Origin of the sequence: Kitasatospora hibisci, assembly GCF_043950205.1 — a bacterium.
GTDB lineage: Bacteria > Actinomycetota > Actinomycetes > Streptomycetales > Streptomycetaceae > Kitasatospora > Kitasatospora hibisci.
The window spans coordinates 3,970,860-4,027,006 of sequence record NZ_CP171642.1; the positions used below are offsets into that span (position 1 = coordinate 3,970,860).

Genomic DNA, 56,147 nt, shown 5'->3' on the forward strand with positions numbered 1-56,147 from the left:
GGCGTTCCAGTCGATCCGTCAGGAGTCCATCCCGGACGCCTCTTCCCAGCTCAACCTGACCCAGCGGATCGGCGGCGCGCTGGCCATCGCCGTGGTCACGGTGGTGCTGGAGCAGGCCGCGCAGGAGCGCCACGGCCTGGTGCCGGGCGCCTTCGCCCACTCGTTCGGCTGGCTGCTCGGCGTCTACGCCCTCACCCTGCTGCCCGCCCTGGCGCTGCTCGCGGCGGACCGCCGCGAGGCGCGCCAGAGCGGGCCGGTCGTGTGACGCCTGCTGCCCGTAGGCGTCTCGATGCCCGGAGTCAGCGTGTGGCGGGGAGCCAGCCGTCCTGGACGGCGTGCACCCCGGCCTCGAACCGGCTCCGGGCGTCCAGCTTCTCCATCAGGTTGGCGGCGAAGCGCCGGGCCGTGCGCGGCGAGACGCCCATGCGTTTGGCGATGGCCTCGTCGGTGTAGCCCTGGGCGAGCATCTTGAGGACGGCGTGCTCCTGCGGCGGCATGCCCTTGGCGTCGCACTTCGGGGTGTCACCGACCGGGATCGCGACGTTCCAGACGCTCTCGAACAGGGCGCACAGCGCTGCGACCGTCCCGGCCCCGTGCAGCACCACCGCGCCGGCCCGGGCGTCCTCCGTGTCGATCGGCAGCACCGCCTGGCGCTGGTCGAAGATGATCATCCGGATCGGCAGGTCCGGCACGGTGCGGACCTGCCCGCCGTGGCAGTTCAGCCAGGTGACGTGGTCCAGCGTCGGCCGGTGGTTGCGGACACTGTCCAGGTAGACGGTCCGCATCTGCACCCCGCGCTCCAGCAGCGCGGCGTTGGGCGCCCGGCTGGCCCGCAGGTCCTCCTCGGCGTGGGCGCCGCCCGGGGCGAAGGTGGCGACCTCGGTCCGCGCCGAACCGGCCAGGTCCGCCAGGCGCTCGCGGATCGACTCCGGTCCGATCAGCTGCTCCGACTCGGCGTCGGTGGCCGCCGGCCGCAGCGCCGAGCACTCGGCGATCAACTGGGCCGCCGCCGCCCGGGAGGCCTCGACCCGCATCTGCTGGGCCGCCAGTTCCGCCTGCTGACGGGCCAGCAGGACCTCCATCGCGGTCTCCGGGCCGATCGCCCGGAAACCTATGCCCTCCCGCGCCGAGGGCTGGATCAGCGCGAGTTCGCTGAGTCTGTCCAGGCAGTTGCGGAGTCTCCCTTCGGTCATACCCAACCCGGCCGCGAGCGCGGCGACACCGCTCTGCGGGTTCCCGAGCATCCCGCGGTAGACGGCCTCCGATTCGGCGTCAAGCCCCAAAACATCCAGCATTGATGCGATCCCCCTCGATCAGCGCTATCTGCTTGTTTATGGGGAGCTTACTGACCTTGGGTAGACGGCCACTGACTCGAACGTTCCGGAAAGGTGTCCGGGCAGCAGGCCCGGCCGACCGGCGGGGGCCGATCGGCGGGGGAGGAGCGGGACCGGGGGCCGAAGGCCCGAGGCTAGGCGGCGTCGAGCGAGACCAGCCGGCCGACCGGTTCGGCCTCCGGCACGAGGACGTCGAGCGCCCGGCCCTCGGCGGTGAACCCGTCGGGATCCAACCCCTCGGGAACCAACCCCTCGGGAACCAACCCCTCGGGAACGAAGCCGGCCGCAGCGCAATCGACGAGCAGGTCGCGGGTGCAGTCCCTGATCAGGCGGTGGAACGAGAACCGGGCCGGCGCGTCCAGCCGGACGAGGTTGTTCTCGAAGAGCACGTCGACGTAGCACTCGACCTCGTCGGCGGGCAGGCCGGTCACGGCGGCGGCGTGGTCGATGTCGAAGGACGGGGACGGGTGCAGGCTGATCAGCCGGCTGAACCGCCGCTGTTCCCGGTCCAGGTGCTGGTACGAGGCCCGCAGCATCGCCATCAGGTCCCGCTCGGCGGTCTGCAGGCAGCGCGCCCGCTGCGGTGTGGTGGAGAGCCGGTCCACGAGGTCGGCGACCGCCCACGTCGGGCGGTCGCGCAGTCTGGTCGCGGCGATCCGGACCGCGAGCGGCAGGTACCCGCAGAGGTCGACCGCCTCGGCGACCTCCGCCGGTTCCCGGCCCGCACGCTGCTCGCCGACGATCCGGCCGAACAGGGCCGCCGCGTCCGCGGGCGGCAGTACGTCCAGGCAGACCGGCAGCGCGCCGTCCAGGGCGGTGAGCTTGCGTCTGCTGGTCACCAGTACCAGCGTGCCGCCGGTGCCCGGCAGCAGCGGCCTGACCTGGGCGGTGTCCGCCGCGTCGTCGAGGACCACCAGGCAGCGCCGGCCGGCCAGCGTGGACCGCCACAGGGCGCTGCGCTCCTCCAGGTTGTCGGGGATCGCCTTCGCCGGGACGCCGGCGGCCAGCAGCAGCGCGCCGAGCGCCTGCTCGGGCGGCAGCGGCGGCCGCGACTCGCTGAAGCCGTGCAGGCCCACGAAGTACTGGCCGTCCGGGTAGTCCGGCGTGACCCGGTGGGCGACGTGCACGGCCAGGGTCGTCTTGCCCACCCCTCCCATGCCGTCGACCGCGACCATCAGCGGGGAACCGGCCGGCGCCTCGGCCACCGCGCCCAGCACGGCGGCCAGTTCGGCGGTGCGGCCGGTGAAGTCGGTGAGGTCGTGCGGCAGGTAGTTCCGGCGGCGGCCGGCAGCGGCCGCCGGGGCCGCCGGGGCCGCGGACAGCCCGCGCTGGTCGTCCGGGCCGGGGGAGCCCGGCGACGGCGCGGACCGGGAACCCGCCTCGGCGGCGGCGCCGGTGAGGGCGGGAACCGCATCCGCGGCACGGGCCCCGGAGGCACGGACGCGGGAGCCGTCGAGGCCGGCGGTGCGGACGGCGGCGCCGTGGATGCCCGGGGCGTCGGCGAGGATCTCCGCCTGCAGCTCCCGGAGTCGGGGGCTCGGCTCCAGACCGAGCTCGTTCGCGAGGAAGCGTCTGCCCTCGTCGTAGACGGCGAGCGCGTCGGCCTGCCGTCCGCTGCGGCACAGGGCCGTCATCAGGCTGCCGCGGAGCGAGTCGCGCAGCGGGTACTCGGCCAGCAGTGCGTGCAACTCGCCTACCAGCGAGCTGGATTCACCGACCTTCAGGCGCAGCGCCATGAGGTCCTCGGTGGCGGTCAGCCGCTGCTCGTTGAGCTTGACGGCGGCACCGGTGACGGCGGGGCAGTGGATGCCGGCGAAGGCGTCGCCGCGCCACAGGTCCACCGCGGACTGAAGCAGCCGGATCGTCTCGGGGAGCCGGCCCTCCCGCTCGGCCGTCCGGGCCTCGCGGACCCGGCTGGTGAAGTCGTGTGCGTCGAGGGCGCCCTCCGGGACGACCAGGCGGTAGCCGACGTCGACGGTGACCAGTCGGCACTCATGGGCACCCGACAGGATGCGGCGCAGGTCGCGGATCGCGTTGTGCACCTGCGGACGGGCCGACAGCGGCGGGTCCTCCCACAGCTCGTCCACCAGCACGTCCACCGGAACCACCCGGTTGGCGTTGAGCAGCAGCAGGGCCAGCAGCCGCTGCTGCCGCATGCCCCGGACGTCCACCGGCTCGCCCGCCCGGCGCGCCTCCAGCGCACCCAGCACCAGGAATTCCATCGTCTTCGCCCCCGTCGTGCATCGCCCGAATCACAGTGCCTGTTCCAGGAACTGCCGGTTCATTCCGTGACATCCGGCCGTCGGCATCTCTGCCGGTCGTTCATCGCACCGCGCGGCGTTCCGTCCGCCGCGTCCGCCGCGTCCTCGGGATCAGGAGCCCCAGGTGACGTCGTCCAGGTGGTCGGTGCCCTGGGCGATCCTCACGTCCGCCGCCGCGGTGGTGATCTCGCCGGAGGCGCCGAACGCGGATTCCGAAACGGCCGCCTGAATCGTGATTCCGCCGAAAGCGATGAGCGCGAGAGCGGCGAACTTGGAGACACGGGTGGCCAGCATGGATTTCTCCCGAATGGTTTCTCGACTTTCCCGGGCTCTCCCCGGGCTCCTGCGCGGCGCTCGTTCCCGCCGACATCTCCACTGTGCTCGACGGCCGGGCCGGAGGGAACAGATGGCGTCTGGACGGAACATGCACTGTCCTAAGCCGTCCACCCCCGCCCGTTCAGGACGGGTCCCACCAGGGGCCCGGCACCAGCGCCGCGCCGACCGGCCCGACGGCGAAACCGGCCAGGTCGGGGTGGTCGGACACGGCCCGTCCGACCACCCGGGCGGCGCTCTCCTCGGCCTCGGCCAGGCTCTCGGCCAGGCTGAAGAAGCCGACCGTGACCTCCCCCGGGAGGGGCCGGTGCACGGAGACGTGTTCGAGCCGGTCCCGGTCCTCCGCGAAGGAACCGATGATTCCGGCCAGGCCGGCCGGGCCTGTCGATCCGCCAGGAACCCGGATGCGCACGTGTATGAGGTACATACTTCCATCTTCAGCGCCGGAATTCGGTACCCGACCCTGCCCGGCTAGACGCTTTATGCCATGGCATAAAGCGTCTAGCCGGGGAATACCGCGGCAAAGCAGTGTGAACCGGCCGGGGCGATCCGGTGGCCGGCGGCGTTCCCGCAGGTCGGGGCGGAGCGGACGGAAGCGGCCGCCCGGCCCGGACGCGGTCGAACGGGCCCGGCGAGGCTTCGGGACAGGCCTTACGGGTGGGCGCGGGTGCGCTGGCCGGGGAAGGCCGGGGGCGCTTCCGCGGTGCTGCGGCCGGCGAGCTCGGCGAGTGCCCCGAAGAGGATGTCGCCGATCAGTACCGGCTCGCGCGAGGCGACCCGGGTGCTCGGGGTGGTCGGGGTGGTCGGCGGGGTGGTCGGAGAACACCCGTCCCGGAGCGGGCGGACCTGGAGCTGGCGAGGTGGCATGGCTCTTCCTGCCGTCGGGGTGGCCGCTGGGGGCGTGTCTTTCGGATCACGCCGGGCCGGCGTGATCCGAAAGACCCCCCCCCCCCCCCCCCCCCCCCCCCCCCCCCCCCCCCCCCCCCCCCCCCCCCCCCCCCCCCAGCCCTCCTGCCCAGCCGCGCCCTGCGGGATCCGCCACCAGGGGGAATCGGCCGGAAAGCGGTGGACCGGGGGCCGAAACTTACGAGGACTACATACCTGCCAGGGGTATTGTCTCCCCCGTGACGACAGGCGGACGGTGGAGCGACGGGCGTGGCGGCGGGCGGACGACCGCCCGGCTGCTGGCCGTCTGTGCCCTGCTGGCCGGACTGTTCCTGATGCACGGTTCGCCGACGTCGGCGGGCGGCTGTCACGAACCGGCCTCCCCCGCGCCCGCCTCCACTCTTCAGGGAGCGCCGCACCACACCGCCGACCGGGGCGGCCCGCCGCACGCCGCCGCACCGCCCACGACCCGGGGCGCGCGCCCGGACGGCCCGCGGACCGCAGACGGCGAGCAGCGGGCCGTGTCCTGCGTGTCGGCCCGGGACCGGGACGCCGCCGGGCTGGCCCCGCCCGCCGCACGGGCCCTCGCCCCGGCCGCGGCCCTGTTCGCCGCCCCCGGCGTGCCGTACCGGCGGCGGACCGACGGACCGCGGGCGCCGCCGGCGGCCGGCCGCCGACTCCTGCTCCGGGTGTGCGTCGCACGGACGTGACCGGGCCCGCACGGACCTCCCCGAACGAGGCCCGTGCGCGCCGCGTCCTGCCCGAACACACCGGAAGAGAACCGACCCGATGTCCCACACCACCCGCACCACCGACGCCACCCCGACCAGGCGCACCCGCAACCGCTCGCTGGCGCTCGCCGCCGGGTCCGCCGTCCTCGCACTCACCCTCACCGCCTGCGGATCCGACGCGACGGGCGGCCCGGACCACGGCGCGGCCGGCGCCACCGCCACGGCCACCGGCGCCGCCGGCACGGCGTCCGCCACTCCCGCCGGCGGACACCAGGGCCACCGGATGCCCGGTGCCGACGCCGCCACCGCGGCGGACGCCCCCGGCCTGGCGGCCGAACGGAACGGCTACCGCCTGACCTCGGCCACCGACTCGCTGCCTGCCGGCGCGCCCACCGAGTACCGGTTCACCGTCACCGGCCCGGACGGCAGGCCGCTGACCGCCTTCGAACCCGACCAGACCAAGCGGATGCACTTCTACGCGATCCGCTCCGACCTCACCGGCTTCCAGCACCTGCACCCCGAGATGGCCGCCGACGGCACCTGGACGGCCCCGCTGGCGGCCCTCACCGCCGGCAGCTGGCGGCTCTACGCCTCCTTCGTGCCGGACAGCGGCCCCGACCGGGGCACCGGTCTGGTGCTCAGCCGGACGGTGACCGTCCCCGGCGAGGGCGCGGCCGCCGTCGCGGAGCTGCCCGCCGCCACCGGCACGGCCACCGTCGACGGCTACACCGTCTCCGTCGAGGGCACCCCGGTCGCCGCGAAGGCGGGCGAGCTGAAGGTCACCGTCAGCAAGGACGGCAAGCCGGTCACCGACCTGCAGCCGTACCTGGAGACCTTCGCCCACCTGACCGCCTTCCGCGCCGGGGACCAGGCCTTCGCCCACCTGCACCCCGAGGCCAAGGCCGCGGCGGGCGCCACCGGCGGCCCGACCCTGCCGTTCCACGCCGAGCTGCCGGCGAGCGGCGACTGGCGGCTGTTCCTCCAGTTCCAGACCGGCGGGCAGCTGCACACCGTGGGCCTGACCCTCGACGTCGGCTGAGGTCACCGCCCCGCCGGGAGGCCGCCGCCGGGGCGGTGACCTCCCGGCGGCGGTAGGCGAAGATGGTCCGGTGACCACACCCCGCACCGCCCCCCGCCTGATCGCCACCGACCTGGACGGCACCCTGCTCTGCGCCGGCGGCACCGTCAGCGCCCGAACCGCCGCGGCCCTCGCGGCAGCCGAGGCGGCCGGCGTCCAGGTGGTGTTCGTGACCGGCCGGCCGCCGCGCTGGATGCAGCAGGTGAGCGCGCACATCGGCGGCCACGGCGTGGCGATCTGCTCCAACGGCGGCGCGGTGGTGGACGTGCGGCGCGGCGAGCTGCTGGAGTCCTCCCCGCTCGGGGCCGAGGCCGCGCTCGCCGTGGTGGCGGCGCTGCGGGCGAAGCTGCCCGGTACCGCGTTCGCCTTCGAGTACCCGGCCGGGTTCGCCCGCGAACCCGGGTACGAGCTGCGGATGTGGGGCGAGGACGAGAGCCACCCGGTCGGCCCGGCGGAGGAGCTGCTCGGCACCGGCGGACCGGTGAAGGGGCTGTTCAAGCTGCTGGCCAAACACCCGGACCTCGACCCGGACAAGCTGCTCACCGAGGCGCGCGCGGTGGCCGGCCACCTGGCCGAGATCACCCGCTCGGCACCGGTCCCGCTGCTGGAGATCAGCGCGCCCGGCGTCACCAAGGCCAGCACGCTGGCCCGCTGGTGCGCCGAGCGCGGGATCGACCGGAACGACGTGGTGGCCTTCGGCGACATGCCGAACGACCTGGAGATGCTGGCCTGGGCCGGCACCGCGTACGCCGTGGCCAACGCGCACCCGCAGGTGCTGGCGGCGGTGCCGCTGCACACCGTGAGCAACGAGCAGGACGGCGTCGCGGCGGTGCTGGAGCGGCTCCTGGGGCGTGTCTGACCCCGGAGCCGCCCCAGCCGCAGCCCGGCCCACCCGAAGCGGCCGTTGGCGTAGTCCGCGGTCCGCTGCCCGCGCGGGGCGCCGAAGAGCTTCCCGGTCGGCCCGGCCTCGACGATCCGGCCCGGGGTGCCGTGGGCGGCCAGGAAGAACGCGCAGGACTGCGGGACCCGCGCTGGCGGCCGTTCGCGGCGCGCAAGGTCCGGCCGACGCAGCGGTCGGCGGCCGGGAGGATCGGCAGACCGAACCCGCCGCTCATCGGGCGGCATCGGATCGCCTCAAAGGCGCTTTGCGGAGCGGGAGTTCGAGAGCCGGCTGCTTCACCAGCAGCACCACGAACCGCCGGAAGGCGTTCTGGCAGGTCGCGTACCGCTCGTACGCGCGACTGGAGCGCACCTCCGGGAGGGTGTGCGAGCCGGGGACGACCCAGATCCAGCCGATGCCGTCCCGGACGTGCGTGATCCGGGCGACCAGGGTGTCGGCGCCGACGCGCAGGCCCTCGAAGCCTCGCTCGGCCTCGACGGCCGTCTCGAACGCGGCCGGAGTGACCGCCACCACGCGGCCGTTGGGCGCCTTGAGCTGCCAGCGGTAGCGCCCGTCCGGCGACCGTTCGGCCCGGAACCCCCCTCGACCTGCCCCTGCTGCGGCGCGACCGCGGCCCGACGCGTCCACTGTCCCCCCAGTCCGGTACCTCTCCGAGACGGGAGCAAAGCTATGTGTGCACACGAGCGCGCCGGAAGGGCGGGAAACGCACAACTTGCTCCGTTGGCCGCGAAGTTCTCCCTCGTTCAGCATGCACCGGCCGCGCACCACCCACCCCCCACTTGCACCCCGCTCCAGCACTTTCCGTTCGGAAACGTGCGAGCGCCAGGGGCCGCGGGGCCGCCCGACCGGCTCAGAGCCGGGCCGTCCAGCGCACCGTCGTGCCCTTCCCGTACGGCCCCGGCTCGTGCCAGGCGTCGCCGCCGAGCACCTCCGCGCGCCGGGTCAGGTTGCTCAGCCCGCTGCGCCGGCCGTCCGGCGGTATGCCGACGCCGTCGTCCGTCACGGTGAGCAGCACTCCCGGCCGGCCACCGCGGTCCAGCGACTCCGGGTCGCCGCCGACCGGGTGGCCCGCGTCGTCCAGGTGGACGGTCGCGTCGACCTCCACACCGACCCGCGAGGCCCGCGCGTGCCGGGCCGTGTTGGAGAGCATCTCCCTCAGCGCGGCCAGGAGCTGGCGGCCGGTCTTCTCTCCGACCATGCTCTCGACCGGGCCGATGAAGGTCACCGAGGGCTTGAAGCCGAGCGCTGCCGCGGCCTGGCTGCCCTCGCGCAGCACCCTGGTCCGCAGGGTGTCCGGCGCATCGCCGTGGTTGTCGTGCTGGAGGGCGTAGATGGTGGTGCGGACCTCCTGGATGGTGGCGTCCAGCTCGTCCACCGCCTTGCCGATGCTGACCTTGGTCTCGGGCACGACGGCGCGCCGGGCCGCGCTCTCCAGCATCATCCCGGTCGCGAACAGCCGCTGGATCACCAGGTCGTGGAGGTCCCGGGCGATCCGGTCGCGGTCCTGGAAGACGGCCAGCCGCTGCTGGTCCCGCTGCCCCTCGGCCAGCCGGAGGGCCAGCGCGGCCTGGGAGGCGAAGGTCTCGGCGAGCTGCTTCTCCGCGCCGGTGAACGCCACCGCGCCTCGCGCACGCCAGACGCTGAGCCCGCCCAGCACCCGCCCGGCGGCGACCATCGGCACCGCCATCGACGGACCGAAGCTGCGCGCCAGCCGCATCACCACCGTCGGGTCGCTGGACATGTCGTCGAGGTGGACGCTCTCGCCCTGCAGCAGCCGTGCGGCGAAGCTGTCCTTCGGCAGCAGCTCGCCCCGGACGAACTCGGCCGCCTCCCCGGAGGCGTGGGCCACCCGCATCTGCCCGTCCCCCTCGCCGGTCGGCAGCAGGATCATGCCGAGCGCGGCGTCCGCCAGCTCCCGGACCTGCTCCGCCGCGATGGTCAGGGCGACCTGCGCGCCGTCGGTGGAGAGCAGTGCCGTGGTGACGGCCGCCGCGCCGGCGATCCAGCGCTCACGGCGCCGGCCCTCCTCGTAGAGCCGGGAGTTCTCGATCGCGACGCCGGCCGCGGCGGCGAGCGCGTGCACCACCTGCTCGTCCTCGGGAGTGAAGGCGCCGCCGCCCTTCTTCTCGGTGAGGTAGAGGTTGCCGAACACCTCGTCGCGGATCCGGATCGGCTCGCCGAGGAAGGTGCGCATCTGCGGGTGGTGTGACGGGAACCCGGAGGAGCGCGGGTCGGCACCGAGCTCGGTGAGCCGCAGCGGCTCGGGCCGGTCGATCAGCGCGCCGAGGATGCCCCGGCCGGCCGGCAGCTCGCCGATCCGGGCGGCGGTCCCGTCGTCGACCCCGACGTGGACGAAGTCGGCCAGGCCGTGGCCGCCCGGCGCGATCACCCCGAGGGCGGCGTACCGGGCGTCGACCAGCTCGGCCGCACCCGAGGCGATCCGGTGCAGCGTGGCGTGCAGGTCGAGCCCGGCGCCGACCGAGACCACGGCCTCCAGCAGCCGCTGCATCCGGTCGGTCACGGCGGCCGCGGACTGCAGCCGCTCCGCCACCTCGGTGACCAGAGTGTCCAGCCCGAGCGAGGAGATCTCGGGCACCCGATGGGGAGCCGGGTCCGGAGCGGCGTCGGGCGGGTCGGGCGTGGGGTCCATGAGACGAGCGTAGTTTGTACGGTTTTCGACCGAAGGGTGGCGGAGCGGACGGGCGGAGCGGACGGGCGGAGCGGACGGGCGGAGCGGACGGGCGGAGGGCGGCGGACGGCGCGACCGGAGCGGTGCCGCCGGTCGGGCTCAGCGCGCGGCCGGCACCGGCGCCCCCTCCCCCGCACCGGCCGGCACGGACCCGTCCGCCTCCCGCTCGCGCTCCCACATCACCCGCAGCCGGCCGCCCGGCTCCGCGACCAGCGCGGACCACCGGCCGCGCTCGACCACCCGGCCGCCGTCCAGGACCAGCACCTCGTCGACCGTGGCGTCGTCCAGACCGGCCAGCCGGTGGGTGATCAGGACGGTGGTCCGGCCGGCCGTGGCGGCCAGCAGGTCGGCGGTGAGCGCGTCGGCCGTCGGCAGGTCGAGGTGCTCGGCCGGCTCGTCCAGCACCAGCACCGGGAAGTCGGCCAGCAGGGCCCGGGCCAGTGCGAGCCGCCGGCGCTGGCCGCCGGAGAGCCGGGCGCCGTGCTCGCCGACCATGGTGTCCAGCCCCGCCGGGAGGGTGTCGGTCCAGTCCAGCAGCCGGGCGGCGGCCAGCGCGGCGCGCAGCTGCGCCTCGTCGGCGCCGGGCCGGGCCAGACGCAGGTTCTCCCGCAGCGAGCTGTCGAAGACGTGGGCGTCCTGCGCGCAGAGTCCGATCACCCGGCGGACGTCGTCCCCGGCCAGCTCTCGGCTGTCCACAGCCTGTGGACGGCCGGCGGCGAGCGTGATGCTCCCCGCCACCGGGTCGAGGAAGCGCAGCAGGGCCTGGGCGAGCGTGGTCTTGCCGGAGCCGGACGGCCCGACGACGGCGATCCGCCGCCCCGGGGCGAGGTCGAGGTCGACGCCGGCCAGCGCGTCCACCGGCTGCCCCGGGTGCCGAACGGTCAGACCGCGCACCGCGATCGGCAGCGGCTGCTCGGGCAGCGCCGCCGGCTCGGCCGGTTCGGCGACCGGCGCGGGCGCGTTCAGCACCTCGTCGAGGCGCGCGGCGGCGGCCCGGCTGCGGCGGCGGGCCTGGACGGCGAGCGGCATCCCGGTGACGGCCTCGAAGGCGGCCAGCGGGGTGAGCACCACCACTGCCAGGCAGACCGGGGCCAGCGCGCCGCCGTGCACACCCTGGACGCCGACCGCCGCGGCGGCGGTCACGGTCAGCCCGGTGAGCAAGGTGATCAGGCCGGTGCCGAGCGCCGCGGTGGCCGCCGAACGGGCGGCCAGCCCGGTGAGCGCGGCGTCGGCGGCGCGCACGGCGGCCAGCCGGCGGGGCAGCGCCCCGGCGACGGCGAGCTCGGCCGTCCCGGTGAAGGTGTCGACCACGGCGGTGGCCAGCCGGCCCCGGGCCGGGGCCTGCCGCCGCTCGGCGCCGGCCGACCAGCGCCCGGTCAGCGCGGGCACCGCCGCCCCGGCGAGCAGCAGGCCGACGCCGAGCACCAGCCCGGCGGCCGGCAGGAAGGCGCCCAGCGCGACCGCGGAGCCCAGCGACACCACCGCGGCCACGGCGACCGGCAGCCGCCAGCGCAGGTAGTGGTCCTGCACCGCGTCGACGTCGGCGACCAGCCGGGAGAGCAGGTCGCCGCGCCGGAAGGCGGGCAGCCCGGCCGGGGCGAGCACGGTGAGCCGGCGGTGGACGGCGGCCCGGACGGTGCCGAGGCTGCGCAGCACGGCGTCGTGCGAGACCAGCCGTTCGGCGTAGCGGAAGACGCTCCGCCCGATACCGAAGGCGCGCACCGAGGTGACGGCCATCATCAGGTGGAGGACCGGCGGCATCTCGGAGGCCCGGGAGATCAGGTAGCCGGAGGTGGCCATCAGCGCGACCGCGCACCCCAGGGCGAGTGCGCCGAGCAGTACCGAGAGCGCCAGCCGGGGCTTCACCCCGTGCTCCCCGGCCGGCCCGTCCGCCGGGGCGACGTCGGCGTCCGCCGGGGCGGGCACCGGCCGCCCGCTGTGGACGGGCACCGGCGGCGCACCGCCCGGCAGCGCACCGCCGGCCGCCTCCGGCCCGGCGGCGTCCGGCGCCTCCAGCCGTACCTGCCGGTCGGCGACCGCGAGCAGTGCGGGCCGGTGCGCGACCAGCAGCACGGTCCGCCCCGGGTCGGCCGCCAGCGCCCGGACGGCCGCCACCACGGCCGCCTCCGACTCGCCGTCCAGGTTGGCGGTCGGCTCGTCCAGCAGCACCAGCGGCCGGTCGTCGGCGAGCAGCACCCGGGCCAGCGCCAGCCGCTGCCGCTGGCCGGCCGAGAGCCCGGCGCCGTCCTCGCCGAGCACGGTCTCGGGGCCCTGCGGCAGCCCCTGCACGAAGTCGAGCGCGTGCGCGGCCCGCAGCGCCGCACGCAGCTCCGCCTCGCCGGCGTCCGGCCGGTAGAGCCGGACGTTGTCGGCGACCGTCCCGGCGAACAGGTGCGGGTGCTGCGGCACCCAGGCGATCCGGGACCGCCAGCCGTCCGGCTCCAGCTCGGCCAGGTCGTACGTCCGGCCGTCGGCCGCGGTGATCCTGACGGTGCCGGCGTCCGGCGCGGTGAGCCCGAGCAGGACGCCGAGCAGGGTGGACTTGCCGGCCCCGCTCGGTCCGGTGAGCGCGACCGCCTCCCCGGGGCGGAGCGTCAGGCCGGCGCCGGCCAGCGCGGGCGCGGCCCGGCCGGGGAAGGCGACGGTCAGGCCGACGGCCTCCACGGTGGCGCCCGCCGGGTCGGGCGCCGGCACGGTGCCGGCCTCCGGAAGCGGGGTCTCCAGCACCCGGAAGAGCTCGTCGGCCGCCGTCAGCCCCTCGACACTGGAGTGGTAGAGCGCGCCGACCTGGCGGATCGGGAAGTAGACCTCGGGCGCCAGGATCAGGATCAGCAGTCCGGTCTCCAGGTCCAGCGTGCCGTCCACCAGCCGGAAGCCGATCGAGACGGCGACCAGCGCCACCGAGAGCGTGGAGAGCAGCTCCAGCGCGAACGAGGAGATGAAGGCGATCCGCAGGGTGCGCAGGGTGGCCCGGCGGTAGTCGGCGGTGATCCGGGCGACGGTCGCGGCCTGGGCCCGGGCCCGGTTGAAGACCTTGAGCGTCGGCAGCCCGGCGACCACGTCCAGGAAGTGGTGCGAGAGCCGGGAGAGGGTGGCCCACTGCCGGTCCATCCGGGACTGGGTGGCCATCCCGATCAGCACCATGAAGAGCGGGATCAGCGGGAGCGTCCCGGCGATGATCGCGGCGGAGGCGAGGTCGGCGCCGAGGATCCGCAGCAGGACGACGACCGGGACGACCACCGCGAGCGCCAGCTGCGGCAGGTACCGGGCGAAGTAGTCGTCCAGCGCGTCGACGCCGCGGGTGGCGAGGGTGGCGAGCTCGCCGGTGCGCCGGCCCGCCAGGTAGGCCGGGCCGAGCGCGGTGGCGTGGTCGAGCAGCCGGCGCCGCAGGGTGGACTTCACCCGGGCGACCGACCGGTGGGCGACGAGCTCGGTGAGCCAGCCGACCAGCCCGCGCCCCACCGCCGTCAGCGCCAGCAGCACCAGCGGGGTGGTGAGCTCGCCGAGCGCGGCCCGCTGCTGGAAGCCGCGGACCACGATCTCGGCGATCAGGCTCGCCTGGGCGACCACCAGGGCCGCGTTCACGGTGCCGAGCAGCACCGATCCGGCGAGGAAGGCCCTGGTGGTGCGCGCGTACCCGAGCAGGCGGGGGTCGACCGGCTTCACGGCTCAGCCCTGGTCGGCCGCGGCGGCCGGGGCGTGCCCGGGGATGTGGTGGACGCCGATCCGCCGGCGGAACACCCAGTACGTCCAGCCCTGGTAGAGCAGCACCAGCGGGGTGAAGACGGCGGCCACGACGGTCATCAGCTTCAACGTGTACGGCGAGGAGGCCGCGTTGCTCACCGTCAGGCTCCAGCCGTCGTTCAGGGTCGACGGCATCACGTCCGGGAAGAGCGCGAGGAAGAGCATCGCGACCGCGGCCACCACGGTCGCCCCGGAGAGGACGAACGCCCAGCCCTCCCGGCCCAGCCGGGTGGCCGCCAGCGAGCCGGCCAGCGCGAGCACGGCCAGCACCAGCGCCACCAGGCTCCGGCCGTTGCCGTTGTCGGCCTGGGTCCAGACCAGGAAGACGGCGGCCAGCACCGCCGTCACCAGGCCGAGCCGGAGCGCCATGGCCCGGGACCGCTCCCGGATGTCACCGACCGTCTTGAGCGCGGCGAAGACCGCGCCGTGGAAGGTGAAGAGGCTCAGGGTGACCAGACCGCCCAGCAGGGCGTAGGGGTTGAGCAGGTCCCAGAAGCCGCCGACGTAGTTCTTCTGCGCGTCGATGTCGACGCCGCGGACGATGTTGGCGAAGGCCACGCCCCAGAGGAAGGCCGGGATCAGCGAGGTCCAGAAGATGGCCTCCTCCCAGTTCCGCTGCCAGCGCGGGTCCGGGCGCTTGGCCCGGTACTCGAAGGCGACGCCGCGCACGATCAGGCAGACCAGGATCAGCAGCAGCGGGATGTAGAAGCCGCTGAAGAGCGTCGCGTACCAGTCGGGGAAGGCCGCGAAGGTGGCGCCGCCGGCGGTGAGCAGCCAGACCTCGTTCCCGTCCCAGACCGGGCCGATGGTGTTGATCAGGACGCGCCGCTCGGCGGTTCCGCGGGCCAGCGGCTTGGTGAGGATGCCGATGCCGAAGTCGAAGCCCTCCAGGAAGAAGTAGCCGATCCAGAGGACGGCGATCAGGACGAACCAGACGTCGTGGAGTTGCATGGTCGATCGGTCCTATCCGTCGTCAGTAGGCGAAGGCGAGGGGCTTGTCGGCGTCTTCGTCCGCGGACGGGCCGCGCAGTGACGGGTCCGCGGACGGCGGCTGCTCGGACGTGACCGGGCCGGCCTTGGCGTACTTGACCAGCAGCCGGACCTCGATGACGGCGAGGACGGCGTACAGCGCGGTGAAGGTGGCCAGCGCGCCGATCTGGGTGCCCACGCCCACGTTCGGCGAGACGGCGCTCGCGGTGGTCATCAGTCCGAAGACGGCCCACGGCTGGCGGCCCATCTCGGTGAAGACCCAGCCGAAGCTGTTGGCGACCAGCGGGAAGCCCATGGTGAGGATGCCGATCCGCCAGCTCCACTTGGTGAGGAAGGGGCCGAGCTCGCGGCCCGGGGTCAGCATCAGCCGCGGCACCTCGGTGTCGCCGGTGCGGAACCCGGGGGCCAGGAACCACTTCTTCCGGGTGGTCCAGAGTCCGACCAGGCCGGCCATGAAGGAGGTCATCCCGAAGCCGATCATGAGGCGGAAGCCCCAGTAGGTCACGAAGATGCTCGGGATGTAGTCCTTGGGGTCGCCACCGTACTTGGCGGCCTCGGCGGCGGCCGTGTCGTTGATGCCGGGGACGGACGAGCTGAAGTCGCTGTTGGCGAGGAAGGAGAGTATCCCCGGGACCTCCAGCTCCACCGAGTTGTGGCCCTTGCCGACGTCGCCGACGGCGAAGACCGAGAACGGCGCGGGGGCCTGGGTGTCCCACAGGGCCTCGGCGGCGGCCATCTTCATCGGCTGCTGGCGGAACATGACCTTGGCCAGCGAGTCGCCGCTGACCGCGGTGCCCAGGCCGAAGACGACCGCCAGGACGAGGCCGAGCCGGAGCGAGGTGCGCATCACGGCGACCTTCTTCGGGTCCGCGCTGCCGGGCCGGCGCTTGGCCTTCCAGAGGTGGAAGGAGGCGATGCCGACCATGAAGGCGGCGCCGGTGAGGAAGGCGGCGGTCAGGGTGTGCAGGACGACGGTCACGGTGGTGTCCTGGAACAGGACCCGGGTGATGTCGGTGAGCTGCGCCTTCCCGGTGGCCGGGTCGACGGTGTAGCCGACCGGGTGCTGCATCCAGGAGTTCGCCGCCAGGATGAAGTAGGCGGAGAGCACCGTGCCGAGCGCGACCATCCAGATGCAGGCGCAGTGCAGCTTCTTCGGCAGCTTGTCCCAGCCGAAGATCCACAGGCCGATGAAGGTCGATTCGAAGAAGAAGGCGATCAGCGCCTCCATCGCGAGCGGGGCGCCGAAGACGTCGCCGACGAACCGGGAGTAGTCCGACCAGTTCATGCCGAACTGGAACTCCTGGACGATGCCGGTGACGACGCCCATCGCGATGTTGATCAGGAAGAGCTTGCCCCAGAACTTGGTGGCGTGGAAGTACTTCTCCTTGTCCGTCCGCACCCAGGCGGTCTCCAGTCCGGCCACGACGGCGGCCAGGCTGATGGTGAGCGGGACGAAGAGGAAGTGGTAGACGGTGGTGATGCCGAATTGCCATCGCGCGATGGTCTCGTGAGCGATTGCCAGTTCCACGTCGCCCTCTCTCCAACCGACCTGGTGAAGGTCACTTACCGGACAAACTTCAGAAACGTCATCTCTAGCCGTAGACCGCTGCTCATCAGCGCAAGCTTGCCCGCTTGTGAACGTGAACACGTTCACAAGGGCCAGTATCCATCATGCTTACGGGCGGATTGCGGGCGGGGTGGGGCTGAACCGGCCGCTGACCGGCAGCGATGCCGTGCGCACAGTCTGCGAAGTCGCCCCGGCGCCCACAACGAGCGGCCGGGCGAACCGGGGGATGATCTTGGCCGATCCGGCGCTTGACAGCCGCCGGAACGGCCGGACCGTCCTACCGGGCGGCCGCTGAGGCCGATCGGCAGGACGGTCCGGTCACGCGGACGGTCCGGTCACGCGGACGGGGCGGTCGCCCGGCCGCGGTTTCCGTCCTAGTGGCTGCCGTACGGGCGGGTGATGATCTCCATGCCGTGGCCGGCCGGGTCGAGGAAGTACAGGCCCCGGCCGCCGTGGTGGTGGTTGATCTCGCCGACCAGCTTCATGGCGGGATCGGCGAAGTACGTGACGCCGTCGGCCGTGATCCGGGCGAGCGCCGCGTCGAACTCCTCGTCCGAGACGAGGAAGGCGTAGTGCTGCGGGACGACGGACTCCGCCGGAACGCTCGCGAAGTCGAGAGTGACGCCGTTGTCGACGGCCACGGGGACGAACGGCCCCCACTCCGGCCCGACCTCAAGGCCGAGGATGCCCGCCAGGAACGCGGCGGACTCCCGGTTGTCCCGGGCGTGGACGATCGTGTGATCGAACTGGACTGTCATGCTTCGAATGCCTCCGTAAGGCACTCACGGGCTACCTCCATGCCTCACCCAGCCGGTGACCGACACGCGATGCCGTACCCGTGATCCTAGGGTCTGCCCCGGTCCGCGCCCCCGCCCGGGCGGGGGTGATCTCCTCCCGTCCGGGCTTCCTTCCCGTGCGGACGATGCGAACCATCGTCGGGGGGACGGCTAGGAAGCCGGCCCCCGGGTGACGGCACCGAGCTCCGCGAGGTCGTCCTCGCCGAGCCGCACCGAGGCGGCGGCGACGTTCTCCTCCAGGTGTGCCGGGGAGGAGGTGCCCGGGATCGCCAGGACGGTCGGGGCGGCGGCGAGCAGCCAGGCCAGCATCACCTGGGCGCGGGTGGCGCCGTGGCGCTCGGCCACCGCCCGGAGCACCGGGTGGTCCGGCACGCCCGTGCCGCCCAGCGGGTAGAAGGGGACGAAGCCGATGCCGCGGTCTGCGCAGTCCTCGACCAGCGCCGCGTCGGCGGCGCTGTGCTCCAGCACGCTGAACTTGTTCTGCACCGCGACCACCGGGGCGATCTCCTCCGCCTCGGCGAGCTGGGCCGCGTTGACGTTGCTGACGCCGAGGTGCCGGATCAGCCCCTCCTCGCGCAGCTCGGCCAGCGCGGCGAAGGGCTCGGCGATCGAGCTCTGACTGGGCATCCGCCGCAGGTAGACGACGTCGAGACGGTCCACGGCCAGCTCGCGCAGGTTGCGGTGGACGGCCTCGCGCAGCCCGGTGCGGTCGGCCGGGTCCATCCAGGTGCCGTCGGGGAAACGGCCCGGACCGACCTTGGTGGCGATCACCAGGTTCTCCGGGTACGGGTGGAGGGCCTCACGGATCAGGACGTTGGCGAAGACGTCCTCGTAGAAGTAGAACCAGGCCGTGTCGATGTGGTCGATGCCGAGATCCACGGCCCGGCGCAGCACCGCACGGCTCTGCTCGGGGTCGCAGGCCGGGCCCTGCCAGTCCCGCATCGGCAGCTTCATCGCCCCGAAGCCCATCCGGGACACCGGGAGATCGCCGCCGAGGAGGAGGGAGCCGGACACGGTGACATGAGGTGAGATCGTCATGGCCTCAAGCCTCCGGCGGACTCGCCATCCCCCTCGCCGATCTGGCAGTTTGCTGCCATGAGTACCGATCGGATCATCACCCTGCACGGAGAACAGGAGCTCGTCCAGCGGGTCGGTCACCTGTTCGTCGCCTCGCGCGAGGAGTTCCTGGTCGCCGCCGCCGACCTGATGACCTGGTCGACCGGGGTCAACGCCGCCTTCCGCGAGGGCAAGCGCCCCCACGTCGTCCCCGGCCTCACCATGCGCAAGCTCTACACCCGGCGCGCGCTCGCCGACCCGGAGTCGCACAAGCGGCTGCTGCGGATCGCCGCCTCCGGCATCGAGGTCCGGATCTCCGACGGGCCGCTCGCCCGCGAGGCGATCATCATCGACCGGCGCACCGCGATCCTCGCCGGTGCTCCGGTCCGCGGCGTGCGCACCTTCACCGTGGTCCGGACGCCGGAGGTGGTCGACGGCGTGCGCTCGCTCTTCCGCGCCACCTGGGAGACGGCCACCGACCTCGCCGACTGCACCGCGGCCCCGCCGCTCCTCACCGACCAGGCCCGGCAGATCCTCCAGGCCCTCGCCGCCGGGCACACCGACGAGACCGGGGCCCGGCTGCTCGGCCTCTCCCTGCGGACCTACCGCCGCCGGGTCGCCGAGTTGATGGTCACGCTCGGCGCCAACTCCCGTTTCCAGGCCGGCCTCCTCGCCCGGGACTTCCAGCCCGACGGCCCGCAGTGAACCGACGGCACCGGGCCTTCGCCGCCGGCGCCCGAGGCAGACCGGAACGCCGCGGGGAGGCCCGTGTTCGGACCTCCCCGCGGCGCCGGGTCCGCGTCCGTCCCCCGATCGGGCGCGAACGCGGTGATCAGGCGGACTGACCCGCCTTGCGGCGGGAGACGTGGACGGCCGCGGCGCCCAGGCTGATCGCCAGGCCGGCGCCCAGCACGAGGTACGGGGTGGCCGGGTTGGAGCCGGTCTCGGCCAGCTCGCCCGCGGTGGCCGTGGTGCCGGCGGCCGTGGTGCCGGTGCCGGTGCCAGTGCCGGTCTTGGTGGCGCCGGTCTTGGCAGCGGCGGCCGCGCCGCCGGTGCCGGTCGAACCGCCGGTGCCGGTCGAACCGCTGTCGTTCGACGTGCCGGTGCTCGTGCCGGTGACGCCCGTACCGGTCTCCGCGACCGGGGTCACCGCACCGGTGCCCGAGCCGGCACCCGCGTCCGTACCGGTGGCCGGCGCCGGCTCACCGCCGGTGGTCGGGGTGGGGGTGGGGGTGGGTCGGGCCGCGGCCACCCGGGCGTCGGCGAGCGCCTTGTCGGCGTCCGCCTTGGCCGTGGCAGCGGCCTTCTTGGCCTCCCCCAGCTGGAACAGCTTGCGCAGCTCGGCGACCCGGGCGTCGTCGAGGGCATCGCCCGCGGCCTTGAGCGCGGTGTCCGCGGCGGTCTTCGCCGCGGCGGCGGCCTTGGCGGCCTCGGTGGCCTTGTGCAGGCGGGTCAGGATGGCGACCCGCTCGTCCTCCGACGTGGTCGGGTCGTCGAGCTTCGCGGTCTCGGCCTGGGCGGCGGCGAGCGCCTTGTCCGCGGCGGCCTTGGCGTCCGCGGCCTGCTTGGCCGCGGCCCGGACCGCCTCGACCTTGCCCAGGTAGGGCTGCGAGTCGGCCATGAAGGCGTTGACCTTGGCCTGCTGGGCGGCCTCGGCGGCCACGGCCGCGTCGTACGCCTTCGCGGCCTCGGCGGCGGCCTGCTCCAGGGCGGCGACGGACGGGGTCTGAGCCGCCGGCGCCGGCGCCGGCGCCGCGAAGGCACGGCTCGCGGAGAGGACCGCGCTGGGCGAGATCACGGCGGCGACCATGGCAGCCGTGACCAGGGCACGGCGGAGCTTCACGATGACCTCTTCAAGGGTCGACAAGAAACGGCGGAAGCCGTTGTCGGAGCGGCGATTCCCGCTCGGCGGCCCGATCATAGGCATACGGATTCCGTACGCTCCATGCCGGTTCCCGGCAGCGGAACGACCGTCAGGTTTCCTGGATCAGAACCACGCTGACGCCCCGCCAGGTCCCGCGTCAGCGCTGTCGGGGCAGCTCCAGACGGAAGGTGGCCCCCCGGCCGGGAGCGGTGTGGAGGGTGAGGGTGCCGCCGTGGGCGTGGGTGAGGGCGGTCGCGATGGCGAGGCCCAGGCCGGCCCCGCCGCCGTCGTGACGGCTGCGCGAGGCGTCGACGCGGTAGAAGCGGTGGAAGACCAGGGCGGCCTGCTCGGTGGTGAGTCCCGGACCGGAGTCGGCGACCTCCAGCAGGCAGAGGCCGTCCGGGTCGGTGCCGACGCCGATCCGCACCGCGGTCCCCGGCGGGGTGTGCTTGACCGCGTTGCCGACCAGGTTGGTCACCACCTGGCGCAGCCGCGCCTCGTCCCCGAGGACCGGCGCCGGGCCGGGCGAGCCGTCGCCGGCCGGGCCGGTGAGGGCGACCGGACGGGACGGGTCCAGGGCGACGAGGTCGTGCAGGGCGTCCGCGGCGAGGGTGCGCAGGTCCATCGGGGCGACGTCGAGCGGGCGCTCCTCGTCGAGCCGGGCGAGCACCAGCAGGTCCTCGACCAGGGCGCCCATCCGGACCGCCTCGTTCTCGATCCGGGACATCGTCCGGGTGACGTCCGCCTCGGTGGGCAGCGCGCCCATCCGGTACAGCTCGGCGAAGCCGCGGATGCCGGCCAGCGGGGTGCGCAGCTCGTGCGAGGCGTCGGCGACGAACCGCCGCATCCGTGCCTCGGACTCGGCCCGGGCCGCGAACGCGGCCTCGATCTGGGTGAGCATGCCGTTCAGCGCGATGGACAGCCGGCCGACCTCGGTGCGCGGCGGGAGCGCGGGCATCCGGTGCGAGAGCTCGCCGGAGGCGATCAGCGCGGCCCCCTCCTCGATCCGGCGCAGCGGCCGCAGTCCGGCCCGGACGGCGAAGAAGCCGAGCGCCGCGATCAGCACCAGGACGGCGCCCCCGATCGCCAGGAAGGAGGTGCGCAGCCGGGCCACGGTGGCGTCGATGTCCTCGCGCGAGACGGCCACCATCAGGTACGCGGCGTTGGGAGTCGGGCTGGCGAAGACGCTGGCCGGGGCGGCCGACCGCTGGAGCGGCAGGACCACCGCCCGCCAGGAGGTGCGGCCGCGCTGGTCGGGCAGGTCGAAGGGGGTTCCGGGGGAGGCGGCGGCCGGGTCGAGCCCGGCCAGCTGCGGCGCCGGGTCGTTCTCGTTGACCGGCTGGCGGACGACCTGCTGCACCCGGCCGTCCGCGGAGAGGTACTGCACCAGGTACTGGCTGGGCAGCGCCGCCAGGTAGTTGGGGGCGGACCGCTTGCCGGCGACCGACGGCTGCCGGCTTTCGGGCCAGGTGGTCCGGCCCGGGGCGCGCTTCGACAGCGGCTCGCCGAAGCGCTGCAGCTGCTCGTCCAGCCGCTGCACCAGCTGCATCCGGACGGTACCGAGAACCACGGTGTCGCTGACGGCGAGACCGGTGGTGACCAGCGCGAGTGCGAGCACGAGCAGCCGGGCGCGCAGGGACAGCCGGGTGAGCATCGGGGCGGTTCCGTCAGGTCTGGTGAGGCCGGCGCAGGGCGTAGCCGATGCCGCGCACGGTGTGGATCAGCTTGGGGCCGTGGGTCGGGCCCGAGTCGAGTTTGCGGCGCAGGTAGGAGATGTAGGACTCGACGATGGAGAGGTCGCCGCCGAAGTCGTAGGCCCAGACGTGGTCGAGGATCTGCGCCTTGGAGACCACCCGGCCGACGTTGGCCATCAGGTAGTGCAGCAGCTTGAACTCGGTGGGGGAGAGTGCGACGGGGGTGCCGCCGCGGGTGACCTCGTGGGCGATCGGGTCGAGGGTGAGGTCGGCGACGACCAGTCGGCCGTCCTCGGCGGGGCCGCCGGCCCGGCGCAGGATGGCGCGGATCCTGGCGATCAGCTCCTCCAGGCTGAACGGCTTGGTGACGTAGTCGTCCGCGCCGGCCGCGAGGCCCTGGACCTTGTCGCCGACGCCGTCCTTGGCGGTGAGGAAGAGCACCGGCAGGTGGTCGCCGGAGTGGCCGTGCGCGGGGCGGGCGATCTGGCCGCGGCTGGTCTGCTCGCGCAGCCGCTCGACCACGGTGAAGCCGTCGAGGTCGGGCAGCATCACGTCGAGGACGACCAGGTCGGGGCGGTCGGCGGCGATCAGGTCGAGCGCCTCGGCGCCGGTGGCGGCGGAGGCGACCCGGAAACCGGAGAAGCGCAGCGAGGCGGAGAGCAGCTCGCGGATGTTGGGTTCGTCGTCGACGACGAGGAGGAACGCCTCCCCCGGGCCGCCGGCCACCGCGGAGCCGCCTGGTGTGGACACAGTGCCTTGCACGGGGGTTCCGCCTCCCGGTCGGACGATGACGTTCAGCTTGAGGCTAGCCCGCCGAGGCTATGCGCCGTCGATGAATGTTGGATTAACACCTTATCGGGCGGTTTTGCGCGAACAAGCCCGCCGGGGCTGGTTCGGTGGTGTGCGCACGGGCGGCGGCCGTTCCGGGAGGGCTGCCCGCCCTGCCGCGGGCGGGGTCGTGCGGCCCGGCCGCCGGAAGGTCCGGCCGGGCCGCACGGGCGTCCGGGGGCTGCGGGGTCAGCCGCCGGACGCGGTCCGGTTGCCCCCTCCGCCGCCCGGGAAGCCGCCGAAGCCGCCCGCCCCGCCGAAGCCGGTGCCGCCCTCGACGAGCTGGCTGGCCGCGTAGCCACCGTTGGCGTCGGGGGTGCCGACGACGGTCACGCTCTGGCCCGGCTGCAGGTCGGCGACCTTGCCCTCCTTGTTGAGCTGGACCTTCGTCGCGTCGCCGGTGGTGACCTTGACGGTGTTGCCGTTGGCGTCGGTGAGGTAGACGGTGGTGCCGTCGACGGCCTTGACGGTGCCGCGGGTGAAACCGCCCTGACCGCCCTGGCCGTTGCCCTGACCGCCCTGGCCGCCCCGGCGGCCGCCGTTCTGGCCGGGGGCACCGGGGGTCGCACCGGTCCCGCGGGGCTGCTGGCCGCCGGCCACCGCCCGGCCGGACCCGCCGGAGCCGTTGTCCTTCTCGTACCAGACGCCGCCCGCGAAGGCGGCCGTGGCGATCACCGCACCCCCCAGGGCGAGGCTCAGCCAGGGCAGCTTGCGTCGCGGGGGCGCGGCCAGTTCCGCGGTGACGTCCCGGGCGTCCGGCGCGGTGGAGAGCAGGACGACCTGCTCGGCCGGGGTGCTCGGCTCGATCTCGTTGCTCATGGGTGTCTCGTCCTACTCGTGGGCTACTCGGGCCCGGGGCGTGTCGGACACGCCCCGGTGTGCGGACTGCGCCGGATCACTCGTGACGGAGGGCGTCGATCGGGCGCAGCGAGGCGGCCCGGTTGGCGGGGTAGCTGCCGAAGAACAGCCCGATCGCGACGGCGATGCCGAAGGCGCCGAGCACCGACTCGGGGATCACCACCGGCTTGATGCCGACGATGTCGAAGTGCGAGCCGGCGATCCCGACCAGCACGCCGAGCCCGGCGCCGATCACCGACAGCAGGGTGGACTCGGTCAGGAACTGCCCGAGGATCACCCCGCGCGGCGCGCCGAGCGCCTTGCGGATGCCGATCTCCCTGGTCCGCTCGGTGACGGTGACCAGCATGATGTTGGTGATGCCGATCCCGCCGACCAGCAGCGAGATCGCGGCCACTGCGCCCAGCAGCACGGTGAAGGTCTTCGTGGTGGACTCGCGGGCGGTGAGCAACGAGGCCTGGTTGCTGATCCGGAAGTCCGCCTTGCTCGGGTCGGCGATCGCGTGGGTGCCGAGCAGCACCCGGGTGATCTCGGACTGCGCCGTGGTGGTGGTGTCCGCGGAGGTGGCCTGCACCAGGATCTGGTTGACCGAGCCGAAGCCGGTGAAGGCGTTCTGCACCGTCGGCAGCGGGGCGATCACCACGTCGTCCGGGTCGGTGAAGCCGGTGCCGCCCTTGGCCTGGAGCACGCCGACCACGGTGAGCGGCGTGCCGCCGACGGTGATCTGCTTGCCGACCGGGTCGGCGGTGGCGAACAGCTGCTTGGCGGTGGTGGCGCCGAGCACGGCGACCTTGCGGGAGCCGAGCACGTCGTCGTTGGAGAAGTACTCGCCGTGGCCGATCCGCTGGTTCGCGGTCTCGAAGTAGGCGGGGTAGGTGCCGACGATCGAGCCGGGTGTGTACGAGATGTCCCCGTACAGCGCGGTGCCGGAGGCGGTGACGACCGGGGCGACCGACTTGATCGCCGTGGTGTCCGGGTCGCTCGCCAGCGCCTTGGCGTCGGCGACGGTGAGCTTCTTGGCGGCGGACGCCGTCCGCGCCCCGCCGAAGGAGGAACCGGAGCTGACGGTCAGCGAGTTGGTGCCGAGCGAGGTGATCGACTCCTTGACCGCCTCGGAGGAGCCGTTGCCGACCGCGAGCAGCAGGATCACCGAGGCGACACCGATCAGCACCCCGAGCATGGTCAGGGCGGAGCGCACCTTGTTGGCCGCCAGGCCGCCGACGGCGAAGCGGAGCATCTGCCAGAGGATCACGCGAGCACCCCCCGGACGTCGGCCGCCGGGCGCAGCGCGGGCGGGGGACCGTCCACCGGGGCCTGCCGGACGTCGCTGATGATCGCGCCGTCGACCAGCCGGATCACCCGCTTGGCGTGCCGCGCGACCTCGTCCTCGTGGGTGATCAGGACCACCGTGCGACCGGTCGCGTTGAGGCCGTCGATGATCGCGAGCACCTCCTCGGTGGAGCGGCTGTCCAGGTTGCCGGTGGGCTCGTCGGCGAGCAGCATCGCCGGCGCCGTGACCAGTGCGCGGGCCACCGCGACGCGCTGCTGCTGGCCGCCGGAGAGCTCGTTCGGGCGGTGCCCGGCACGCTCGGCCAGACCGACCAGCGAGAGTGCGGCCAGTGCCCTGCGCCGCCGCTCGGCGGCGCGCACGCCCGCGTAGGCGAGCGGCAGCTCGACCTGGGCGAGCGCGGTGGTGCGGGGGACGAGGTTGAAGGACTGGAAGATGAAGCCGATCTTGCGGTTGCGGACCAGGGAGAGCTGCTGCTCGTCCAGGTGTCCGACGTCGATGCCGTCCAGCAGGTAGCGGCCGGCGGTGGGGACGTCCAGGCAGCCGAGGATGTTCATCAGGGTGGACTTCCCGGAGCCCGAACTGCCCATCACCGCGACGTAGTCGCCCTGCTCGACGTCCAGGCTGACGCCCAGCGGCCCGCCGGTGGCCGGGTCGGCCGGCCCGTGCAGCGCGTGCACGGTGGCGTCGCCGTGCCCGTACGACTTGGTCAGGCTGCGGATCTGGATCACCGGTGGTGGCGCGGATCCCGGCTCGGCGGTGGGAATCTGGCGCGCCATCAGCGATTACCGCCGGCCCGACCCGCGCCGCCCCCGCCGCCCCCGGCGCCGCCGAACCCGGCGACGCCCGCGCCGCCGTTGCGGCCGCCCTGGCCGCCCGCTCCCGGGAAGGAGCCGTTGGGGAAGCCGTTGGTGCCGCTCGTGGAGGCGAGTTCGACCTTGTCGCCCTCCTGCAGCCCGGAGACCACCTGGACGGTGGTGTCGCCCTCGACGCCCACGCCGACCTCGACCCGCTCGGTGCTCCCGTCCGGGTGCACCACGGTGGCGGTGCGGCTGCTGCCGGTCCCGGCCAGCGCCGCGGTGGGCAGCGAGAGCGCGTTGTCGGCCTCACCGGTGACGACCGAGACGGTCGCGCTGAGGCCGGTGCGGAGCTTGCTGGTGTCGCCGGTGATCTGCAGCGTGGCCGCGTACTGGACGGCGGCCGCGCCGCCGGTGCCGCCGCTGCTCACGGGCAGCGAGCTGACCGACAGGACGGTGGCGTTGAGCTTGGTGTCGGACTGCGCGTTCAGGGTGACGGTGGCCGCCTCGCCCTTCTTCAGCTTGAGCGAGTCCAGCTCGGAGAAGTTCGCGGTGACCTGCATCCCGGTCGGGTTGGTCAGCACGATGAAGCCGCTCGGAGCGGCGGAGCCCGCGCTGCTGCCCGAGGACTTGGCGGCGCCCGAGGTGGTGCCCGTGCCGCCGCCCACCGTGTCGCCGACCTTGCCGGTGACCGACGCCACCGTGCCGTCCACCGAGGCGGTGAGGGTGGTCCCGACGAGGGCGGCCTGGGCGTTGGAGAGGTTGGTCTGCGCGGTGGCGACCTGCTGCCGGGCCTGCGCCACGGCGGCCTCGTCCACCTTGGTGGTGGTGATCGTGGTGGTCTGCGGAGCGGGCGTGCTGCTCGCGCCCGCTCCGCGCTCCCCGCCTCCGGCGCCCCCGCCGGCTCCGTTGCCGCCCGCACCGCCGGACGGCTGGGCGGTGCCCGGGATCTGCTGGGTGGTCGTGGTGGTGACCCCGGCCTCCGCCTTGTCGAGATTGGCGTCGGCCGTGGTGAGGGCCGCCTTGGCCGCGTCCACCTGTTGCTGGGCCGCCGTGGTGTCGACCGTCGCCAGCACCTGGCCCTTCGTCACGGTGTCGCCCACCGCCACCTTGATCGCGGTCAGCCTGCCGCCGGTCGTGAAGTCCTGCGCCGCGTCGGTCGGCGAAGCCAGGGTTCCGGTTCCGGACACGGTGGCCAGGACCGTGCCCTTGGCCACGGTCGCGGTCCGGACCTGGGCCTTGCCGGCCGCCTTCTCGGTACCGCCGTCCAGCGTCGTGTACGCCAGAGCCGCGGCGCCCACCAGGGCCACGCCGAGCGCGGAGTTCAGGAGGACGGCACCACGCCGTCGCGGGAGCACCTTCATGCCGCACAGCTTCGCCGGACGCCCTTTCGAGCTCCTGGGCCCCGGCTGGGAGAACGCCGACCACCCGAATCGGGTCATTCCGCCACGAGCCACCCCGTCCGAGCAGCCGGCTTGGCCGCGGCGAGGCCGACCGTTGGTGAACCTCCCAGCAGCCTCCCAGCCACCCCCAGCCATCCGGGAGGCGGCCGCCGCCCCGTCACGCCGGGAGCGGGCAGGACACCGCGGCCCGTCGCGCGGACGGCCCGCCCCGATCGAGCGGAGGCCACGCCGCCCCCAGGTCCGCGGGGGCGGTGGGCTCAGCCGGTCTCCCCGACCCTGACCAGGCCGCTCTCGTAGGCGAACACGATGGCCTGGGCCCGGTCCCTGGCCGCGACCTTGTCGAGGATCCGTGAGACGTGGGTCTTGACGGTCTGCTCGGCGAGGAACAGCTCCGCGGCGATCTCGCCGTTGGACCGGCCGCGGGCGACCTGGACGAGGACCTCGGTCTCCCGGGGGGTGAGCCCCTTCAGCCGCTCGGGCGCCTTCGACACCGCCGGACGGCTGCGGACGAAGCCCTCGATCAGGCGCCTGGTCACCCGGGGCGCCAGCAGGGCCTCGCCGGCCGCGACGACCCGCACGGCCTGGATCAGGTCGGCGGGCAGGGCGTCCTTGAGCAGGAACCCGCTGGCACCCGCGGCCAGCGCGTCGTAGACGTAGTCGTCGATGTCGAAGGTGGTGAGCATCAGGACCCGCGGCCGGTACCCGGTACCGGACGGCGGGTTCATGAGGCGGCGGGTCGCCTCCAGACCGTCCAGCACCGGCATGCGTACGTCCATGAGCACGACGTCGGGACAATGGGCGGCGCACAGGGCCACGGCCTCCTCGCCGTCGCCCGCCTCGGCGACCACCGCGATGTCGGGCTGCGCGTCGAGCAGGGCGCCGAAGCCGGCGCGGATCATGGCCTGGTCGTCGACGACGAGTACGTTGATGGTCACGGTGTTCCCGGAAGTGGCAGGACGGCGGCCGTCCGGAAGCCGCCGTCGGCGAGGGGTTCGGCGGCGAACTCGCCGTCCAGCATGGCGACGCGCTCGCGCATGCCGACCAGACCGTGTCCACCGGCGCGGGTCTCCACGGCCGGGCGCACGTCCCGGGGCGGCGAGTTGACGACACTGACGTGCAGGGCGCCGCCGGACCGCCGCACCTCGACGTCCGCACGGGCGCCGGGGGCGTGGCGGACCACGTTGCTCAGCGCCTCCTGGACCAGGCGGTACGCCGAGAGGGCGACGGCAGCCGGCATTCCCGTGGCCGACAACACGTCGTCGGCCACGTCCAGGCGGGCGTCGACGCCGGCGCGGCGCGTCGTCTCCAGGAGAGCGGGCAGGTCGGACAGGTCGGGCTGGGGGGAGTGTTCGCCGTCCGGGGACTCCTCGTTGCGCAGCACGTGGAGCAGACGCCGCATCTCCGCCAGCGACCTGCGCGCCTCGGCGGCGATCGCGGTGAACTCCTCGGCCGCGCCCGGTGAGACGTCGGCGACGCGGTACGGGGCGCTGTCGGCCTGCACGGTGATCACCGACATGTGGTGGGCCACCACGTCGTGCAGCTCCCGGGCGATGCGGGCGCGCTCCGCCAGGAGCGCCGCCCTGGCCTGCTCGACCGCGCCCCGCTCCTCCGCCAGTACGAGGCGGGCCTGGGCGTCGCCCCGGCCGCGCACCGCGTTCACGGTGACCGCCGCGACCGCGAGGATCACCGTCGGCGGGAGCAACGCGGGCAGGCCCCCGCGGGCCGGGACCGTCAGGGCGAACACCGCCCCGACGACGAGCACCTCGCACCACATCGCCACGATCGCGCGGCGCGAGGCCCGCAGCCCCACCACGCTCAGCGTCGCCGCGAGCGTGAACACCGAGGTCACGGCCCAGGGCCAGGGCTCCGCCGGCGAGTAGGGCCCGGCCAGCGCGGCCGTCAGGGTCACCGCCGCCAACTGCGTCCACCAGGCGGCCCGGGGACGACTCAGCGCCAGGACGAGCGGGACGGCGCGGGCGACGGTCAGCGCCATCGCCGGGCCGTAGCCGAGGCGGTAGTGCTGGGCCAGGTCCAGGGTGCCGGCGAAGTAGACCGCCACCGCCAGCAGCCACACCACCGCCGTCAGGATCCTGCCGCCCCGGCGGCCGCCGGGGAAGGCGATCGACGGCCGCGCCAGGTCGCTCCACACCGCCGTGCGTAAGACGGCCGGGAGGGAGCGCAGGGGGAGATCGGCAGAGTGGATCTTCATCGCGGGCCATCGTACGGCCGGCACCACCGCAGCCCGCCGGTCGGTCGCGTCACAGCTGGTGGAGCCACGCGTTGACCAGCAGCACACCGGCCCCCAGGGCCGCCACCGTCGCCACGAAGGGCCAGGCGCCGACCCTGTGGCCCCACATCCCGCCCGCCAGACGTGCGTGCAGCCGGTGCAGCAACCACAGCAGCCCCAGCCCGGCGGCCGCCGTCGGCAGGCCCACGCCGAAGTGCGCCAGCCACGCCCCGCCCGTCGAGGGACCGCCCCACGACGTGGTGTACGGGCCCGGCTCGACCAGCGGGTACAGCACCCCGCGCAGCACGAACAGCACCTCCGCGCCGATCGGGATCAGGGTCAGCAGCCCCAGCGGCACCGCCAGCAGCCCGTGCGCCAGCAGCCGCGCCGCACCGGGGCGGCGCTCCGCCGTCGGCGCGGGCCCCTGCTCGGCGATCCGGGCCCACCAGCGGCGCGCCGCGTCCGGGCGGCCCGCGGCGAGCGCGCCGACCGCCGCGACCGAGACGGGCAGTAGCGTGGCGGCCTGCCCGATCCTGCGCGCGAACCCGAGCCGCGGGGCACCGGTGCCGGACCCTGCGGCGGTGCCGGACCCTGCGGCGGTGCCGGTGCCGTGTGGAGCGATGACGGTCATTGGTGTCTTCCCACTCTCTGGACAACCCGTGTGCGGACACCTCGAAAGCTACGAGTCGGCCCCCACCCGGCGCGTCACGCCACAGAGCCAATCCGACCCCCCTACCGCGGTAGGGGGTGGCGGCGACGACGGCGAGGAAGACATCCGCGAGCACGGCCAGGGTGGCCCAGCGGTGCCAGGAGTTCCAGAGGTGGAGCCGAGCCGACCCGCTGCGGCGGTTTCACCCGACGCCTCCACCGGCGCCTTTCACCAGTGCCTGCGTACCGATCACCGCCAGCAGCGCCAGCCGTTCGGCGTCCTCGCTGCCGGGTTCGGCCGTGTAGACCATGATCCGCAGATCGCTGCCCGCGACGCTGAGCACGTCGCAGTCCAGCGTCAGCGACCCCACCTGCGGGTGGTCGATGGTCTTGCGCGAGGCTTCCTGGTGTCCCACCACGCCGGAGTCCCACAGCCTGGCGAACCGCTCGCTGTTGCCGCGCAGATCGGCGATCAGACGCCGCAGCCGCAGGTCCGCCGGGTAGCGGTGCGCCGCCGCCCGCAGGTCGGAGACGACCGCGGTCTCCAACGCCTGCCGGGTCTCCGGCGTGTGGCGGACCCGGCTGCCCGCGCCGAGGAAGTTCCGCCACGCCCCGTTGCGCTCCTTGCCGTGCCGTTCACCCATCAGCGCGGTGTAGAGCGGATTGGCCAGCAGCAGAGTCCACGCCGCGTCGGAGACCGCGACGGGTGTGCCGGTCAGCCGGTCCAGCATCCGTTGCACGCTGGCCGTGATGTAGGCGGGCACCGTGCCGCGTCCCGGCGCCACCAGCCCGGCGACCCGGAACAGATGCTCACGCTCCTCCGCGTTCAGTCGCAGCGCCCGCCCCAGCGCCTCGACGACCTGCTCCGACGGGTTGGTCGCCCGGCCCTGTTCGAGGCGGGTGACATAGTCGACCGAGATCCCGGCCAGCAGCGCCAGCTCCTCCCGGCGCAGTCCGGCCGCGCGCCGGTGGCCGCCCACCGGCAGGCCGGCCGCCTCCGGCGGGACCCGGTCACGCCAGCGCCGCACCGTCCGCCCGAACTCCGTGGTCGCCATGCCACCACTGTGCACCGCCGCACCCGCGGGTGCCTGGTACCGGCAGTCCCAGGAAGACCGGACGCCTGGCCGACGGCACCGCCGCGCAGCACCGTGGAGGCATGACCACAACACTGATCACCGGCGCGAACAAGGGGCTCGGCTTCGAGACCGCCCGTCAACTCATCGCCGCAGGACACACCGTGTACATCGGCAGCCGGGACCCCGAGCGCGGGCGTCGCGCCGCCGAGCAGTTGGGTGCGCGGCTGGTCGTCCTCGACGTCACCGACGACGCCTCGGTCGCCGCAGCGGCGAGGACCGTCGAGGCCGGCGGCGGCCTCGACGTGCTGGTCAACAACGCGGGCGTGGAGCAGCGGGCCGAGGACAACGGCATCATCGGTGCCGCGGACGTCACCGCCGACCTGATGCGGAGCACGTTCGAAACCAACGTCTTCGGCACGGTACGCGTCACCCACGCGTTCCTCCCGCTGCTGCAGCGCTCCGCCGCCCCCGTCGTCGTCAACGTCAGCAGCGGCCTGGCCTCGCTCACCCGCGTCACCACCGCCGGAACCCCCACCCACGCGTACCCCGGCGTCGCCTACCCGGCCTCCAAGGCCGCCGTCAACATGGTCACCGTGCAGTACGCCAAGGCGTTCCCGAAGATGCGCATCAACGCCGTCGAGCCCGGCTTCACCAAGACGGATCTCAACGGCAACACCGGCATCCAGACCGTCGAACAGGGTGCCGAGATCATCGTCCGCATGGCCAGCCTCACCCCGGACGGCCCCACCGGCACCTACACCGACGCCGAGGGCCCGCTGCCCTGGTAACCGGCCCGCCCACGACGGCCGCCCCGGCCGACGATCACGCCTTCTGATGGCCCGGGCGGAGTGGGAAGTCGGTCTCTCCCGACTTCCCACTCCACGGCACGGCACAGACACGCGGCGGCCCTTCGCTCGGCCGGAGCGAAGGGCCGCCGGAGTGCTTGCTACGCGTCGGGGACGAGGTGGTCGAACTCCCCTGCTTTGACTCCCTGGAGGAACTTGGCGAACTTGAGGGGAGTGGTGCGGACGATCACATCGCCTTCGTCGGACTCACGAAGCTCGACCAACCCTTCGATGTTGCGAACCTCAAGACAGTCGCCGCCGGAACCACTGAACGAAGACTTCTGCCATTCGATGTCGGTCATGTTCGGCCTCTCACAACTCGCTTTCGACCTTGCGAATCAGGTCGCGGGATTCACTCTCGCTCAGGGCTGCCGCTTCGGTACGCTCGAAGATCGACCGGTAGCTGACCAGCTCGCTCGCAGCATCGACGAAGATAGGACCTCCTGACGACTCCAGCTCGATGGTGTCCAGTTCCGACACAGAGCCGAACGCATAGGTGAGGTTCTCGACCGCACCGGGGAAGGTTTCGACGTCGAACGGGACGACTCGGATGGTCATCCACGACTGCTCCGAGTCTTCGAGGAGGGAGCCAAGCTGCTCCTTCAGGACCTGCGCACCACCGAACCTCGTCCACAGGGCGGACTCATACACGAAGGCCGTCAGTGGCTTCCGGTCGCGCCGGAGGTCCGTCTTCCGCTGCATTCGGAATGCTGTCCGCGCCTCCAGTTCATGGCGCGGGAGTTGGGGAATCAATCGCCCGAACACCGCCGATGCGTAGTTGATGGTCTGGCACGGACCAGGGATGTGGGTGAGCACCCACATCATCAGCTCGCGCGAGCTCTTCTCCAACTCCGCGTTCTCAAGGAAGCCGTCCGGGATGGTTCCGCGGTACTCCTCCCACCAGCCTTTCGAACGCTCATGGATCATTGCTTCAAGCGCTTCGACCAGAGGGTGGTTCATGCACTTGCAGGCCGCGGCGAAGGACTGCAGGCGCTCCCGGCTCAAGCCGACCTTTCCCGACTCCATCTGACTGATCTGGGTTCTGTCGATTCCCAGAGCGCGACTCAGACTTGGCGCAGAGAGGCCCGCGGCCTCGCGCATCTTTCGCAGCTCAGCGCCGATGCGGCGCTGACGGAGTGTGGGGTTTGGTCGTGGCGGCATGGCTTCCTTCCTTGCCCAATGTGACCCAAGTCTGCCGCGATGATCCGACATGGGTCCACCTGGCGACGGGTCGGCACTCAAGGGTGAATCCATCCAATCCTGGTATCACAGGTGATACCCATGCTGTAGGGTCACCCTCAGATCGATCCGACGGATCGTCAGTAATGCTCATATCCCGGGCAGTAGGCGCCTGCTGCCTGTGCACCGAAGAGCAGCCACGCGTGGCATCAACCAGCCCCGCCCTGGCCTGGCTCACGGCGACGATTCCGCCGGTGAACGACGAATCCACCACTCCACCTCTCCCCCGGAGGTTCCCCGTGTGTGCCTTCAACCCGCCTGACTGGTCCGCCGCCCGCGAGGCGCTGCGCGACGCCCTGACCGCCGCCGGCTGGCCGCCCGACCTCATCGGCGACGCCGAGCTCGCCCTGCACGAACTCTTCGTCAACGCCTGGAAGCACGGAGGAAACCCCGCGCCCACCGTGGTCGTCGTCCTGCTCGCCGGCCGCACCGTCCGCGTCTCCGTCGCGGACGACAACCCGCTGTTCCCCGAACCCCGCACCCCCGCCGACCCCTACGAGCTCTCCGGCCGGGGCCTGTTCCTCGTCCGCTCGCTCACCCACCGCTTCGGTGCGGCCCCGCGCGAGCGTGGCAAGGGCAAGTTCGTCTGGTTCGAGCTGGACGCCGCCGCGTGAACCGCGACCACCAGGTCACCGAGGAGCAGCCGTGGACGTCCTGAGCCCCCACGTCGAACGCACCACCGCCGCCTACCTCGCGGTCGAGCGCGTACCCGACGCCGCCCTCCAACTCCGCTTCGCCGTCGACCTCGACGTCCACGCCGCCCCCGGCGAACACGTCGCTCTGCCCCTCACCCGCGACCAGGCCCTCGACCTCCTCCACACCCTCGCCGCCCACCTCGGCCACCGCGTCATCGGGATCCACCGATGAGGCCCGGCACCGCCGCCTTCCTGATCGGCGCGGTCTTCGCCGTCCTCCTCGCCCTGGCGATCGCCACGGTCGCCCTCGGCATCGTCACCGCCCTCAGGGTCAACGACGACCGCCCCCCGCCCCCGATCACCCCTCACGGACGCTGGGAACTGCGCCGACTCCCCGACGGCGCCCATGAGTACGCCTGGATCGCCCGGCAGGCCGGCCGCTTCGGCCCCGAGACCGACCGCCCGCCCACCGCTCGCGGACGACACCGCATACCCAGCTGAACAGCCACACGCGGCGGGCCCTCGCCCACTGGGCAACTGGGCAACAAGGCCTCGCGGGTCGGCATCAGGCGTGGGCGGTGGCCGTCAGGGCCCACGTCCAGCGGGGAAGCCGCCCTCCACGGCCTTGAGCACCGCGGCGACGTCGATCCGCCCGCCCCGGCGGTCGTTACACAGCCGATGGACGGCCGTGACGCGGCCGGCCGGGGACCGCGACACGGCACTCCTACCGTCACTGACGACGCACCGGCCGGCCCGGCCGGGGCCCGCGTCCCGACGAAGGAGTGACACCGCATGACCAGGAGCCGTACCCACAGCTCGCCCGCCCGCCGTGTGCTGGCCGTCTGCGCCCTGACCGGGGCCGCACTGCTGACCTCCCTCTCCGCCGGGCAGGCCTGGGCCGACGGCGCCCCGCAGCCCGCGCCGGCAGCCCCCAGCGCCGGCCAGGCCGCAGGCTCCGGCCAGGCTGCGAGCGCCGTCCCCCAGCCCAAGGTCTCCCGCCCGGCCTCCGCCCCCACCGGGTGGGCCGCCGAGACCGGCTCCGGCCCGGCCGCGAGCGCCGTCCCCCAGCCGAAGGCCTCCCGCCCGGCCTCCGCCCCCACCGGGTGGGCCGCCGAGGCCGGCTCCGGCCCGGCGGGAGGTTCCGGATCCGGCTCCGGCCCCGCCACGGCGAGCCCGCAGGTCCGCGAGGTGCCCAAGGGCGCCGCCCAGGCCGGCGACGGCTCCGGCTCGACCGACTCCTCCGGCCTCAAGCTGGCCGGCGGTGGCGCCGTCGCGGCCGTCGGCGCCGCCGTCCTGGGCTTCGCACTCCTGCGCCGCCGTTCCGGTGCGCGCGGCTGACACCGGCCCCGGGCCCTCACGGCGCCCCGTCGCCCCTGCTGCGTACGGGCCCGTGCGCAGCGGGGGTGGTGGGGCCCCGGCCCCGCTCGGGCGTCCGGGGACCGGGGACGCGACCACCCACCACCAGGTCGAGGAGGCCCCTGCCCGGCACCGGGCCGTCGACCGGCCCGCCGACCGTCGCGGCACCCGTACTCGGAGCCACCGCCGGGCCCGGAGCGACCGGAACGACCCGGCCCGCCCGCGCCGGACCGCACTGCGTCGGACCGCCTTCGGCGCGGCCGGCCTGCTCTGCCTGGTCCTCGGCGTCTCCGTGGCGCTGTCGAGCCGGCAGACCCCGGTGGTCCGGATCGAGGCCTCGGCGCACCAGCCCGACGGCATCACGCCCACGGCCCCCCGCCAGCCGGCGGGAGCCGGCACCGGCACGACCGGCACCGACGCCGCGGTTACCACGGCGACCGGTGCACCGCGACCGTTCGCGGCCTCGCCGCCGACCCGCCTGCTCGTCCCCGCCGCCGGGGTGGACGCACCGGTCACCGGCCTCGGCCTGAACGCCGACGGCACGGTCGAGGTCCCTGCGGCCGACCGGGCCCAGGAAGTCGGCTGGTACCGCAACGGCCCGACGCCGGGGGAGGCCGGGCCGGCCGTCCTGATCGGGCACTACGACACCGTGCACGGCCCGGCGGTCTTCCGTGGCCTGCCGAAGCTGCAGCCCGGCGACCGGATCCAGGTCCGGCGGGCGGACGGAAGCACGGTGGACTTCCGGGTCCGCGCGCTGCTCCAGGCCGCCAAGGACCGGTTCCCGACCGAGGCGGTGTACGGCGACACGGCCGCGCCCGAGCTGCGGCTGATCACCTGCGGGGGCCGGATCGGCGCCGACGGCCACTGGACGGACAACATCATCGTCCAGGCGGATCTGGCCGCCCCGACCGGCTGAGGGGGGCCGGCGCAGCCGCCCACCCACGCGGTTCCGTCGGGCGGGTGGCCCGGCGGAACCGTCGGCCGCCACCCGGCGACCTACCCACCGGAGCCGAACCGGCGCGCCGCCGCAGGCAAGAATCACACGCACCGGCAGCACGAAAGCCGGAAGCGCCGCCGCAGACCAGAAGGACGAGCATCAGCCGTGGCAGCATCACCCCCGCCCCTCCACCGGGCCGGCGCCGCGCCCCCACGGGCGGTCCGCCCCGCCACCACCGCCCTCTCCGCCCTCCTCGCCGCACCGGCCGCCCTCGCCGCCTTGCTGCTGACCGCCTGCGGCGCGCCCGGCGAGCTGCGCGACCACGGCCCCGCACGGCAGGTGACGCCGCCGACGGTGCCCCAGCCGCTCTGGTCCGGCCTCGCCGTGGCACCACCGCCGACCTCACCGGCCCCCGGCGCGAGCCGCTCCTCCGAGCCCCCGCCACAACCCGTCCCCGACGTGACCGTCCCGGGGCCGGACATCGCCGCCGTGGACGTCCGTGCCGTCCTGGCGAAGGACCCCGAGGTGAGCCAGGACGAACGGCGCGCGCTCGACAGCTGCGGGGGTTGCGAGGTCCGCACCCCGGAGTTCCGCGACCTCACCGGTGACGGCCGACCCGAGCTGATCGCCGCCGTCGGCACGGCCGGACCGGTGTTCCTGCACGTCTACACCGTGGCCGGCGACCGCCTGCTGCCCGTCCTGCGGGTGCAGGTGCTGAAGGGGTTCGGCGCGGAGACCGTCGGCGCGGACCTGTGGTTGCACGAGCCCACCACCGTGACCACCCGGACCAGCAGCCACTACCGCTGGGACGGCACGCGCCTGAGCCTGCTGGAGCAGCGGGTCGAGGGCATCGGCCCGATCGCCGGGCCCGGGCAGGGGAACACCGCGGACCCGGAGGCGACGCCCGCCGGCACGCCCGGACCGAAGGTCAGTCGGCCCGTGGATCCGCCCGCCCCGGGCTGGGCCGGGCCCAGCGCGGTCCCGGGCGGTACGGGCTGGGCCGCGACGCCCCGGCCGCAGAGCGGTGCGGGGCTCGCCACCCCGCGCCCCGCCGCTTCCCAGCCCGTCCGTCCGACCGCGGCTCCCCCGGAGGCCCGACCATGAACCCCGCAGCACCCGCGACCGCGCCGGCCGCCCAGCCGCACATCCTCATCGTCGAGGACGACGAGGTGATCCGGGAGGCCACCCGGATGGCCCTGGAGCGCTACGGCTTCCCGGTCTCCACCGCCGCCGACGGCCTGGAGGGGCTGGAGGCGTTCCACGCCGTCCGCCCCGACCTGATGCTGCTGGACGTGATGCTGCCGCTCCTCGACGGGGTGGGCCTCTGCCGGCGGATCCGCGAGGAGAGCCAGCTGCCGATCCTGATGATGTCGGCGCGCAATGATCCGATCGACGTGGTGTCCGGTCTGGAGGCGGGGGCGGACGACTACGTGGTGAAGCCCTTCGAGAGCGCGGTGCTGGTGGCCCGGATCAGGACGGTGCTGCGCCGGGTCCGCACGGTCCCGGCCAGCGAGGCACCGGCCGCCGTGGCCCCGGTCCGCGCGCCCGGACCCGCGCCCGTCGACCGCGCCGGAACGGACCCCGCCGCGGAGGCACCCCCCGCACCGGCCCCCACCGCACCGGCCCCCACTGCACCGGCCCCGAGCAGCGTCCGCAGCTTCGACGGCATGGAGGTGGACACCGAGAGCATGGAGGTCCGCGTCCACGGGCGGCTCGTCCCGCTGACCCCGACGGAGCTGCGGCTCCTGCTGGAGTTCACCGCCGCACCCGGCATCGTGCTGGAGCGCTCCACCCTGCTGGAGCGGGTCTGGGACTACGACTGGGGCGCCGACACCCGAGTGGTGGACGTCCACGTGCAGCGGCTGCGCGCCAAGATCGGCGCCGGGCGGATCGAGACCGTCCGAGGCTTCGGCTACAAGCTGCGACGCCCGGCATGACGCCGGGAACCACGCCGCCGGGGGCGCCCGGGAGCACGACGCCACCGCGTGCACCACTGCGCCGCCTCACGCTGCGCCGGATGACCCTGCGCCGCCAGATCGCCACCGCCGTCGCCGCCATCTCCGTCCTGGTCGCGGTGGCCGTCGGCCTGCTCGTCCACCAGGCGATGATCCGCCAGCACGTCGACCAGGCCCGCGAGTCGGCGCTCACCGCGCTCGACTCCGCGGTGGCCGCCTACGGGCGCGGCGAGGAGGTCTCCGGCCGTACCGCCGCCCTGGACGACCCGGCGCTGCCGCCGCGGCTGCGCGCGCTCGCGGCGGCCGGCCGGCAGGGGTCGTTGCTGGCGGGCGGACCCGAGGGCGAGGCGATGTGGGCGGCCGGCACCGTCCAGGGCCGGGTGCTCTCCGTCCGGGTCGACTTCACGCAGGACCGGACGGCGATCGCCGACCTGGACCGGATCATCCTGATCACCGTCGTCGCGTCCGTCTTCACGACGGTCCTGGTCGGCGTGCTGGTCGCGGACCGGATCAGCCGGCGGCTGCGGACGGCCGCGACGGCCGCCCGGGGGATCGCCGCCGGGCGGACGGACGCCCGGATCGGCGAGCTGGTCGACGGGCGGGACGAGGTCGCCGACCTCGCGGCGGCCGTCGACCAGATGTCCCGGGCGCTGCACCGCCGGCTGGCGGACGAGCAGCAGTTCACCGCCGACGTCGCCCACGAGCTGCGCACACCGCTGACCGGACTGGTCACCGCTGCCGAGCTGCTGCCGCCGGGCCGGCCCACCCAGCTCGTGCAGAACCGGGTGCAGGCGCTGCGCTCGCTGGTCGAGGACCTGCTGGAGGTGTCCCGGCTGGACGCCGACGCGGAGACGCCGTACCTGTCCGCGGTGCCGCTGGAGCGCGCGGTGCGCCGGACCGTCGGGCTGACCGGGCTGGAGGTGGAGGTCGACGTAGGGCCGTCCGCGGCCGACGCCTCGGTGCGCACCGACCTGCGGCGGCTGGACCGCATCCTGGGGAACCTGCTGCTCAACGCCGACCGGCACGGCGGCGGCCCGGTCCGGCTGGAGGTGGAGGGCCTGCGGATCACCGTCCGTGACCACGGTCCCGGTTTCCCGGACGACCTGCTGCGGCACGGGCCGCAGCGGTTCCGGACGAGCGTGCGCGAGCGCGGGCGCGGCCACGGTCTCGGCCTGACGATCGCCCAGGGCCACGCACGGGTGATCGGCGCGGTCCTGACCTTCGCCAACCACCCGGACGGCGGCGCGGTGGCGACCCTGGAGCTGCCGCCCGACCACGCGGAGGCCCCGGCCCGGCACCAAGTCCCGTAGTGCGTGGCGCAGGCGAGGCGCGCGAGAGTTCGTATCGCAACAACATCACCAATTGTGGTGAATGTCGATGACTTGCCAGTTTGGTTCTCCCCGATCTGATCACGATGCCGATCGGCATCCGTTCTCAGAGAAGGTGGTTCCGAATGACCAGTGACCCGACCTCGTCGGTCACCGAAGCGACGCTCACCGACATCGCCACCAACGGCATCTGGGGCCCAGGCCACAGCGTCAGCCAGGCCGTCGTCGACGTGTCCAGGGCGCTGCTCGCCTCCCTTCAGGGCGAGGAGGGCGTCGAACTCCCGCCGGAGCTCTCGGAGCTGGTGGCCGAGGTGCAGCGGAAGGGCACTTTCGCGCTCCCGCGCATCGTCACGCACGACGGCACCCGGCTGTCGGCGTTCAGGATCCGGCTGAACGGCGACGCCCCGCGTCCCGTGGTGATCGTGCCCGCCGGCTGGAACCCGTACGGCTGGCTGCCTTTCCTCTACGCCTACCTCAAGTTGGCGCAGCGCGGCTATCACGTGCTCGCCTACACCCCGCGCGGCATCGGCATCGAGGGCTGGCTGTCGACGTCCGAGGGTTTCGTCGACGTGGCCGGGCCGAACGACTGGGCCGACGGCTCGTATGTGATCGACTACGCGCAGGAGTCCCTGGAGCCCAGCCGGATCGGCTTCCTCGGCGAGTCCTACGGCTCCGGGATCAGCCAACTGGTCGCCGCGCACGACCCTGCCGGCCGGGTCGACGCCGTGGTCGCGCTGAGCACCTGGGGGAACCTCGCCACCAGCCTGTACAACAACGACACCCGGCACCTGGAGGCCGTGCAGGCGCTGATCGACTTCACCGGCGGCCCGCTGGAGGAGAAGTTCGACCAGGGGGCCCAGCAGCTCCTCAAGGACTTCCTGAGCGGCCGGAACCTCGACGAGGTGGTCGAGTGGGGCACCGAGCGCTCCCCGGAGACGTACGTCGAACACACGAACGCGCGGGGCATCCCGACGTTCATCTCGAACACCTGGCACGAGACGCTGTTCCCGGTCAACCCGGTGCTCGACCTCTTCGAGCGGCTCACCGTGCCGAAGCGGCTGAACCTGTGGATCGGCGACCACGGTGCCCCCGAGGGCCCCGGCCTGGCCGGGCTGGTACTCGGGGTGCCGTTCCCCGGGCTGGCGGTGCCGACGCAGGAGGCCTACGAGTGGCTGGACCACCACCTGCTCGGCGTCGCCAACGACGTGCCGAACTGGCCGGCGGTGAACAGCCAGAGCATGTTCACCTACAAGACGGTCGCCATCCCGGGCGGCACCGACCTGATCACCGTCCCGGCCCGCCGCGAGACGTACGCGTCCTGGCACGAGGCCACCACCGGCAGCGAGGCCTGGTACCTCACCGGCGTCGGCGACACCGGTGACGGCTCGCTGACCGACAAGCCGACCGTCGGGTGGTCACGGGACTTCGAGGCCGGCGCTCTGACCTCCTCCATCGCGGGCGAGTTGCTCAAGGCCGGGCAGCGGGAGTGGTTCGGCAACCCCGAGACGTACAAGCTCGCGGACTTCGAGCGCGAGCGGCTGCTGGTCTGGTCGACCGACCCGCTGACCGGCTCCGGTGAGGTGGCCCGCCGGATCCGGGGCGCCGCCACCGTGCGGCTCACCGTGCGCAGCAGCATCGACGCCGCCACCGTGGTCGCCTACCTGTACGACGTCGCCCCGGACGGCACCGCCCGGATCATCACCCACGAGCCCTGCACGGCCACCGGCCTGACCCCGAAGGTCAACACCGCCATCATCTGGCTCCTCCAGGCCGTCTCCTACGACCTGCCGGTCGGGCACCGCCTCGCCCTGGTGATCAACAGCCGTGACCCGCTGTACTCCTACGCGGGCTCGGACCTCCCCGCCCTCACCACCACCACGATCAGCTCCGTGAGCGGGAGCGAGGCCCGGCTGGAGCTGCCACTGGGCTGAAACCCCGGGGCTCCACTGCCCGTACGGCAGCCCGCCAGTCGGTGCGCGGCGGGCTGCCGTACGGGTGCCGCCGGGGGCCGGGGGAACGGCAACGGCCACCGCATGATCACCGGGAGTCGTGCGGGCTCGCTCCTGAAGATCGCGCGGTGGCCGCGGGTCACCGGCGGCTACTTGCCGCCGTCCCCGCGCTGAAGAAGGTACGGGTCCGGGTCCGCCACCCCGACGCCGGCGCCGAGCGCAGCGCCCCCGGCGGCACTGGCGGCCAGCAGCCGCAGCCCGGCCTCCGCGGACGAGCCCGGCGCCGCGCTGTAGAGCAGCATCCGGTGGCCGGCCGCCTCCGGCAGCGGCAGTGCCTCGAACGCCAGCGTCAGCCCGCCCACCACCGGATGCCGGAGCTCCTTGGCGCCGAACAGGCAGTCGTGCACCGGGTGGCCCGACCAGAGCGCCGCGAACTCCGCACTCTTCATCGACAACTCGCCTATCAGTTCGGCCAGTTGCCGGTCATTCGGGTGCCGCCCGGCGGCCAGGCGGAGGAACGCGACCTGGGCCCGTGCCTCGGTCTCCCACCGCGGGTACAGCGCCCGGGTCCGCGGGTCGAGGAAGAGCAGCCGGGAGAGGTTGGGGCGGTCGGCCGGGCGGTCCGGCGCGGCGGGGTCGAGGTGGCCGGCCAGCAGGGCATGGCCGAGTGGGTTCCAGGCCAGCACCTCGTTGCGCCGCCCGACCACCACCGCCGGGACGTCCGTCATCGCCCCGATGAGCTGCCGCACCGCCGGCCGGACGCGCTCCAGCCGCTCGGCGGCCCGGTTCTGCGCAGCGCGGGTCGGACGGGCCAGGTTGCGCAGGTGCGCGTGCTCGTCGGCGTCCAGCCGCAGCGCCCGGGCGACGGCGTCCAGCACCTCGTCGGAGACGTTCCGGCTCTGCCCCTGCTCCAGTCGGGTGTAGTAGGTGATGCTGACGCCCGCCAGCAGCGCCAGCTCCTCGCGCCGCAGCCCGGGCACTCGGCGGCGGGTGCCGTACGCGACCAGCCCGACGTCCTCGGGCTGCAGCCGGGCCCGGCGGGTGCGCAGGAACCCGCCCAGGTCGCCCGCGCCGGCCGGGCCGGCAGCTCCCGGCGCTCCGGTCGGGCCGCTCGCTCCGGTCACGCCGGTCGCTCCGGCCGGGCCGCGAAGTGTCTCGGGTGCGTTCATGACCCCCAGTCAACACCGTTGGACAGCGCCGAGCCTGCCCCTGCCAGTGCCACCCTCCGCAGGGGGCTGGGTGGGCGCTCCGGCGCCGCGCAGGCTGCTGCCGTACCCGGATCCGTCCGGAGACCCGAACCCCCCGGAGACCCGGAGCCCCCGGCCTCCCCCGTCGAAAGGCAGCGGACCGTTGACCGCCACCCTGTCCGAGGCACCACCCGCCCGCCCGGCCGCCGCCGGCCCGACCGGCCGGCAGCGGCTGGTCCTGGTCGTCCTGCTGGCCGCCCAGTTCATGCTCGCCGTGGACTTCTCGATCCTGAACGTCGCCCTGCCGGTGATCGGCCAGGGGCTCGGCTTCCCGCTCGGCGGCCTGCAGTGGATCGCCACCGCGTTCGCGCTCTGCGCGGCCGGCTTCACCCTGCTGTTCGGCCGGGTGGCCGACCTGGTCGGGCGGCGCCGGGTCTTCCTGGCCGGGCTGGCCGTCCTCGCCGTCGCCTCGCTGGCCGGCGGCCTGGCCACCACGCCCGGCGTCCTGCTGGCGGCCCGGGTCGCGCAGGGCCTGGCCACCGCCGCCGTCACCCCGGCGGGCTTGGCGCTGCTCACCACGGCCTTCCCCGAGGGGCCGCTGCGCGAGCGGGCGCTCGGTCTGAACGGCGCGCTGATGTCGGCCGGGTTCACCTCCGGAGCGGTGCTCGGCGGCCTGCTCACCGACCTGCTGAGCTGGCGCTGGGCGTTCTTCGTCAACGTGCCGGTGGCACTGGCCGTACTGCTCACCGCGCCCCGGCTGATCGCCGAGAGCCGCCCCCGCCCGTCGACCGGGGCGACGGCCGGCGCGGGCCGGCCGCGGATGGACCTGCCGGGCGCGGTCACCGTCACCGGCGGCCTGCTCGCCCTGGTCTACGGCCTGACGACGGCCGGTGAGCACGGCTGGGGCGACCCGGTGGCACTGTCGGCACTGGCTCTGGCCGCGCTGCTGCTGGTGGCGTTCTGGCTGGTGGAGCGGCGGGCCGCCGCGCCACTGGTGCCGGTCCGGGTGCTGCGGCGGCGCACGGTGGTCTGGGGGAACGCGGCCGTGCTGCTGGCCTTCGCCACCGAGACCTCGCTGGTCTTCCTGCTGACCCTCTACCTCCAGCGGGTGCTCGGCTTCTCCGCCCTGGCCACCGGCCTCGCCTTCGGCGCGCTGGGTGCGGGCACCGTGCTGGGCGGCCTGCTGGCTCCCCGGGTGCTGGGCCGGCTCGGCGGCCGGAACGCCCTGGTCGCCGGCTTCCTCGTCCAGGCGGCGGCCACCGCCGCACTGCTCCTGCTCGGCGCGGACCGGGCCTGGCTCGGGCTGCTGCTGCCGGCCGCCTTCCTCGGCGGCGTGGGCAACATGGTGGCGATCGTCGGCTCCATGGTGACGGCCACCTCGGGCCTGCCGGACGAGGAGCAGGGCCTGGCCACCGGCGTCGCGACGATGACCCAGCAGGTCGGCATCGCCCTGGGCACACCGGTGATGAGCGCGGTCGCCACCGCGACGGCGGCCGGCGGCACCGTGCTCACCGGCGTCACCTGGGCGATCGGCGCCGACACCGCCCTGGTGCTGCTCGCCGGGGCGGCCACGGCGCTCTTCCTCCGGCGCAGGTGAGCGGCCCCGCCACGGGCGGACGCGCGGGGGAGGGCCGCCGGCACCGGCGGCACCGACGAGAACGGCCCGGGGGCGCACCGCCGAGCGGTGCGCCCCCGGGTCCTGGTCTCCGGATCTCCGGACGGTCAGCCGTCGATCGTCTTGCGGAAGGCCTCGGCCACCGAGAGGAAGATCGTGTTGCCCTCGGCCTCTCCGATCGAGATCCGGACGCCCTCCGGGAACGGGCGGACGATCACGCCGGCCGCGGCGCAGGCGGCCGCGAACTCCTGCGAGCGCTCGCCCAGCCCGAGCCAGACGAAGTTCGCCTGCGAGTCCGGGATCTGCCAGCCCTGGGCGCGCAGCCCGGCGACCACCCGGGCGCGCTCCTCGACCAGCGCCTCCACCCGGACCATCAGGGCCTCCTCGGCCCGCAGCGACGCGACGGCGGCGTCCTGGGCGATCTGGGTGACGCCGAAGGGCACCGCGGTCTTGCGCAGCGCGTTGGCCACCGGCTCGTGCGCGACCGCGAAGCCGACCCGCAGGCCCGCCAGGCCGTAGGCCTTGGAGAAGGTCCGCAGCACGCAGACGTTCGGGCGGTCGCGGTAGAGGTCGATGCCGTTGGGGACCTCGGGGTCGCGGATGAACTCGATGTAGGCCTCGTCGACGACGACCAGGACATCGGCGGGGACCGCGTCCAGGAAGCGCTCCAGCTCGGCGCGGTGGATCACGTTGCCGGTGGGGTTGTTGGGGTTGCAGACGAAGATCAGCCGGGTCCGCTCGGTGACCGCGGCCAGCATCGCGTCCAGGTCGTGGTCGCCGCCCGCGGTGAGCGGGACCGGGACCGGGGTCGCGCCGGCGACCTGGGTGATGATCGGGTACGCCTCGAACGAGCGCCAGGCGAAGATCACCTCGTCGCCCGGGCCGGCGGTGGAGAGGACGAGCGACTGGGCCACGCCGACCGAACCGGTGCCGGTGGCGATGTGCTCGACCGGGACGTCGAAGCGCCGGGCGAGTTCGGCGGTCAGCTCGCTGACGCCCATGTCCGGGTAGCGGTTGAACGAGCCGGCCGCCTTGACCGCCGCCTCCAGCACGCCGGGCAACGGGTCGTAGGGGTTCTCGTTGGAGGACAGCTTGTAGGCGTCGGCGCCGGCCGGCTTGCCGGGCTTGTAGGTGGGGATGCCGTCCAGGGTCGGCCTCAGCCGGGGCCCCTGCGGTGCCGTTCCACTCACGGTCCTGCTCCTTCTCTTCTTCTCCGTCGGGCCGCGCGGCCCTCGCCGCGCACAGCCGCCTCCGGTGCGTTCGCGCCCGTCCGGGCGGGATCACCGCCGGACCCGGGAGCCTGCGACGCGTCCGGACCACCCCGGTCGGGTGCCCTGAACGATACCGACCCGCGCTCACCCGTAGGAGTGAGATGCCCGGTCGGGTCACAGGCGCAGATCAGCCATTCTGCAGGGTTCCAATGGCACATGTCAGAGGTAAGACGGCTGGATCCGTGCGGGTATCGAAGGGGCGCGTACCGGCTCACTCTTGGAGAAACGTATCTCCAAGGGCTCCCGATGCGCCGGTCACAGACCCTTGTCAGGAGCCATACGATCGGTCCGCCATGACAGCAGCAGCCAACCAGAGCGGTCGGCGACCCACCACCTCACGGCGTCTGGAGCGGGCCGGCATCCGGGATGTGGCAGCAGCCGCCGGAGTGTCGATCACCACCGTCTCCGACGCGCTGAACGGTAAGGGCCGCCTGCCCGACGAGACCAGAAGCCGGGTGCGCGAGGTCGCCGAGCGCCTCGGATACCGTCCCTCCGCCGCCGCCCGCACCCTGCGGACCGGCCGGTCCGGCCTGATCGGGCTGACCGTCACGACCTACGGCGAAGAACCGTTCACCTTCACCGAGTTCGCCTACTTCGCCGAGATGGCCCGCGCCGCCACCAGCGCGGCCCTCGGCCGCGGCTACGCGCTGGTGGTGCTGCCCGCCTCCTCCCGCCACGACGTCTGGGGCAACATCGCCCTCGACGGCACCGTCGTGATCGACCCGCCGGACCAGGACCCGCTGGTCAGCGAGCTGTACCGGTCCGGCGTCCCGGTGGTCAGCGACGGCAAGCCGGGGAACTGCCCGGTCACCGCCTGGGTCGACAACGACCACGAGGCCGCCGTGCTCGGCATCCTCGACCACCTCTCCGAGGCCGGTGCCCGCCGGATCGGCCTGCTCACCGGCACCAGCACCGACACCTATACCCGACTCTCCACCGAGGCCTACCTCGGCTGGTGCGGCAAGGTCGGTCAGGAGCCGGTCTACGAGGCCTACCCCGCGCACGACCCGGCCGCCGGAGCCGTCGCCGCCGACCGGCTGCTCGCCCGCCCGGACCGCCCGGACGCCGTCTACGGCCTGTTCGACCCGAACGGCACCGATCTGCTGGCCGCCGCCCGCCGGTACGGCCTGCGGGTGCCGGACGACCTGCTGCTGGTCTGCTGCAGCGAGAGCGACGTCTACGCCGCCACCGAGCCGCCGATCACCACGCTCTCGCTCAAGCCGCGGCGGATCGGCACCACCGTGGTGAACCTGCTGATCGACGCCATCGAAGGCGTGGACTCCGGGACGGGCGTCGACATCGCCCGGCTCTTCCCGCCGCGCTTCCGCACCGCCGGCACCGGCCCGCCGCCCGGCACCCTGATGCCCACCGAACTGATCGTCCGCGCGTCCTCCCAGCGCCGGAGCCCGCGCACCACGGTCAGCCCGCCGCGCCCGCCGGGCGAGATGTAGCGGCGGACGCGGGGCCTGCGGGCCTTACGCCCCGCCCGAGGACGTGCGGGGCTGCGACGGACCCCGGCCCCCGCCGGGGTCGGTCTGGACCATGCCCAGCCGGGACAAATCGGACCTGACGGACCGCCCGGCTGACGCTCCGGAGGATTGGATACCCACCAGGTGACGACGCCGGGAGAGTGGTCTTCCTATGATGGGCGAATGACACCCGAGGACCGCTTCCCCGGGCCTGAACACCCGGACTCAGGCCCCCGCCACCAGCCGGACCTCGACGTGCTGCCCTACGGCACCTACTACGAACCCGAGCCCACCGGGTACGCCGAGGCGGCGTACGAGTCGGAGACGTACAGCGGCTACGGCGGTGCCCGCTGGCTCGAACAGCACTGGCCGGCCGGGGGTCACGACCCGCAGGCCCAGGCCCAGCACGGTCAGCACGACCACCAGGCGCAGGCCCAGGCGGCCCAGCACGGCGGTCACGCCCCGCAGGCCGCGCACCCCGGGTACGAACCGACCCTGCCGGACCGGCCCTCGCCGGCCCACGACCTCGACGACCCGCCGACCATCGAGCTCGGCCCGCCGCTTCCCGAGCCCGGCGCGCCCTACCACCCGTACCCCGCGCCGGCACCCAACGAGCCGCCCGGACCGCTCTACGTCGTCGGCGACGTGCACGGCTACCTCGACGAGCTGCTCGCCGAGCTGCGCCACCAGGGCCTGATCGACGCCGACGGCCACTGGGCGGCCGGCCGCTCCCGGATCTGGTTCCTCGGCGACTTCACCGACCGCGGCCCCGACGGCATCGGCGTGATCGACCTGGTCATGCAGCTCGCCGCCGAGGCGGCCGCCGCCGGCGGCTACTGCCGGGCCCTGATGGGCAATCACGAGCTGCTCTTCCTCGGCGCCGCCAAGTACGGCGACGAGCCCGTCCAGTCCACCGCCGGCACCGCCTCCTTCCTCGCCGCCTGGCGGCTCAACGGCGGCCAGCAGCACGACCTGGAACGGCTGGAGGCGCACCACATCAGCTGGCTCTCCCGCCTGCCCGCCATCGGGCTGGAGGACGGCCACCTGCTGCTGCACTCGGACACCACCGCGTACCTGGAGTACGGCGACTCGATCGCCGAGGTCAACGACGCCGTCCACGACCTGCTCGCGGACGAGGGCGTGGACGAGTGGTGGGACTGCTTCCGCCGCTTCACCAAGCGCTTCGCCTTCCGCGGCGACGCCGGACCGATGGCCGTGCACGAGCTGCTCGACACCTACGGCGGCACGCGGATCGTGCACGGGCACAGCCCGATCCCGTACCTCACCGGCGCGGTGCACGCCGACGACGGCCAGCCCCCGCACATCCCCGGCCCGTACGTCTACGCGGACGACCTCGCGGTGGCCATGGACGGCGGCGTCACGATGGAAGGCCGGCTGCTGATCGCCCGACTGCCGATCTGACGGACCGTCTCCGCCCCTTCACTCGAACGGCAGTTCCAGCGCACGCCCCGGACCGCACGCGCGGCCCGGGGCGCGAAATTCCGGAAACCTACTGTCAGCGCGGCCGCACCCGCCCCTACCATCGAGGCACACCACACCCGGCCGCCCGTGTGGCGCCCCTCTCCGTGCGCACGGCACCGCGGAGCGACCGGGACCTGCTGAACGGGGTCCCCATGAACAACGCCCCGCATCTGCTCGCCGAGGACCGCCCGGACTTCGAGCGCCTCCTCGACGACGCACTGCGCGACGGCACCGTCCTCACCGCACTGCGCGCACCCGGCGCCCTCACCACCGCGGAGCTGCGTGCCCAGGCCCTGCTCGACGCCGACGGCCTCGCGGCCGCGGCCGGCACCGAGTACGAGCACTACACCCGGCTGCGCGCGAACCTGCGCAGCATGCCCGCACCACCCGGCCCGGACGGCGAGCCCTCCGCACCGGGCCTCCTCGCCCAGCTGGGCTCGGCGAACGGCGGCGCCGGGCTGTTCCCCGTCCTCACCGTGCTCACGCCGATCCTGGCCTGGGCGGCCGCCCTCGTCCTGCTGCTGCTCGGGTACGCGCTGCGCGCCGCCGATCCCGAGGCGGCGCTGAGCCGGTCGGTCATCACGGCCGGCTGGGTGGCTCTGGCGGCGGGCGCGGTCGCGATGGCGGTCGGCATCGTCGGACTGATCCTCACCGCGCTCCGCGACGGCTCGACCCCGTCCGTCCCTGCCGGCACCGACCCGGAGCTCGCCGCCGAACTCGGCGAGGCCCACCGCGAGTGGCAGCGGGCACTGCGCGACCGGGCGCTCCTGCCCTACCTGCACACCGCCCTGCGCAGCGACGCCGGCCCGACGGCGGCGATGTCCACGGCGGCGATGTCCACGGCGGCCGCCCCGGGGTCGGCGCCGGCGGGCACGGGAACGACACCGTCCGCCTCCGTGCCCGGACAGGGCGGCCGTCCGAAGCAGGACCGGCCCGACACCCGCGGCGGCGACTCCACCGGCCCCGACGGGGCCGACACCGGCGGCCCGGACTTCAGCAGCCCCGGCTACACCGGTCCGGGCTTCAGCAGCCCCGGCGTGGAGGGGCTCACCGACCCGCGGGGCCGGGAGCCGCGCACGGCGGCCTTCACCCCGCCGGACTTCACCGGCCCCGGCTACACGCCCCCGGGCTTCACCGGTCCCGACGAGGTCTGAACCCACGACGAGGTCTCAGCCCACGCCGGCGCCCCGGCCACCGCCGGCGCCCCGGCTCCCGGGGTGGGGAGGCGATCCGCCGCCGGCCTCACACCGCGGCCTTGAGCACCCGCAACTCCGGCGGCCCGTCGAGCAGTTCCGACGTGAGCTCGACCGAGCGGGCCAGGTGCGGGCTGGTCAGATGCCTCTCGAACGCCTCGCGCGACGCCCACTCCTCGACCACCACCCAGGAGCGCGGGTCGTCCGGGTCCACGTAGTTGCGGTAGGAGATGCAGCCCGGCTCCGCCAGGCTCGCCGCGGCCATCACAGCGGCCTGCGCCCGCACGTCCGCCTCCCGTCCGGCCTTGGCGCGCAGCACCGCAACCGCCGTGATCCGCCGCGACATCGTCGTTCCCCCTCGGTCCGAGTAGTCTCCGGTCCGAACCGACCGGTCATCCCAAGATCTTCCCGCACCGCCCCTTCCCGGCCGGTCGTCGGGAAGGGAACGGCAGGGAGGGGGGCGGCGGCGACGGCGGCGACGGCGACCGGGGTCCTAACCCCGGGCGGCGGCGTCCGACGCGGCCCGGACGAACTCGCGGACGCGCTCGGTGGTGTTGGACTCCCGCCAGACCAGTCCGCGCTCGATCGGCGCCGCGTCCTCGATCGGCACGTAGGCGATGTCCGGGCGCGGATAGTACTGCCGGGAATGCTCGCCGACCGGCAGCACCCCCTGGCCCAGGGCCACCAGGGAAAGCATCTCGGAGAAGGTGTTGCCCACCGGCCCTCTCGGCACCGGCCGCCCGGACGGCGTGCGGTCGGGCGTCCGGTCCCGCTTGAACCCGGTCGAGGTGACCGCCGGGTACTGCACCACCGGATGGTCGGCCAGCACCTCCAGCGAGACCGACTCCGCCCGCGCCAGCGGATGTCCGGCGGCCACCGCCAGTACCCGCCGCTCGATCAGCAGCGCCGGACCGGCCGCCATGCCGTCGAACGGGAAGGAGGCGAGGAGCACGTCGACGGAGCCGTCGTCCAGGCTCGGCCGGGAGTTGGACAGCTGCACCTCACGGACCTCCACCCGGCAGCCCGGGTGCCGCTCGGTGAACAGGTTCACCGCCCGGAGCAGCACCGTCGCGGTCCACTCGCCGAGGAACGCCACCCGCAGCTCCCCGGTCACCCCGCGTCCGGCCTCCACCGCCCGGCGCACCGACTCCTCGATCCCGGCCACCAGCGGGGCCAGGTCGTCCACCAGCCGCCGGCCGATCGCGGTGGGCCGGACGGCCCGGCTCGTGCGCTCGAACAGCCGGGCTCCGATCCGCCGCTCCAGCTTCCCGATCACCTGGCTGACCCGCCCGGTGGTGACGCCCAGGCGCTCGGCGGTCCGGCCGAAGTGCAGTTCCTCGGCGAGCACCAGGAACGCCTCGATCTCGTGCCGCTCCCACATTCGTATCACCCGATCGTTGAGCCTGACTCAACGATCTTAGTGCAGTTCGGCATTGATCGTCCCGGCCGGACGGCGGATCGTGGAGGACGTCACCGCACACACCACCACCCGGGAGCCACCCATGGCCGCCGTCCGCGTCAAGGCCTTCGACCACCTCGTCCTCAACGTCCGGGACGTCGAGCGTTCGCTGGAGTTCTACCTCGGCCTGCTCGGCCTGGAGCCGGTCCGGGTCGAGGAGTGGCGAGCGGGCGAGGTCTCGTTCCCCTCGGTCCGGGTCGACGAGCAGACCATCATCGACCTGTTCGCCCGCCCGCGCGGCGAGTCCAACGTCGACCACCTCTGCCTCACCGTCGAGCCGCTGGACTGGCAGGAGGTCGTCGACTCCGGCGTCTTCACCGTCCTCGACGGCCCGGGCCCGCGTTACGGCGCCCGCGGCACCGGCACCTCGCTCTACGTCGCGGACCCGGACGGCAACACCGTGGAGCTCCGCTGGTACGCCGGGGACGCGGAGGACGCCGCGGCCGCATAGGGCACCGTGCCGGATGGCGTACGCCGGCATGCCGACCTCTCGACCGTGTCCGTAATGTCCGACTCGAACCCGTGGACCGATCGAGAGGTGACCGATGGCCCTCCACAACGCACAGGAACCGGCGACCGACCCGGCCGTCGACATCTTCGCCTCGCCGCTGAGTGAGCACCCGCTGCCCAAGCGGGCCATGCCGGACTTCCCGGCGCCTCCCTCGGTGGTCTTCCAACTGCTGCGCAACGAACTGCTGCTGGACGGCAACGCCGCGCAGAACCTCGCCACCTTCTGCACCACCTGGATGGACGACGAGGTCCGCCGCCTGATGGACCTGTGCCTCGACAAGAACATCGTCGACAAGGACGAGTACCCGCAGACCGCGGAGATCGAGTCACGCTGCGTGAACGTCCTCGCCGACCTCTGGCACGCCCCGGCCGGCTCCGGCGGCAGCAACGCGGTCGGCTGTTCCACCACCGGCTCCAGCGAGGCCGCCATGCTCTGCGGTCTCGCCCTGAAGTGGCGGTGGCGCAGCCGCCGGCAGGCCGCGGGGCAGTCGACCGAGCGGCCGAACCTGGTCTGCGGGCCGGTGCAGGTGTGCTGGGAGAAGTTCGCCCGGTACTTCGACGTGGAGCTGCGGCAGGTGCCGGTGGAGCCCGGCGCGACCGGCCTCCAGCCGCACCAGCTGCGCGACTACGTGGACGAGAACACCATCGGCGTGGTCGCGATCCTCGGGGTGACCTACACCTGCACGTACGAGCCGGTGGCGGAGATCGCGGCCGAACTGGACCGCCTCCAGGTGGAGACCGGCCTCGACGTCCCGCTGCACGTCGACGCGGCGTCGGGCGGCTTCATCGCGCCGTTCCTCCACCGCGACCTGGTCTGGGACTTCCGGCTGCCGCGGGTCGCCTCGATCAACGCCTCGGGCCACAAGTACGGGATGGCCCCGCTCGGCGTCGGCTGGGCCCTCTGGCGCGACCAGGACGCCCTGCCGGACGGGCTGGTCTTCCACGTCGACTACCTCGGCGGCGACATGCCCACCCTCGCCCTGAACTTCTCCCGACCCGGCGGCCAGGTGGTCGCCCAGTACTTCATGTTCCTGCGGCTCGGCCGCGAGGGGTACCGCCGGGTCTACCGGGCGTGCGCCGACACCGCGCAGCACCTCGGCCGGCAGGTCGCCGAGATGGGCCCCTTCACCCTGCTCTACGACGGCGTGGGCGCGCTGCCCGCCGTCTCCTGGACGCTCACCGACCCCGACTCGGTCGGCTGGAGCCTGTACGACCTCTCCGACCTGCTCCGCATGCGCGGCTGGCAGGTCCCGTCCTACCCGCTCCCCCCGGACCGCCAGGAGACGGTCATCCAGCGCGTCCTGGTCCGCCACGGCATCGACCGCGACGAGATCGAACTCCTCGCCGACGACATGCGAAGGGCGATCAAGCACCTCGACGAGGGCCGCCCCCGCGACGCGGACCGCGTCGGCTTCCACCACTGAGACGTGCCGCAGCGCTGCTTGGGAAGCCCGCTCCACCTCCCGGAGCAGCACCGTGGCTGCGCCCGTGTCGAGGACGGGTTCAACCCCCGGACCGGCACAGCAGGTCGACGCCGGCGGCCCGCGCTCCCGCGGAGACGGGCGTGCTGCACGGTCGCCGGTCGCTCATCGCGTCGGGTGGGGATGTCGCCCCGCACGGCGTAGCGTGAGAAGTCGCCGACCTGGGACTGTCGGCCGCGTGCGCCGGTCGTTCCGCAGGCCCGGGGGAACCGTGGCAGGAGCGACGCGATGAGCAAACAGACGGTTGAAGAGTTGACGAGCCGGGTGCACGGTGCGGTGGTCACCGCCGGCGACGAGGGCTACGACGAGGCTCGCAGGGTCTACAACGCCATGGTCGACCGCAGGCCCGCCGTGGTCGTGCGGTGCGCCACCGCGGGCGATGCGATGGCCGCGGTGGACTTCGCCCGGGAGAACGCACTCGACCTGGCGGTTCGCGGCGGGTCGCACAGCGCCCCGGGGTACGGAACCTGCGACGACGGCATCGTGGCCGATCTCGGCGGGATGCGCGGCGTCCGGGTGGACCCGGAACGGCGGACGGCCCGGGTCGAGGGCGGGGCCACCCTGGCGGACCTCAACGCAGCGACCTACCCGTTCGGCCTGGCCGTCACCGGCGGCATCATCTCCACCACCGGGGTCGGTGGACTCACTCTCGGCGGCGGCTTCGGGTACCTGGCCCGCAGGATGGGCCTGACCTGCGACAACCTGATCTCCGCCGACGTGGTGACGGCGGACGGCCGGTTCCTGGTCGTCGACGAGCAGAGCCACCCCGACCTGTTCTGGGCGCTGCGCGGCGGGGGTGGCAACTTCGGTGTGGTGACTTCCTTCGAGTACCGCCTCTCCCCGGTCAAGGACGTCTACGCCGGGCCGATCCTCTACGAGCCGGAGCACACGGCCGAGATCATGCGGTTCTACCGCGACGCCATCGTCGACGCACCCGAGGAACTGAGCGTCTTCCCCGGCTTCCAGATCGCACCCCCACTGCCGTTCATCCCGGCGGACCGGCACGGCGACACCTTCGCGATCATGGTCGTCTGCTGGAGCGGCGCGATGGAGGAGGCCGAGCGGGCTGTGCGGCCGTACCGCGAGGTGGCGCCGGTGGTCGCCGAGATGGTCGGCCCGATGCCGTACCCGGCGCTGGTGGGCGCGTTCGACGCGCTGCTGCCGCCCGGCCTGCACCAGTACTGGAAGGGCGTCTTCGCCACCGAGCTCACCGACGAGGCGATCGCCGCGCACGTCGAGCACGGTCCACGGGTGCCGACGGTCAACTCGACCTGCCACGTCTACCCGCTCAACGGCGCCGTCCACCGGGTTGCCCCCGATGCCACGGCCTTCTCCTTCCGCGACGCCAACTTCGCCACCGTGATCGCCGGTGCCTGGCCCGACCCGGCCGATTCCGAGGCCAACACCGCATGGGTGCGCGACTACTACGCGGCCCTCGAACCGCACTCCGCTGAAGGCGGCTACGTCAACTTCATGAGTGCCGACGACCAGCACCGGGTGACCGCGAACTACCGTGACAACTACGCCCGCCTGGTCGCCGTCAAGCAGGCCTACGACCCCGGCAACCTCTTCCACGTGAACCACAACATCCGGCCTCGGCCGAGCTGAGGCCTGCGACGACGGCCGGCGACGACGGCCGCCGGGACGGATGAAACCGAACGGCTCGGGGATGTGGACGGCTTCCCCGAAGTCGGCATCTTCCCTCATCCGATAGCGACCGGCCTCGGGCTCACTGAAGAGCGCGACTGTCTTCCGCGCGGCGTCCACCGAGAGGTAGAGCGGGATCTGCATCAGCGGGTAGTCACGGAGCTTGCCGACCCGGTCGTTCTCCGGGTTCGAAGGTGAGACGATCTCAACGGCGATGACGGCCAGCTCGGCCGGAACCTTGTTCTCCGTACTCGTCATGGCGTCTTCGGGGAGATACGTGAGGTCCGGGTTCCGCAGCTTGGAGACCTGGGGCGAGGTCAGATCCATGTTCCCCGTGGACAGGTATCCCGCCGGGGCATGAGCCTCGAACCGTCGGCGAACGACGGAGAGGTTCCGCCCGTGGATGGCCGAGGGCGAGACCTGCATGATGACCATGTCACCAGAGAACTCGATCTTGAGGTTCGCCGGCGCAGACCTGCGTAACTCCTCGACCAAGGCGAGGTGCTCAGGGTTCGTCTGTCCTCCTGGAGTACGGCCCGGCACCACGCTGCCGGCAGACAAACGAGACGCTGCCCCATGACAGCCTCTTCGGCGTCGCGGGACAGCGTCTTCGACGGTCCTGTGTCAGTCCGCCATCGGCAGGTAGACCTTGCTTCCCTGGGCCTTGAACTCCTCGGACATCGCCTTCATGCCCTCGACGGCCGCCTCGTCGTACTCCGGCGAGGCCGCGCCGTTGCCGAACTGCTCGTTGATGCTCTTGCTGATCTTCATCGAGCAGAACTTCGGGCCGCACATCGAGCAGAAGTGGGCCGTCTTCGCCGGCTCGGCGGGCAGCGTCTCGTCGTGGAACTCGCGGGCCGTCTCCGGGTCGAGGGCCAGGTTGAACTGGTCCTCCCAGCGGAACTCGAAGCGGGCGTCGGAGAGCGCGTCGTCCCACTCCTGGGCCCCGGGGTGGCCCTTCGCCAGGTCGGCGGCGTGCGCGGCGATCTTGTAGGTGATGACGCCGGTCTTCACGTCGTCCCGGTTGGGCAGGCCCAGGTGCTCCTTGGGCGTGACGTAGCAGAGCATCGCGGTGCCCCACCAGGCGATCATCGCGGCGCCGATGCCCGAGGTGATGTGGTCGTAGCCGGGGGCGACGTCGGTGGTGAGCGGGCCGAGGGTGTAGAACGGCGCCTCGTCGCAGATCTCCTTCTGGAGATCCATGTTCTCCTTGATCTTGTGCATCGGGACGTGGCCCGGGCCCTCGATCATCACCTGGACGTCCTTGGCACGGGCGATCCGGCCCAGCTCTCCCAGCGTCTGCAGCTCGGCGAACTGCGCCTCGTCGTTGGCGTCGGCGATCGACCCCGGGCGCAGGCCGTCACCCAGCGAGAAGGTGACGTCGTAGCTCGCGAGGATGTCGCAGAGCTCCTCGAAGTTGGTGTAGAGGAAGTTCTCCCGGTGGTGCGCCAGGCACCAGGCGGCCATGATCGAGCCGCCGCGCGAGACGATGCCGGTCTTGCGGCGGGCGGTCAGCGGCACGTAGCGCAGCAGCACGCCGGCG

At 73.7% G+C, this 56,147-nt stretch carries 52 protein-coding genes and 1 pseudogene (2 of these 53 cut by a window edge); 22 read left to right on the top strand and 31 right to left on the bottom strand.

Annotation, left to right across the window (positions count from 1 at the left end):
- Window positions 1–265 carry the 3' end of a DHA2 family efflux MFS transporter permease subunit gene (locus ACF9IK_RS17090; RefSeq protein ID WP_395295057.1) on the top strand. 1,382 nt of this gene lie to the left of the window's left edge, so 265 of the gene's 1,647 nt are visible here — the last part of the coding sequence; the start codon falls outside the window, past its left edge; its stop codon occupies window positions 263–265.
- Between the two features lie 34 nt (window positions 266–299).
- Here ACF9IK_RS17090 and ACF9IK_RS17095 read toward each other — a convergent pair whose 3' ends face one another.
- The 5 genes from ACF9IK_RS17095 to ACF9IK_RS17115 form a co-directional block, all read right to left on the bottom strand.
- Window positions 300–1,295 carry a LuxR C-terminal-related transcriptional regulator gene (locus ACF9IK_RS17095; protein ID WP_395295058.1) on the bottom strand — a complete coding sequence of 332 codons (996 nt, stop codon included), beginning with the start codon at window positions 1,293–1,295 and terminating at the stop codon, window positions 300–302.
- A 173-nt stretch (window positions 1,296–1,468) separates the two neighbouring features.
- Window positions 1,469–3,556, bottom strand: a complete 2,088-nt coding sequence (locus ACF9IK_RS17100; protein WP_395295059.1) for an AfsR/SARP family transcriptional regulator — start codon at window positions 3,554–3,556, stop codon at window positions 1,469–1,471.
- Window positions 3,557–3,706: 150 nt separating this feature from the next.
- Complete coding sequence (locus ACF9IK_RS17105) at window positions 3,707–3,889, bottom strand: hypothetical protein (protein ID WP_395295060.1); 183 nt, start codon at window positions 3,887–3,889, stop codon at window positions 3,707–3,709.
- Window positions 3,890–4,052: 163 nt separating this feature from the next.
- Window positions 4,053–4,355 (bottom strand): hypothetical protein, encoded by a 303-nt coding sequence (locus ACF9IK_RS17110; RefSeq protein WP_395295061.1) that lies wholly within the window; start codon window positions 4,353–4,355, stop codon window positions 4,053–4,055.
- Window positions 4,356–4,579: 224 nt separating this feature from the next.
- The gene (locus tag ACF9IK_RS17115) at window positions 4,580–4,795 is read right to left on the bottom strand and encodes a hypothetical protein (RefSeq protein ID WP_395295062.1); all 216 of its coding nucleotides are present in this window, start codon (window positions 4,793–4,795) and stop codon (window positions 4,580–4,582) included.
- Between the two features lie 257 nt (window positions 4,796–5,052).
- Here ACF9IK_RS17115 and ACF9IK_RS17120 point away from each other — a divergent pair, with 257 nt between their 5' ends.
- The 3 genes from ACF9IK_RS17120 (at window position 5,053) to ACF9IK_RS17130 (ending at window position 7,481) form a co-directional block, all read left to right on the top strand.
- On the top strand, window positions 5,053–5,523 hold the full coding sequence (locus ACF9IK_RS17120) for a hypothetical protein (RefSeq protein WP_395295063.1): 471 nt from the start codon (window positions 5,053–5,055) through the stop codon (window positions 5,521–5,523).
- Window positions 5,524–5,602: 79 nt separating this feature from the next.
- Entirely contained in the window at window positions 5,603–6,583 is a 981-nt protein-coding gene (locus ACF9IK_RS17125) for a hypothetical protein (protein ID WP_395295064.1), read from the top strand.
- 70 nt (window positions 6,584–6,653) lie between these two features.
- On the top strand, window positions 6,654–7,481 hold the full coding sequence (locus ACF9IK_RS17130) for an HAD family hydrolase (protein ID WP_395295065.1): 828 nt from the start codon (window positions 6,654–6,656) through the stop codon (window positions 7,479–7,481).
- Window positions 7,482–7,733: 252 nt separating this feature from the next.
- Here the strand turns inward: ACF9IK_RS17130 and ACF9IK_RS17135 are convergent, their stop codons facing one another.
- The 7 genes from ACF9IK_RS17135 to ACF9IK_RS17165 all read right to left on the bottom strand — a co-directional run bounded on the left by ACF9IK_RS17135 (window position 7,734) and on the right by ACF9IK_RS17165 (window position 18,348).
- Window positions 7,734–8,033 carry a hypothetical protein gene (locus tag ACF9IK_RS17135; protein ID WP_395295066.1) on the bottom strand — a complete coding sequence of 100 codons (300 nt, stop codon included), beginning with the start codon at window positions 8,031–8,033 and terminating at the stop codon, window positions 7,734–7,736.
- 340 nt (window positions 8,034–8,373) lie between these two features.
- Window positions 8,374–10,173 (bottom strand): sensor histidine kinase, encoded by a 1,800-nt coding sequence (locus ACF9IK_RS17140; RefSeq protein ID WP_395295067.1) that lies wholly within the window; start codon window positions 10,171–10,173, stop codon window positions 8,374–8,376.
- Window positions 10,174–10,311: 138 nt separating this feature from the next.
- The gene (gene cydD / locus ACF9IK_RS17145) at window positions 10,312–13,878 is read right to left on the bottom strand and encodes a thiol reductant ABC exporter subunit CydD (protein WP_395295068.1); all 3,567 of its coding nucleotides are present in this window, start codon (window positions 13,876–13,878) and stop codon (window positions 10,312–10,314) included.
- A gap of 3 nt (window positions 13,879–13,881) precedes the next feature.
- Entirely contained in the window at window positions 13,882–14,907 is a 1,026-nt protein-coding gene (cydB, locus tag ACF9IK_RS17150) for a cytochrome d ubiquinol oxidase subunit II (RefSeq protein WP_395295069.1), read from the bottom strand.
- A gap of 22 nt (window positions 14,908–14,929) precedes the next feature.
- Window positions 14,930–16,474, bottom strand: a complete 1,545-nt coding sequence (locus tag ACF9IK_RS17155) for a cytochrome ubiquinol oxidase subunit I (protein ID WP_395295070.1) — start codon at window positions 16,472–16,474, stop codon at window positions 14,930–14,932.
- 413 nt (window positions 16,475–16,887) lie between these two features.
- A complete protein-coding gene (locus tag ACF9IK_RS17160) occupies window positions 16,888–17,271 on the bottom strand; it encodes a VOC family protein (protein ID WP_395295071.1) in 384 nt (127 codons plus the stop codon).
- A gap of 189 nt (window positions 17,272–17,460) precedes the next feature.
- On the bottom strand, window positions 17,461–18,348 hold the full coding sequence (locus tag ACF9IK_RS17165; protein WP_395295072.1) for an oxidoreductase: 888 nt from the start codon (window positions 18,346–18,348) through the stop codon (window positions 17,461–17,463).
- A gap of 57 nt (window positions 18,349–18,405) precedes the next feature.
- On the opposite strand from ACF9IK_RS17165, the gene ACF9IK_RS17170 reads away from it, so the two are divergent.
- Window positions 18,406–19,071 carry a helix-turn-helix transcriptional regulator gene (locus ACF9IK_RS17170; protein WP_395295073.1) on the top strand — a complete coding sequence of 222 codons (666 nt, stop codon included), beginning with the start codon at window positions 18,406–18,408 and terminating at the stop codon, window positions 19,069–19,071.
- Window positions 19,072–19,198: 127 nt separating this feature from the next.
- Here the strand turns inward: ACF9IK_RS17170 and ACF9IK_RS17175 are convergent, their stop codons facing one another.
- From ACF9IK_RS17175 to ACF9IK_RS17225, 11 genes are all read right to left on the bottom strand, one after another.
- On the bottom strand, window positions 19,199–20,209 hold the full coding sequence (locus tag ACF9IK_RS17175; RefSeq protein WP_395295074.1) for an LAETG motif-containing sortase-dependent surface protein: 1,011 nt from the start codon (window positions 20,207–20,209) through the stop codon (window positions 19,199–19,201).
- Window positions 20,210–20,387: 178 nt separating this feature from the next.
- Window positions 20,388–21,884 (bottom strand): sensor histidine kinase, encoded by a 1,497-nt coding sequence (locus tag ACF9IK_RS17180; RefSeq protein WP_395295075.1) that lies wholly within the window; start codon window positions 21,882–21,884, stop codon window positions 20,388–20,390.
- 13 nt (window positions 21,885–21,897) lie between these two features.
- Window positions 21,898–22,650 carry a response regulator transcription factor gene (locus tag ACF9IK_RS17185; protein ID WP_395298600.1) on the bottom strand — a complete coding sequence of 251 codons (753 nt, stop codon included), beginning with the start codon at window positions 22,648–22,650 and terminating at the stop codon, window positions 21,898–21,900.
- 291 nt (window positions 22,651–22,941) lie between these two features.
- A complete protein-coding gene (locus ACF9IK_RS17190; RefSeq protein WP_395295076.1) occupies window positions 22,942–23,571 on the bottom strand; it encodes a hypothetical protein in 630 nt (209 codons plus the stop codon).
- Window positions 23,572–23,647: 76 nt separating this feature from the next.
- Window positions 23,648–24,859 (bottom strand): ABC transporter permease, encoded by a 1,212-nt coding sequence (locus tag ACF9IK_RS17195; protein ID WP_395295077.1) that lies wholly within the window; start codon window positions 24,857–24,859, stop codon window positions 23,648–23,650.
- Window positions 24,856–25,674 (bottom strand): ABC transporter ATP-binding protein, encoded by an 819-nt coding sequence (locus ACF9IK_RS17200; RefSeq protein ID WP_395295078.1) that lies wholly within the window; start codon window positions 25,672–25,674, stop codon window positions 24,856–24,858. Before ACF9IK_RS17200 ends, ACF9IK_RS17195 begins: the two co-directional genes overlap by 4 nt.
- On the bottom strand, window positions 25,674–27,056 hold the full coding sequence (locus ACF9IK_RS17205) for an efflux RND transporter periplasmic adaptor subunit (protein ID WP_395295079.1): 1,383 nt from the start codon (window positions 27,054–27,056) through the stop codon (window positions 25,674–25,676). The genes ACF9IK_RS17200 and ACF9IK_RS17205 overlap by 1 nt, the downstream gene beginning before the upstream one ends.
- 296 nt (window positions 27,057–27,352) lie before the next feature.
- The gene (locus ACF9IK_RS17210) at window positions 27,353–28,030 is read right to left on the bottom strand and encodes a response regulator (RefSeq protein ID WP_395295080.1); all 678 of its coding nucleotides are present in this window, start codon (window positions 28,028–28,030) and stop codon (window positions 27,353–27,355) included.
- Window positions 28,027–29,304, bottom strand: coding sequence for a sensor histidine kinase (locus ACF9IK_RS17215; RefSeq protein ID WP_395295081.1), 1,278 nt, complete (start codon window positions 29,302–29,304; stop codon window positions 28,027–28,029). The genes ACF9IK_RS17210 and ACF9IK_RS17215 overlap by 4 nt, the downstream gene beginning before the upstream one ends.
- Before the next feature lie 49 nt (window positions 29,305–29,353).
- Window positions 29,354–29,953 carry a hypothetical protein gene (locus ACF9IK_RS17220; protein ID WP_395295082.1) on the bottom strand — a complete coding sequence of 200 codons (600 nt, stop codon included), beginning with the start codon at window positions 29,951–29,953 and terminating at the stop codon, window positions 29,354–29,356.
- 220 nt (window positions 29,954–30,173) lie between these two features.
- Window positions 30,174–31,025 carry a helix-turn-helix transcriptional regulator gene (locus ACF9IK_RS17225; protein ID WP_395295083.1) on the bottom strand — a complete coding sequence of 284 codons (852 nt, stop codon included), beginning with the start codon at window positions 31,023–31,025 and terminating at the stop codon, window positions 30,174–30,176.
- Between the two features lie 101 nt (window positions 31,026–31,126).
- On the opposite strand from ACF9IK_RS17225, the gene ACF9IK_RS17230 reads away from it, so the two are divergent.
- Window positions 31,127–31,834 (top strand): SDR family oxidoreductase, encoded by a 708-nt coding sequence (locus tag ACF9IK_RS17230; protein ID WP_395295084.1) that lies wholly within the window; start codon window positions 31,127–31,129, stop codon window positions 31,832–31,834.
- A gap of 158 nt (window positions 31,835–31,992) precedes the next feature.
- Here ACF9IK_RS17230 and ACF9IK_RS17235 read toward each other — a convergent pair whose 3' ends face one another.
- Together ACF9IK_RS17235 and ACF9IK_RS17240 are read right to left on the bottom strand one after the other, a co-directional pair.
- Window positions 31,993–32,193 (bottom strand): DUF397 domain-containing protein, encoded by a 201-nt coding sequence (locus tag ACF9IK_RS17235; RefSeq protein WP_395295085.1) that lies wholly within the window; start codon window positions 32,191–32,193, stop codon window positions 31,993–31,995.
- A 10-nt stretch (window positions 32,194–32,203) separates the two neighbouring features.
- Window positions 32,204–33,052: a helix-turn-helix domain-containing protein gene (locus tag ACF9IK_RS17240; protein ID WP_395295086.1), complete on the bottom strand. Its 849-nt coding sequence runs from the start codon at window positions 33,050–33,052 to the stop codon at window positions 32,204–32,206.
- Window positions 33,053–33,369: 317 nt separating this feature from the next.
- Between ACF9IK_RS17240 and ACF9IK_RS17245 the strand changes: the two genes are divergently transcribed.
- The 9 genes from ACF9IK_RS17245 to ACF9IK_RS17285 all read left to right on the top strand — a co-directional run bounded on the left by ACF9IK_RS17245 (window position 33,370) and on the right by ACF9IK_RS17285 (window position 41,272).
- Window positions 33,370–33,744, top strand: coding sequence for an ATP-binding protein (locus ACF9IK_RS17245; protein WP_395295087.1), 375 nt, complete (start codon window positions 33,370–33,372; stop codon window positions 33,742–33,744).
- 31 nt (window positions 33,745–33,775) lie between these two features.
- On the top strand, window positions 33,776–33,997 hold the full coding sequence (locus tag ACF9IK_RS17250) for a hypothetical protein (RefSeq protein ID WP_395295088.1): 222 nt from the start codon (window positions 33,776–33,778) through the stop codon (window positions 33,995–33,997).
- The gene (locus ACF9IK_RS17255) at window positions 33,994–34,266 is read left to right on the top strand and encodes a hypothetical protein (protein ID WP_395295089.1); all 273 of its coding nucleotides are present in this window, start codon (window positions 33,994–33,996) and stop codon (window positions 34,264–34,266) included. Before ACF9IK_RS17250 ends, ACF9IK_RS17255 begins: the two co-directional genes overlap by 4 nt.
- Window positions 34,267–34,557: 291 nt before the next feature.
- Window positions 34,558–35,103 (top strand): hypothetical protein, encoded by a 546-nt coding sequence (locus tag ACF9IK_RS17260; RefSeq protein WP_395295090.1) that lies wholly within the window; start codon window positions 34,558–34,560, stop codon window positions 35,101–35,103.
- A 52-nt stretch (window positions 35,104–35,155) separates the two neighbouring features.
- Window positions 35,156–36,037, top strand: a complete 882-nt coding sequence (locus ACF9IK_RS17265) for a class F sortase (RefSeq protein ID WP_395295091.1) — start codon at window positions 35,156–35,158, stop codon at window positions 36,035–36,037.
- 186 nt (window positions 36,038–36,223) lie between these two features.
- A complete protein-coding gene (locus ACF9IK_RS17270) occupies window positions 36,224–37,162 on the top strand; it encodes a hypothetical protein (RefSeq protein WP_395295092.1) in 939 nt (312 codons plus the stop codon).
- Window positions 37,159–37,995 carry a response regulator gene (locus ACF9IK_RS17275; protein WP_395295093.1) on the top strand — a complete coding sequence of 279 codons (837 nt, stop codon included), beginning with the start codon at window positions 37,159–37,161 and terminating at the stop codon, window positions 37,993–37,995. Before ACF9IK_RS17270 ends, ACF9IK_RS17275 begins: the two co-directional genes overlap by 4 nt.
- Before the next feature lie 80 nt (window positions 37,996–38,075).
- Complete coding sequence (locus tag ACF9IK_RS17280; RefSeq protein ID WP_395295094.1) at window positions 38,076–39,323, top strand: sensor histidine kinase; 1,248 nt, start codon at window positions 38,076–38,078, stop codon at window positions 39,321–39,323.
- Between the two features lie 143 nt (window positions 39,324–39,466).
- On the top strand, window positions 39,467–41,272 hold the full coding sequence (locus ACF9IK_RS17285; RefSeq protein ID WP_395295095.1) for a CocE/NonD family hydrolase C-terminal non-catalytic domain-containing protein: 1,806 nt from the start codon (window positions 39,467–39,469) through the stop codon (window positions 41,270–41,272).
- A gap of 167 nt (window positions 41,273–41,439) precedes the next feature.
- Here ACF9IK_RS17285 and ACF9IK_RS17290 read toward each other — a convergent pair whose 3' ends face one another.
- Window positions 41,440–42,459: a helix-turn-helix domain-containing protein gene (locus ACF9IK_RS17290; RefSeq protein WP_395295096.1), complete on the bottom strand. Its 1,020-nt coding sequence runs from the start codon at window positions 42,457–42,459 to the stop codon at window positions 41,440–41,442.
- A 181-nt stretch (window positions 42,460–42,640) separates the two neighbouring features.
- On the opposite strand from ACF9IK_RS17290, the gene ACF9IK_RS17295 reads away from it, so the two are divergent.
- Window positions 42,641–44,074, top strand: a complete 1,434-nt coding sequence (locus ACF9IK_RS17295) for an MFS transporter (protein WP_395295097.1) — start codon at window positions 42,641–42,643, stop codon at window positions 44,072–44,074.
- A 125-nt stretch (window positions 44,075–44,199) separates the two neighbouring features.
- Here ACF9IK_RS17295 and hisC read toward each other — a convergent pair whose 3' ends face one another.
- Window positions 44,200–45,282 carry a histidinol-phosphate transaminase gene (gene hisC, locus ACF9IK_RS17300; RefSeq protein WP_395295098.1) on the bottom strand — a complete coding sequence of 361 codons (1,083 nt, stop codon included), beginning with the start codon at window positions 45,280–45,282 and terminating at the stop codon, window positions 44,200–44,202.
- 374 nt (window positions 45,283–45,656) lie between these two features.
- On the opposite strand from hisC, the gene ACF9IK_RS17305 reads away from it, so the two are divergent.
- From ACF9IK_RS17305 to ACF9IK_RS17315, 3 genes are all read left to right on the top strand, one after another.
- Window positions 45,657–46,814 carry a LacI family DNA-binding transcriptional regulator gene (locus ACF9IK_RS17305; RefSeq protein WP_395295099.1) on the top strand — a complete coding sequence of 386 codons (1,158 nt, stop codon included), beginning with the start codon at window positions 45,657–45,659 and terminating at the stop codon, window positions 46,812–46,814.
- Between the two features lie 201 nt (window positions 46,815–47,015).
- A complete protein-coding gene (locus tag ACF9IK_RS17310) occupies window positions 47,016–48,254 on the top strand; it encodes a metallophosphoesterase (RefSeq protein ID WP_395295100.1) in 1,239 nt (412 codons plus the stop codon).
- Window positions 48,255–48,466: 212 nt separating this feature from the next.
- Window positions 48,467–49,468, top strand: a complete 1,002-nt coding sequence (locus ACF9IK_RS17315; RefSeq protein ID WP_395295101.1) for a hypothetical protein — start codon at window positions 48,467–48,469, stop codon at window positions 49,466–49,468.
- Between the two features lie 88 nt (window positions 49,469–49,556).
- On the opposite strand, the gene ACF9IK_RS17320 is transcribed toward ACF9IK_RS17315, so the two are convergent.
- On the bottom strand, window positions 49,557–49,853 hold the full coding sequence (locus tag ACF9IK_RS17320; RefSeq protein WP_395295102.1) for a putative quinol monooxygenase: 297 nt from the start codon (window positions 49,851–49,853) through the stop codon (window positions 49,557–49,559).
- 147 nt (window positions 49,854–50,000) lie between these two features.
- Window positions 50,001–50,888, bottom strand: coding sequence for a LysR family transcriptional regulator (locus ACF9IK_RS17325; RefSeq protein ID WP_395295103.1), 888 nt, complete (start codon window positions 50,886–50,888; stop codon window positions 50,001–50,003).
- A 121-nt stretch (window positions 50,889–51,009) separates the two neighbouring features.
- Between ACF9IK_RS17325 and ACF9IK_RS17330 the strand changes: the two genes are divergently transcribed.
- The 3 genes from ACF9IK_RS17330 to ACF9IK_RS17340 all read left to right on the top strand — a co-directional run bounded on the left by ACF9IK_RS17330 (window position 51,010) and on the right by ACF9IK_RS17340 (window position 54,565).
- Entirely contained in the window at window positions 51,010–51,417 is a 408-nt protein-coding gene (locus ACF9IK_RS17330) for a VOC family protein (RefSeq protein ID WP_395298601.1), read from the top strand.
- A 94-nt stretch (window positions 51,418–51,511) separates the two neighbouring features.
- Entirely contained in the window at window positions 51,512–52,900 is a 1,389-nt protein-coding gene (locus ACF9IK_RS17335) for a glutamate decarboxylase (protein WP_395295104.1), read from the top strand.
- A 285-nt stretch (window positions 52,901–53,185) separates the two neighbouring features.
- Window positions 53,186–54,565, top strand: coding sequence for an FAD-binding oxidoreductase (locus tag ACF9IK_RS17340; RefSeq protein ID WP_395295105.1), 1,380 nt, complete (start codon window positions 53,186–53,188; stop codon window positions 54,563–54,565).
- 57 nt (window positions 54,566–54,622) lie between these two features.
- Here the strand turns inward: ACF9IK_RS17340 and ACF9IK_RS17345 are convergent.
- A pseudogene (locus tag ACF9IK_RS17345) lies at window positions 54,623–55,150 on the bottom strand (Uma2 family endonuclease); the annotation flags it as partial.
- Between the two features lie 78 nt (window positions 55,151–55,228).
- Window positions 55,229–56,147, bottom strand: partial view of a phosphomethylpyrimidine synthase ThiC gene (thiC, locus tag ACF9IK_RS17350; RefSeq protein ID WP_395295106.1) — the 3' portion only. It continues 896 nt past the right edge of the window; 919 of the gene's 1,815 nt are visible here — the last part of the coding sequence; its start codon lies beyond the right edge, outside the window — the gene reads right to left on this strand; it ends in the stop codon at window positions 55,229–55,231.

Coding starts and splice junctions, on each gene's coding strand:
- ACF9IK_RS17095 (WP_395295058.1), bottom strand. CDS start 1,295: ATGCTGGATGTTTTGGGGCTTGACGCCGAATCGGAGGCCGTCTACCGC.
- ACF9IK_RS17100 (WP_395295059.1), bottom strand. CDS start 3,556: ATGGAATTCCTGGTGCTGGGTGCGCTGGAGGCGCGCCGGGCGGGCGAG.
- ACF9IK_RS17105 (WP_395295060.1), bottom strand. CDS start 3,889: ATGCTGGCCACCCGTGTCTCCAAGTTCGCCGCTCTCGCGCTCATCGCT.
- ACF9IK_RS17110 (WP_395295061.1), bottom strand. CDS start 4,355: ATGTACCTCATACACGTGCGCATCCGGGTTCCTGGCGGATCGACAGGC.
- ACF9IK_RS17115 (WP_395295062.1), bottom strand. CDS start 4,795: ATGCCACCTCGCCAGCTCCAGGTCCGCCCGCTCCGGGACGGGTGTTCT.
- ACF9IK_RS17125 (WP_395295064.1), top strand. CDS start 5,603: ATGTCCCACACCACCCGCACCACCGACGCCACCCCGACCAGGCGCACC.
- ACF9IK_RS17140 (WP_395295067.1), bottom strand. CDS start 10,173: ATGGACCCCACGCCCGACCCGCCCGACGCCGCTCCGGACCCGGCTCCC.
- cydB (WP_395295069.1), bottom strand. CDS start 14,907: ATGCAACTCCACGACGTCTGGTTCGTCCTGATCGCCGTCCTCTGGATC.
- ACF9IK_RS17160 (WP_395295071.1), bottom strand. CDS start 17,271: ATGACAGTCCAGTTCGATCACACGATCGTCCACGCCCGGGACAACCGG.
- ACF9IK_RS17165 (WP_395295072.1), bottom strand. CDS start 18,348: ATGACGATCTCACCTCATGTCACCGTGTCCGGCTCCCTCCTCCTCGGC.
- ACF9IK_RS17170 (WP_395295073.1), top strand. CDS start 18,406: ATGAGTACCGATCGGATCATCACCCTGCACGGAGAACAGGAGCTCGTC.
- ACF9IK_RS17180 (WP_395295075.1), bottom strand. CDS start 21,884: ATGCTCACCCGGCTGTCCCTGCGCGCCCGGCTGCTCGTGCTCGCACTC.
- ACF9IK_RS17190 (WP_395295076.1), bottom strand. CDS start 23,571: ATGAGCAACGAGATCGAGCCGAGCACCCCGGCCGAGCAGGTCGTCCTG.
- ACF9IK_RS17200 (WP_395295078.1), bottom strand. CDS start 25,674: ATGGCGCGCCAGATTCCCACCGCCGAGCCGGGATCCGCGCCACCACCG.
- ACF9IK_RS17205 (WP_395295079.1), bottom strand. CDS start 27,056: ATGAAGGTGCTCCCGCGACGGCGTGGTGCCGTCCTCCTGAACTCCGCG.
- ACF9IK_RS17215 (WP_395295081.1), bottom strand. CDS start 29,304: ATGAAGATCCACTCTGCCGATCTCCCCCTGCGCTCCCTCCCGGCCGTC.
- ACF9IK_RS17220 (WP_395295082.1), bottom strand. CDS start 29,953: ATGACCGTCATCGCTCCACACGGCACCGGCACCGCCGCAGGGTCCGGC.
- ACF9IK_RS17225 (WP_395295083.1), bottom strand. CDS start 31,025: ATGGCGACCACGGAGTTCGGGCGGACGGTGCGGCGCTGGCGTGACCGG.
- ACF9IK_RS17230 (WP_395295084.1), top strand. CDS start 31,127: ATGACCACAACACTGATCACCGGCGCGAACAAGGGGCTCGGCTTCGAG.
- ACF9IK_RS17235 (WP_395295085.1), bottom strand. CDS start 32,193: ATGACCGACATCGAATGGCAGAAGTCTTCGTTCAGTGGTTCCGGCGGC.
- ACF9IK_RS17240 (WP_395295086.1), bottom strand. CDS start 33,052: ATGCCGCCACGACCAAACCCCACACTCCGTCAGCGCCGCATCGGCGCT.
- ACF9IK_RS17255 (WP_395295089.1), top strand. CDS start 33,994: ATGAGGCCCGGCACCGCCGCCTTCCTGATCGGCGCGGTCTTCGCCGTC.
- ACF9IK_RS17260 (WP_395295090.1), top strand. CDS start 34,558: ATGACCAGGAGCCGTACCCACAGCTCGCCCGCCCGCCGTGTGCTGGCC.
- ACF9IK_RS17275 (WP_395295093.1), top strand. CDS start 37,159: ATGAACCCCGCAGCACCCGCGACCGCGCCGGCCGCCCAGCCGCACATC.
- ACF9IK_RS17280 (WP_395295094.1), top strand. CDS start 38,076: ATGACCCTGCGCCGCCAGATCGCCACCGCCGTCGCCGCCATCTCCGTC.
- ACF9IK_RS17285 (WP_395295095.1), top strand. CDS start 39,467: ATGACCAGTGACCCGACCTCGTCGGTCACCGAAGCGACGCTCACCGAC.
- ACF9IK_RS17290 (WP_395295096.1), bottom strand. CDS start 42,459: ATGAACGCACCCGAGACACTTCGCGGCCCGGCCGGAGCGACCGGCGTG.
- ACF9IK_RS17305 (WP_395295099.1), top strand. CDS start 45,657: ATGACAGCAGCAGCCAACCAGAGCGGTCGGCGACCCACCACCTCACGG.
- ACF9IK_RS17310 (WP_395295100.1), top strand. CDS start 47,016: ATGACACCCGAGGACCGCTTCCCCGGGCCTGAACACCCGGACTCAGGC.
- ACF9IK_RS17315 (WP_395295101.1), top strand. CDS start 48,467: ATGAACAACGCCCCGCATCTGCTCGCCGAGGACCGCCCGGACTTCGAG.
- ACF9IK_RS17320 (WP_395295102.1), bottom strand. CDS start 49,853: ATGTCGCGGCGGATCACGGCGGTTGCGGTGCTGCGCGCCAAGGCCGGA.
- ACF9IK_RS17325 (WP_395295103.1), bottom strand. CDS start 50,888: ATGTGGGAGCGGCACGAGATCGAGGCGTTCCTGGTGCTCGCCGAGGAA.
- ACF9IK_RS17330 (WP_395298601.1), top strand. CDS start 51,010: ATGGCCGCCGTCCGCGTCAAGGCCTTCGACCACCTCGTCCTCAACGTC.
- ACF9IK_RS17335 (WP_395295104.1), top strand. CDS start 51,512: ATGGCCCTCCACAACGCACAGGAACCGGCGACCGACCCGGCCGTCGAC.
- ACF9IK_RS17340 (WP_395295105.1), top strand. CDS start 53,186: ATGAGCAAACAGACGGTTGAAGAGTTGACGAGCCGGGTGCACGGTGCG.